41 protein-coding genes, 7 pseudogenes and 1 CRISPR repeat array (2 of these 49 cut by a window edge) are annotated in these 57,671 nt (G+C 38.3%); of the genes and pseudogenes, 8 read left to right on the forward strand and 40 right to left on the reverse strand.

The genetic code is table 11. The annotated features are described in order from the left end of the window. The 3 genes from NSQ41_RS09940 to NSQ41_RS09950 form a co-directional block, all read right to left on the reverse strand. Positions 1-523, reverse strand: partial view of an alpha/beta fold hydrolase gene (locus NSQ41_RS09940; RefSeq protein WP_327873789.1) — the 5' portion only. The gene continues 434 nt to the left of window position 1, outside the view; only the first 523 of its 957 coding nucleotides appear in the window; its start codon is at positions 521-523; its stop codon lies beyond the left edge, outside the window. 295 nt (positions 524-818) lie between these two features. Continuing rightward, complete coding sequence (locus NSQ41_RS09945) at positions 819-1,097, reverse strand: YciI family protein (RefSeq protein ID WP_066251612.1); 279 nt, start codon at positions 1,095-1,097, stop codon at positions 819-821. A 92-nt stretch (positions 1,098-1,189) separates the two neighbouring features. Next, the gene (locus NSQ41_RS09950) at positions 1,190-2,335 is read right to left on the reverse strand and encodes an AbrB family transcriptional regulator (protein ID WP_339209827.1); all 1,146 of its coding nucleotides are present in this window, start codon (positions 2,333-2,335) and stop codon (positions 1,190-1,192) included. 144 nt (positions 2,336-2,479) lie between these two features. Between NSQ41_RS09950 and NSQ41_RS09955 the strand changes: the two genes are divergently transcribed. Next, on the forward strand, positions 2,480-3,352 hold the full coding sequence (locus NSQ41_RS09955) for a LysR family transcriptional regulator (protein ID WP_066251606.1): 873 nt from the start codon (positions 2,480-2,482) through the stop codon (positions 3,350-3,352). Positions 3,353-3,431: 79 nt separating this feature from the next. Here NSQ41_RS09955 and NSQ41_RS09960 read toward each other — a convergent pair whose 3' ends face one another. The 5 genes from NSQ41_RS09960 to NSQ41_RS09980 form a co-directional block, all read right to left on the reverse strand. Beyond that, positions 3,432-3,959 carry a nitroreductase family protein gene (locus tag NSQ41_RS09960; protein ID WP_066251605.1) on the reverse strand — a complete coding sequence of 176 codons (528 nt, stop codon included), beginning with the start codon at positions 3,957-3,959 and terminating at the stop codon, positions 3,432-3,434. A 314-nt stretch (positions 3,960-4,273) separates the two neighbouring features. Further along, positions 4,274-4,486 (reverse strand): hypothetical protein, encoded by a 213-nt coding sequence (locus NSQ41_RS09965; protein WP_066251603.1) that lies wholly within the window; start codon positions 4,484-4,486, stop codon positions 4,274-4,276. Positions 4,487-5,011: 525 nt separating this feature from the next. Next, positions 5,012-6,472 carry an aldehyde dehydrogenase family protein gene (locus NSQ41_RS09970; RefSeq protein WP_339209829.1) on the reverse strand — a complete coding sequence of 487 codons (1,461 nt, stop codon included), beginning with the start codon at positions 6,470-6,472 and terminating at the stop codon, positions 5,012-5,014. A gap of 228 nt (positions 6,473-6,700) precedes the next feature. Continuing rightward, positions 6,701-7,372 carry a response regulator transcription factor gene (locus NSQ41_RS09975; protein WP_339209830.1) on the reverse strand — a complete coding sequence of 224 codons (672 nt, stop codon included), beginning with the start codon at positions 7,370-7,372 and terminating at the stop codon, positions 6,701-6,703. 2 nt (positions 7,373-7,374) lie between these two features. Beyond that, on the reverse strand, positions 7,375-8,745 hold the full coding sequence (locus NSQ41_RS09980; protein ID WP_339192865.1) for an ATP-binding protein: 1,371 nt from the start codon (positions 8,743-8,745) through the stop codon (positions 7,375-7,377). Positions 8,746-9,045: 300 nt separating this feature from the next. Here NSQ41_RS09980 and NSQ41_RS09985 point away from each other — a divergent pair. Then, positions 9,046-10,353, forward strand: a pseudogene (locus NSQ41_RS09985) (cell wall-binding repeat-containing protein). 538 nt (positions 10,354-10,891) lie between these two features. Beyond that, positions 10,892-11,062: pseudogene (locus NSQ41_RS09990) on the forward strand (energy-coupling factor ABC transporter permease); the annotation flags it as partial. Positions 11,063-11,247: 185 nt separating this feature from the next. Here the strand turns inward: NSQ41_RS09990 and NSQ41_RS09995 are convergent. The 4 genes from NSQ41_RS09995 to NSQ41_RS10010 all read right to left on the reverse strand — a co-directional run bounded on the left by NSQ41_RS09995 (position 11,248) and on the right by NSQ41_RS10010 (position 15,383). Further along, entirely contained in the window at positions 11,248-12,069 is an 822-nt protein-coding gene (locus tag NSQ41_RS09995; protein WP_327873784.1) for a hypothetical protein, read from the reverse strand. Positions 12,070-12,377: 308 nt separating this feature from the next. Continuing rightward, positions 12,378-13,577 (reverse strand): CoA transferase, encoded by a 1,200-nt coding sequence (locus NSQ41_RS10000; RefSeq protein WP_066251581.1) that lies wholly within the window; start codon positions 13,575-13,577, stop codon positions 12,378-12,380. A 1-nt stretch (position 13,578) separates the two neighbouring features. Further along, on the reverse strand, positions 13,579-14,376 hold the full coding sequence (locus tag NSQ41_RS10005) for an enoyl-CoA hydratase-related protein (protein ID WP_066251578.1): 798 nt from the start codon (positions 14,374-14,376) through the stop codon (positions 13,579-13,581). A 341-nt stretch (positions 14,377-14,717) separates the two neighbouring features. After that, complete coding sequence (locus tag NSQ41_RS10010) at positions 14,718-15,383, reverse strand: GntR family transcriptional regulator (RefSeq protein WP_063387781.1); 666 nt, start codon at positions 15,381-15,383, stop codon at positions 14,718-14,720. 748 nt (positions 15,384-16,131) lie between these two features. Between NSQ41_RS10010 and NSQ41_RS10015 the strand changes: the two genes are divergently transcribed. Then, positions 16,132-17,415 carry an SLC13 family permease gene (locus NSQ41_RS10015; RefSeq protein WP_339209831.1) on the forward strand — a complete coding sequence of 428 codons (1,284 nt, stop codon included), beginning with the start codon at positions 16,132-16,134 and terminating at the stop codon, positions 17,413-17,415. Between the two features lie 163 nt (positions 17,416-17,578). Here NSQ41_RS10015 and NSQ41_RS10020 read toward each other — a convergent pair whose 3' ends face one another. The 4 genes from NSQ41_RS10020 to NSQ41_RS10035 form a co-directional block, all read right to left on the reverse strand. Beyond that, positions 17,579-19,189 carry an IS1634 family transposase gene (locus NSQ41_RS10020; RefSeq protein WP_339192846.1) on the reverse strand — a complete coding sequence of 537 codons (1,611 nt, stop codon included), beginning with the start codon at positions 19,187-19,189 and terminating at the stop codon, positions 17,579-17,581. Positions 19,190-20,272: 1,083 nt separating this feature from the next. Then, positions 20,273-20,476 (reverse strand): Fur-regulated basic protein FbpA, encoded by a 204-nt coding sequence (locus NSQ41_RS10025; protein ID WP_063387775.1) that lies wholly within the window; start codon positions 20,474-20,476, stop codon positions 20,273-20,275. A 2,254-nt stretch (positions 20,477-22,730) separates the two neighbouring features. Further along, positions 22,731-23,006 (reverse strand): 2TM domain-containing protein, encoded by a 276-nt coding sequence (locus NSQ41_RS10030; RefSeq protein ID WP_094245893.1) that lies wholly within the window; start codon positions 23,004-23,006, stop codon positions 22,731-22,733. A gap of 369 nt (positions 23,007-23,375) precedes the next feature. Beyond that, positions 23,376-23,537, reverse strand: a complete 162-nt coding sequence (locus tag NSQ41_RS10035) for a hypothetical protein (RefSeq protein WP_339209833.1) — start codon at positions 23,535-23,537, stop codon at positions 23,376-23,378. Positions 23,538-23,850: 313 nt separating this feature from the next. Then, a CRISPR array of direct repeats spans positions 23,851-24,543; the repeat unit is 28 nt; unit sequence TTCAATTCCTTATAGTTAAGATAAAAAC. A gap of 208 nt (positions 24,544-24,751) precedes the next feature. Between NSQ41_RS10035 and NSQ41_RS10040 the strand changes: the two genes are divergently transcribed. Then, positions 24,752-25,159: a nucleotidyltransferase domain-containing protein gene (locus NSQ41_RS10040; RefSeq protein WP_111646590.1), complete on the forward strand. Its 408-nt coding sequence runs from the start codon at positions 24,752-24,754 to the stop codon at positions 25,157-25,159. Further along, positions 25,149-25,559 (forward strand): DUF86 domain-containing protein, encoded by a 411-nt coding sequence (locus tag NSQ41_RS10045; RefSeq protein WP_339209834.1) that lies wholly within the window; start codon positions 25,149-25,151, stop codon positions 25,557-25,559. The genes NSQ41_RS10040 and NSQ41_RS10045 overlap by 11 nt, the downstream gene beginning before the upstream one ends. 106 nt (positions 25,560-25,665) lie before the next feature. On the opposite strand, the pseudogene NSQ41_RS10050 reads toward NSQ41_RS10045, so the two are convergent. The 10 genes and pseudogenes from NSQ41_RS10050 to NSQ41_RS10095 form a co-directional block, all read right to left on the reverse strand. Next, positions 25,666-25,764, reverse strand: a pseudogene (locus NSQ41_RS10050) (nucleotidyltransferase domain-containing protein); the annotation flags it as partial. 30 nt (positions 25,765-25,794) lie between these two features. Continuing rightward, positions 25,795-25,932, reverse strand: a pseudogene (locus tag NSQ41_RS10055) (PD-(D/E)XK nuclease family transposase); the annotation flags it as partial. A 248-nt stretch (positions 25,933-26,180) separates the two neighbouring features. Continuing rightward, the gene (locus NSQ41_RS10060) at positions 26,181-27,287 is read right to left on the reverse strand and encodes a hypothetical protein (protein ID WP_339209835.1); all 1,107 of its coding nucleotides are present in this window, start codon (positions 27,285-27,287) and stop codon (positions 26,181-26,183) included. Then, positions 27,281-27,634, reverse strand: coding sequence for a hypothetical protein (locus NSQ41_RS10065; RefSeq protein ID WP_339209836.1), 354 nt, complete (start codon positions 27,632-27,634; stop codon positions 27,281-27,283). The genes NSQ41_RS10060 and NSQ41_RS10065 overlap by 7 nt, the downstream gene beginning before the upstream one ends. 110 nt (positions 27,635-27,744) lie before the next feature. Then, positions 27,745-27,897, reverse strand: coding sequence for a hypothetical protein (locus tag NSQ41_RS10070; RefSeq protein WP_339209838.1), 153 nt, complete (start codon positions 27,895-27,897; stop codon positions 27,745-27,747). A 133-nt stretch (positions 27,898-28,030) separates the two neighbouring features. Further along, complete coding sequence (locus NSQ41_RS10075; protein WP_339211612.1) at positions 28,031-28,135, reverse strand: hypothetical protein; 105 nt, start codon at positions 28,133-28,135, stop codon at positions 28,031-28,033. Positions 28,136-28,403: 268 nt separating this feature from the next. Next, a pseudogene (locus NSQ41_RS10080) lies at positions 28,404-30,207 on the reverse strand (hypothetical protein). After that, positions 30,189-31,205, reverse strand: coding sequence for a Wadjet anti-phage system protein JetD domain-containing protein (locus NSQ41_RS10085; RefSeq protein ID WP_339209839.1), 1,017 nt, complete (start codon positions 31,203-31,205; stop codon positions 30,189-30,191). Before NSQ41_RS10085 ends, NSQ41_RS10080 begins: the two are co-directional and overlap by 19 nt. 555 nt (positions 31,206-31,760) lie before the next feature. Continuing rightward, on the reverse strand, positions 31,761-32,057 hold the full coding sequence (locus tag NSQ41_RS10090; RefSeq protein WP_003397908.1) for a nucleotidyltransferase domain-containing protein: 297 nt from the start codon (positions 32,055-32,057) through the stop codon (positions 31,761-31,763). Next, a complete protein-coding gene (locus NSQ41_RS10095) occupies positions 32,044-32,499 on the reverse strand; it encodes an HI0074 family nucleotidyltransferase substrate-binding subunit (RefSeq protein ID WP_094245930.1) in 456 nt (151 codons plus the stop codon). Before NSQ41_RS10095 ends, NSQ41_RS10090 begins: the two co-directional genes overlap by 14 nt. 886 nt (positions 32,500-33,385) lie before the next feature. On the opposite strand from NSQ41_RS10095, the pseudogene NSQ41_RS10100 reads away from it, so the two are divergent. Continuing rightward, positions 33,386-34,744, forward strand: a pseudogene (locus NSQ41_RS10100) (transposase). A 127-nt stretch (positions 34,745-34,871) separates the two neighbouring features. Here NSQ41_RS10100 and NSQ41_RS10105 read toward each other — a convergent pair. From NSQ41_RS10105 to NSQ41_RS10125, 5 genes are all read right to left on the reverse strand, one after another. Then, entirely contained in the window at positions 34,872-35,618 is a 747-nt protein-coding gene (locus NSQ41_RS10105; RefSeq protein ID WP_339209841.1) for an HNH endonuclease, read from the reverse strand. 129 nt (positions 35,619-35,747) lie between these two features. Next, the gene (locus NSQ41_RS10110) at positions 35,748-36,611 is read right to left on the reverse strand and encodes a hypothetical protein (protein ID WP_339209843.1); all 864 of its coding nucleotides are present in this window, start codon (positions 36,609-36,611) and stop codon (positions 35,748-35,750) included. Then, positions 36,604-37,395 (reverse strand): hypothetical protein, encoded by a 792-nt coding sequence (locus NSQ41_RS10115; protein WP_339209844.1) that lies wholly within the window; start codon positions 37,393-37,395, stop codon positions 36,604-36,606. The genes NSQ41_RS10110 and NSQ41_RS10115 overlap by 8 nt, the downstream gene beginning before the upstream one ends. Positions 37,396-37,412: 17 nt before the next feature. Further along, entirely contained in the window at positions 37,413-37,775 is a 363-nt protein-coding gene (locus NSQ41_RS10120) for a helix-turn-helix transcriptional regulator (protein ID WP_066247507.1), read from the reverse strand. Between the two features lie 260 nt (positions 37,776-38,035). Beyond that, the gene (locus NSQ41_RS10125) at positions 38,036-38,368 is read right to left on the reverse strand and encodes a nucleotide pyrophosphohydrolase (RefSeq protein ID WP_044894221.1); all 333 of its coding nucleotides are present in this window, start codon (positions 38,366-38,368) and stop codon (positions 38,036-38,038) included. 603 nt (positions 38,369-38,971) lie between these two features. Here NSQ41_RS10125 and NSQ41_RS10130 point away from each other — a divergent pair. Then, a complete protein-coding gene (locus NSQ41_RS10130) occupies positions 38,972-41,476 on the forward strand; it encodes a DEAD/DEAH box helicase family protein (RefSeq protein ID WP_339209845.1) in 2,505 nt (834 codons plus the stop codon). A gap of 637 nt (positions 41,477-42,113) precedes the next feature. Here NSQ41_RS10130 and NSQ41_RS10135 read toward each other — a convergent pair. From NSQ41_RS10135 to NSQ41_RS10175, 9 genes and pseudogenes are all read right to left on the reverse strand, one after another. Beyond that, on the reverse strand, positions 42,114-45,080 hold the full coding sequence (locus NSQ41_RS10135; RefSeq protein WP_339209846.1) for a DEAD/DEAH box helicase family protein: 2,967 nt from the start codon (positions 45,078-45,080) through the stop codon (positions 42,114-42,116). 3 nt (positions 45,081-45,083) lie between these two features. Further along, entirely contained in the window at positions 45,084-46,892 is a 1,809-nt protein-coding gene (locus tag NSQ41_RS10140) for a site-specific DNA-methyltransferase (RefSeq protein WP_339209847.1), read from the reverse strand. A gap of 13 nt (positions 46,893-46,905) precedes the next feature. Continuing rightward, the gene (locus NSQ41_RS10145) at positions 46,906-47,679 is read right to left on the reverse strand and encodes a DUF4391 domain-containing protein (protein ID WP_339209848.1); all 774 of its coding nucleotides are present in this window, start codon (positions 47,677-47,679) and stop codon (positions 46,906-46,908) included. 5 nt (positions 47,680-47,684) lie between these two features. Beyond that, positions 47,685-50,924, reverse strand: a complete 3,240-nt coding sequence (locus NSQ41_RS10150) for a helicase-related protein (protein ID WP_339209849.1) — start codon at positions 50,922-50,924, stop codon at positions 47,685-47,687. Positions 50,925-51,389: 465 nt separating this feature from the next. Beyond that, a complete protein-coding gene (locus NSQ41_RS10155; protein WP_130157819.1) occupies positions 51,390-52,139 on the reverse strand; it encodes an HIRAN domain-containing protein in 750 nt (249 codons plus the stop codon). After that, on the reverse strand, positions 52,140-52,982 hold the full coding sequence (locus NSQ41_RS10160; protein ID WP_339209851.1) for a HipA domain-containing protein: 843 nt from the start codon (positions 52,980-52,982) through the stop codon (positions 52,140-52,142). It lies immediately after the preceding gene. Positions 52,983-53,240: 258 nt separating this feature from the next. After that, a complete protein-coding gene (locus tag NSQ41_RS10165; protein ID WP_339209852.1) occupies positions 53,241-54,356 on the reverse strand; it encodes an IS4 family transposase in 1,116 nt (371 codons plus the stop codon). Positions 54,357-54,693: 337 nt separating this feature from the next. Then, a complete protein-coding gene (locus NSQ41_RS10170; RefSeq protein ID WP_339209853.1) occupies positions 54,694-57,189 on the reverse strand; it encodes a restriction endonuclease-like protein in 2,496 nt (831 codons plus the stop codon). Beyond that, positions 57,158-57,671: pseudogene (locus tag NSQ41_RS10175) on the reverse strand (AAA family ATPase); its annotated part runs 560 nt beyond the window's last position; the annotation flags it as partial. The gene NSQ41_RS10170 and the pseudogene NSQ41_RS10175, both read right to left, overlap by 32 nt.

Raw genomic sequence — 57,671 nt, forward strand, 5'->3', positions numbered from 1 at the left:
TCATTTTTCCTTTTAAACCTGTTACATTGCTTAAAGCTTCATACACAAGCTTTCTCTGTCTTGTTAAAGCTTCTTCCAGCCTCTCCCCTGCCCCTGAGAGAAGAATGAGCCCATCCATTTTCTCCAAGGTGTTTAAAGCAACTGCCAATGTTGTTCCTTCACTGTGCCCCAAGGCAATGATCCGATTTTCATCAACAAGCGGATGTTGTTTTAAAAATTGTACAGCGCTAGCTGCATCCCGGACGAAATCCCACATTCCTGCAGATAAATAATCACCGCCGCTTTCACCAACTCCCCTTTTATCATATCGCAACACGATAAATCCTAAAGAAGTAAGAAATGATGCCAATTGCTTATATATATTCAACTGGAATTTTCCTTTTGCATCATTGCCGTCGCGATTCAACGGACCAGAACCGGAAAGAATGAGAATAGCCGGCTTTTTTTGGCTGTTCTGTAACACGGATAACGTTCCTTTTAACTCATATCCGCAGCTTTGAAAGCTGATAAATTGTTCAATCATGTTAATTTCTCCTTTATTTATGTTATTATTATCATTATCGATAATAATAACAAATAAGTCAAGAAAATTCTGATGATTGTTTTTTGCATATAAATGTTATCAGAATTGTGCCTTCAGCCCACAGCATATTGAAAGCAGCCGGCATCTGCGAACTGTTTTTTTGAGAAAAATCGTAAACATACAAAAGCCCTTAGAGAAAAACAGCTCTTTTTCTCTAAGGGATTTATTTTAGAGACTAACGGACAGCACCGATGCAAATGTTCTATCATTCTACAACGGCTTTCCTATCAAAATCTTAATTTGGGAGCACTGCGTCGCTGACCATTTCCCATTCGTGAATCTCATACCCTCTAGCGCCAGTCACAACATATGGATCTTCTTTCGCAAGCTTTTCGGCCTCTTCAAAAGAGCCGGCGCGATAAATCACCATACCGCCTGTGCCGTCGGTAAATCTGCCTTTTGCAAATATTTTTCCTTCTTTTCCTTTCTGCTCTAAATAATTCAAGTGATCATTCCGAAACGCTTTGCTTTTTTCTTCATCTTTCATCGGCAATAATACGACAAAATATTTCATCTCAACCACTCTTTCTATTAGATTCATCGCTTACCATTTTACTTGAAGCTGTCAGTCTTGAAAAGCTTCATGTCTTAAGTTCCTAATGTCAATCAAATATTTCTTGCTGCATGCGAATGTGCTCTATTGCGCAATCTTCTTTGATGGAGCAGTTTGATCAATGGAGGTACTGCGATGCATACTAACACAATGCGCAGTACTTGAACGACCACAACAAATGTTGAATCTTCATGAAGTACAGCGGCTGTTGTAGCCATCTCCGTAATACCGCCCGGCGCAAATGCAAGAACTGCTGTGACAAAGGTTATTCCAGTCAGCTTTGAAACAATAAAAGCGCAAATAAACAAGGAAAGAATTAAACCAATCGTGCTGAATAAAGCAACCGCCATTGTTTTCCCTAGCCCTGTAAACATCTTTTTATGAAATTTCGAGCCGATGCTTGCAGCGATGAAAACTTGCGCCGCTATGATCAAAATGTTCGGCCACCATGGAGTCAAGTTGTGGCCTGCAAATGATGAGCCGGCTGCTTGAATACTAGCAGCACCAAGCATTCCGCCAACGAGCCAAGGTGCAGGGAACTTCAGCCGCTTTCCAATGTAATACCCTGCCAATGCCCCTAGTGCCAATACTGCCGTCCAAATCATTTCGTCCATTTCCAAGCTAGGAAAAATGAACGCTGATTGGTTGTTCGAAACTTCAAGCTTCTCAGAATGGACCGCAAATGAAGAAACAAGAAACGGGATCACAAGCACTACTAAAAATACCCGCATCGTTTGTATAATGCTGACGACACCAATGTTGCCCCCGACTTCTTCTGCTATGCCTGGTATAACAGACAAGCCCCCGGGCACCGTTCCGAACAAACTAGTCAATAAATCTGTATGACTGAACTTCCACAAAACGAGTCCAGACAGCAGCGAGAAAACAATGGACAAGAGAAGCATTGTCATGATGGACATCCAATGATCTCTAAAAATATCTATAACCGTTAAATTGATTTTTTGCCCTAATTCAATCGCCAAAATAAATTGCCCAGCATTCATCCAAAATCGGGGCAAAACATACTTGTCATCGGACGATGTTGAATTGGTATGGCTCCAAAATGAAAAAGCCCCTGCCATCACCAATGTTCCGAGCATCCAGCCGATGGAAAGGCTTGTTAGAGATAAAAGCAATCCTCCAATACTGCTGAATAAAATAAACGAAACATTGCGCAAGAAACCTTTCGTTCGTATCATTTCAATCCTTCTTTCTAAACAAAATATCTTGCGGCATTCGAACTTGCTACAAACATATTGTATACTTTTTTTAGATATAAATAAAATATCAATAATCTATGCATGATTATAAAAATTATTGATGGAAAAAGAGAGGTGATGACGATGGATGATCGAGACTGGCTTATTTTGAAAGTTCTCTACAACGAAAAAAACATTACAAAAGCTGCAAAAAATTTATATATTTCTCAACCAGCTTTAACAAACCGGCTTCAGCAAATTGAAAAGGAATTCGGTGTACAGATTGTTCATCGAGGAAGGCGGGGAGTTGAATTTACCCCGCAAGGAGAATATTTAGCGAAATGTGCGAATCAAATGCTGCTGAAAATACAAAAAATAAAAGAAAATGTTGTGAACATGGAGAACCGAGTAACCGGCACATTAAGATTAGGGGTTTCCAATTACTTTACAGATTATAAACTCCCCGGTCTTTTAAAGCTTTTTAAAAACGAGTATCCCGACATTGAATTTAAGGTCCTGACAGGCTCGAGCAGCGAGATAGCCCATTTGATCCACAGCCACGAAGTCCATGTCGCTTTCGTAAAAGGAGCTTACAGCTGGAACGATCAAAAACGATTACTATTTGAGGAATCCATTTGTATTGCTTCTAAAGACAAAATAGATCTCCGGGAGCTTCCAAATTTGCCGAGAATTGATTACCGGATGGATCCCTTGCTAAAAACGGCAGTGGACAATTGGTGGTTTGAGAATTACTCCCAACCACCATTGATCAGCATCGAAGTCGATAAAGCAGATACGTGCAAAAAAATGGTGTTGAACGGATTAGGTTACGCTATTTTGCCAAGCTTGATTTTAGATGATGCCGACGATATTTATAAAATCGATCTGAAATCGAAAAATGGGAAGCCCATTTTAAGAAAAACTTGGATGTTTTATCACAAGGAATCGATCCAACTGAAATTTGTGAAAGCGTTTGTCGAGTTTATGGAAAAGCTCGATTTTCAAAAAATTCCATAAAATGCTATGACACTCGTATAACCTTTTTCCTTACATATGTTGCTTGGAAAAAGGTTTTTCAAAATTTCCGCAAACGTAATTACGTTTGAAACCGTTCATAATGAATAATAGATTCCTTCCGAACCATTTCTTTTGCGGGCGGTTCCTTTTCAGGATAACCTAAACCTAATATTGCAACTACGCGGCGGTCTGATGGAATGTTTAAGGCTGTCCGGACAAAGTCTTCCCGTTTTTTTGATTCTGCTTGATCCTGTGAGTGATATATCGCACCAAAAGCAGCCCCTAAACCTAATTCAGTTGCAGTCAGCCATATAAAACCGCATGCGATCGAGGCGTCCTGCAGCCAATATTTGCTCACTTCCGGGCAGCCTGTAACGGCTATGGCCGCTTTCGCCTCTTTCAACCAAGAAACAAAAGGCGTGGCGTTTGCCAATTCATCAAGCTTTTCACGATTTGTTATAAGTATAAACTCCCTGGAAGGCAGATTGTTCCCAGAAGGGGCTAAATAAGCTGCTTCTAAAATTTGCTCCAACCGTTCATTTGGTATAGGCTGATCTAGAAACTTTGTCATTTCACGTCTTTTCTGTATAGCTTCAAAAACGTTCATGCACCTTCATCCTTCTTTCTATTTTTTCGCCTATTTTGCTTTCGTATGAATGTACCTTTTCATAAACGAACATCAATGTTTTGAAAATGTTTCTGCCATCTGCTGTTCAATACATGATATGGAATCATTATATCATTTCATATGGATCCACAAAAGAATCATTTTAGCCAAAACTTAGGAAGTTTCATTCCGAAAAATTAAAATATAGGAATGGACGAACAGCGTTATTATTTAGATGCTGCTGTCTATAATGGCAGCTTTATGATACCGACAGAGCCATTCACTTTACTTTTTAATTATTTCACAGTTTGAAGTTAATTTTTTTTATTTATAAATAAAAATCCTAGTTTTGACACTAAATACAAGATAAAAAGAATTACTAAAGTTCTAGCAATTACATAACCATCAACAGCCAGCTTATATGCTTCAGGCACTAGTGAATTGGGTTCAATTAACAAATAAATTGAAATTATCAAAACAATAGAAATAAGTATATACCCTAAAGCTGAAACAGATTCTTTTGACATACATGTTTCTCCTTTTTACCCAATAATAACATTTTTTTGTTGGTACTGGAACATTAGAGATTTCTAAACAATGATAATTAAAATAATTGGAACAATACGCTAAAGCTGGATTGAAAGTGAAATCGGATAATTAGCAGCTAGTATTCACCCGTTATTATCCAATAGAGTATAAATGAAAATATTTAACGACAAGCTGGAAAGCTTCTTGAGTCGTAATCCATCGCTGCCTAAGATAACGATACACACGCTTCATCGTTTTTTGAAGCCGGATTGAATATTAAAAAGATGCAGAAATAGTGACAGTAAAACTATCTATGCTCATATCACGAGATTAGAAAAGATCATCCTGCTCATTTCTAGATTTTTAAAAATGCACAACATAAAAAAACTTTCCCAAAAATCGCGGGAAAGAGTTTGGAAACGTCATGATTATTTGCCAAGCAAAAATGATACACAAATTCATTTTCAGTTAACCATTAACTGTTCGTTCAAAAATCCCTTATTGTTTGGCAGGTCGGGATGTTGTTAAAAAGGATATTTTCGATATTCTTTTTGAATCGAAATCCATTTTGTCATCGTAAATTCTTCTACTACCCAAGGATTTCCGAATCTACCCATTCCGCTCGACTTTGTTCCGCCAAACGGAATTGTCGGGCTGTCGTTGACTGTTTGATCATTAATATGAGTCATTCCGCTTTCAATTTGAAGTCCTAATTGTTCCCCTTCACTTAAATCCTCTGTAAAAATAGCAGAGCTTAAACCATATTCTGTATTATTCGCCATTTCAATGGCATGATCGTCTGATTCCGCTTTAATGATCGTAGCAATTGGTGAAAATAACTCAGTTTGAGCAAGCTTACTGTTGTTATCAACATCCACAAATACTGTCGGAGTTAAAATATTTCCGATACGCTTCCCTTCCAACGCAATTTTTGCTCCTTCTTTTTTTGCTTCATTTATAATATTTAAAGCTTTTTCAATTTGTGTTTCGTTTATAAGCGGTCCAATAATTGTTTTCGGGTCAGACGGGTCTCCGTAAGGCAACGATTTGGCTTTTTCAACAAATTTTTGTACAAATTCATCATATTTATTTTTATGGACAATAATTCTGTTTACAATCATACAAATTTGACCTTGATGTATAAACTTTCCAAAAATAGCTGCATCAACAGCACGGTCTACATTTGCATCTGCCAGAACAATGAACGGGTTATTTCCGCCTAGTTCAAGGGCAACCCTTTTCAGCATGCTGCCGGCAATTTTTCCAATATGCTTGCCAACCGGCGTTGAACCAGTAAAGCTGATAAGCTGTGAATGCGGCGAAGTGAGCATGTCATCGCCAATTTCATCAATATCCGTTAAAATACATTGAAAAACACCTTTTGGCAGTCCTGCATATTCAAATGCCCTCGCAATGATTGATCCTCCTGTCAAGGCTGTTTGAATATCCGGTTTATGAACGACACTGTTTCCAAGTGCAATAGCAGGAGCAATTGTCCGAATGGATAAATTCATCGGAAAATTAAAAGGCGAGATGGATGTTATAACTCCTAAAGGAAGACGATAAACACGATTCACTTTCCCCTTTACATCAGCTTCAATTTCCCTTACTTCGTCTAGTTTTTTGGCCATTTTCACAGCTTCTTCCACAAGCCCTACCGTCAAGTCAAGTTCAACGTTAGCCTTTATGAAGCTTCCGCCTGTTTCACGGGAGATCACTTTTACAATTTCGTCACGATTTTTTTTAAAAAATTCCGCGGTTTTCCGCAGTACTTCTTCTCGTTCTTCTGACGATGTTTTTCCCCATTCTTTTTGAGCTTCCTTTGCGTTTAAAAATGCCTGTTCAAGTTGTTGTGAAGTCGCCAGTTGAATCGTTTGAATGACAGTTCCATCATATGGATTCAAATTTTCATATTTTCTTTCACTTAATCCTTCGACCCATTCACCATTTATATAATTTTTGTTCAATTCCTCAAAGCGCTCCATATAACTTACCCCTTTTTTAATTCATTTATTTGTGGGTAGTTTTTTACAGTTCGAACAAAATTATTCTTGCTAAAGGTCGGAAAGCAAATGACAGATGATCTGTAAATTGGTTCCAAAACATAAAAAAGAGCCAGACATAAGCTGGCTCTCATCTGCCTATTAACAAATATAAAAGATGTATGCACTCTTGCCGTATCAGCATTAAAAAAAGCTAATCCGGCAATACAGCTATTTTCCCCATCTATACCCTACTCCCCAAACAGTGCGAAGGAATTGATCGATCGGAAAACCGGCTTGTCTCAGTTTTTCGCGGATATTTTTTACATGAGAGTCGATGGTTCGCTCTTCGGTCTCGGCATCGTATCCCCATAAGGATAAAATGATTTCTTCCCTGCTGAACGCTCTGTTCGGGTGCTTTAAAAGCAGCCCTAAAATATCGAATTCTTTCGGCGTTAATAATATGTCTTCGTTTTGAAAATGGACTTTATGTTCTTCTTGATCCCACACCAATCCTTGAACATCAATAATTGAACGCTTTCCTGCGGAACGACGCAGCACCGCTTCAATGCGAGCAAGCAGTTCAGCTTCTTCAAACGGTTTTGTTATATAGTCGTCCGCACCGAGTTTGAGGCCTTTAACAATGTCGAATGTTTGGTCTCTTGCTGTTACCATTATAATAGGAACGTTTGAAAATTCTCTTATTTTCCGGCAGGTTTCCCAGCCATCCATTTCCGCCATCATAATATCGAGAAGGACAAGTTCAGCTTTGTTGTTTTCTAAATATCGGATGGCTGATAATCCTGATTCGCACTTGACGCAATGATATCCTTGAGGGGAAAGATAAAGCTCCAGCAAGTCCAACATTTTTCTTTCATCATCAACGAGCAAAATCGTGTACATCCTTATACCTCCGGCAGCGTGATAACAACGTTTGTTCCTTTTCCGTATTCACTGGCGGCGTAAACCGTTCCTCCGTGCGCTTCGACGATCTCCTTAACAATGGCCAATCCGAGACCAGTACCGCCGCTTGTTCTTGATCTTGATTTATCCACTCGGTAAAATCGTTCAAAAATATGATGCAAATCTTCCTCTGGAATTCCGATTCCATCGTCTGAAACAATGATCACTATGCTGTTTTTCTCCGCTCTTGCTTCAATCGATACAACTGAGCCTTCATCGGAATATTTTAAAGCATTGTCCAACAAATTGATCATCACCTGCTCAAATCGCTTTTGGTCAATTTGGACGGTAATGTTTTTTTCACATTTATAGATAAGTGACATGTTTTTCTCATGAAACGCAGGTAGCATTTTGTCATGTAATTTCTTTAAGAAATCACACAAGTTGGCCGGTTCCTTATGGATTTGAAATGAATGTTGATCCATCTTTGCTAATTCAAACAGTTCCTTTACAAGCTTTTGCATATTCTCCGCTTCTTCATAAATAATGGCCAAATAGCGGTTCCTCTCCTCTTCTTTTAGATTCGGCCTTCTTGCGATATCTGCATACCCTTTTACATATGTAAGAGGGGTTCGGAGCTCATGAGAAATGCTGGCAAGAAATTCTTTTCTTTCTTTTTTTAAATATTCCAAATCTCTCGCCAATGTTTGAATCGCTTCCCCCAGCTCCGCCAATTCGTCCTCCCCTTTCACTTGCAAGCGAACAGAAAAATCGCCTTTGCTCAATTTTTCGGTTGCCTGTTTCATACGAATAAGGGGATTTGTTATCACTTTTGATAAAAAAGCGATCGTCAAAATGGTTAAAAATACCGAAAGAAATCCAACCAAAACGAAATGATGCTTTAACTTATAGATCATTTTTTGAATAGCATCGGTATTTTGAAACATATAGACATACCCTTTGATCTTGCCGTCAATACGTATCGGGCTTACTGTCGCTATATGCGACTCTTTTTGCCAATTTCTTTGCACGATTATTCCGTCATGCGGAATCGTTCTGTCCATTGTATTTACAATTTTTTTGGCAAAAGGCAATATGTCATCGGAATAATACAATATATTGCCTTTCTCATTTGTAATCACTACATCCGTCACCGCTTCCGATTCCATCATCGTCACATGCTCCAGCGTGGAATGGTCAAAGTTTTTTTCCAGCACATCGCGATGGTTATTCCCTCTCGCCAATAGATGCTCAAACTCCTCCTCAATTCTTGAATTGACCAAAGTTATGTACAATGAGACAAATAAAATGATTTCGACTCCCAAAACAAATACGAAAAATAGCAGCCCTAATTTAAACGAAATTTTTTTCACTTTTTGTCCCTTCCTTATCAGCCAACTAGCTTTCTCTTCAAAAAGGAAAGCTCTTCGCCGCCTTTAACCGAACGTTCTGTTCTCATTTTTTCATTATATCATTTTCATCCAACGCTTATCTGTCCTCCCCCGTCCGAACTTTAAAACAGCGAGCGGATGCCAAATGCGGGCACACCTTTTGGCGAGTAAATAATTTTCGTATAAAAAAATTTACAGGATCAAAAAGGGACCGTCTCCATCATTTTTGCACATTTTTTTGTTAAAACAGATGCAAAGAAAATGTTAGGAGGAGGAATTAGAATGAAAAAAAATAGTAAGCTGCTGATTTTTCTTACCGTTTTAACAGCTTTCATGCTCTTTTCTGCATCATGTTCCAACGGAAGCAGCAACGGCCATACAGGAGAACATACGGAAGACATGAATCATGAAAAAATGGACCACGAAAATATGAATGATCATGCCAAACATAACGGAAAAGACAGTCAGAGCACAAAAAATCAAGCCTTTTCCAAAGCGCCTGCACAATTCAATCCAAATGCTGAGGAAAGCTTAATTGTTCAAAACACGAAAAATATAACGAGAATTCCTGTTGCCGATCCAATTCGTGCATCCATTTACGTATCCCAAACCATTTGGCCTGCCACACATAAAGAAAATCAACCCGGAGCCGTTATTCTGTCGCCTGTTGGTCAATGGCAAACAACATTAGCCGGAGCTGACTTAATCCATCATCCAAATAACGGCCCGATCTTACTGATTCATCAAGATAACATTCCCGATAAAGTGTTGAGTGAAATCAAACGGTTAAATCCGACTGGGAACCGGAACGGCACTCAAATTGTTGTGTTAGGAGATGTTTCAAACAATGTCATCAACCAGTTGTCAGGTTATAAAATAGAACAGATCAAAGGAAAAAATCCCGCAGAATTCGCAAGAAATGTCGATCAAGCTTATGCAGAAGTATCCGAAGGCTATCCAGAAAGCGTGATCATCGTTTCTTCAGAGGATCAACATAAACTATATTCCATACCAGCCGTTAATTGGATTTCCCATATGCCTGAGCCTATACTGTTTGCTGCTGAACACGAGCTTCCTAAAGAAACGAAAAATGCGCTTAAGAAACGGAACAAGAAAGCAAACATTTATATTTTAGGACCAGAGAAGGTTATTTCTAAAGATGTAGAAAATCAATTGAAAGAATACGGGACTGTTCATCGAATAGCTGGAAATGACCCTGTAACCACTTCGATTGAATTTGCCAAATTTAAAGATAAAGACACTCAATTCGGATGGGGTATAACGGAACCGGGCCATGGTGTTTCTTTTATTTCAACAGATTCACCAGAGCTTGCTTTAGCTGCCGCGCCGTTTTCACATCTCGGCAAACATGCACCGATGATTTGGTTAAACTAAGGACAGCTTCAACAAGAAACATATGATTTCTTGGCAAGCATCAAGCCAACCTTTCAAGATGACCCAACAACAGGTCCTTACAATCATGGTTTTATCATCGGAGATCAAAAACAAATTTCCTTTCAAACACAAGGAATTCTAGATGACAAGCTTGAAATTGCTCAGGAAGACGGACACGGGCATGGAGGGCATTAAGGAAAACCGGGCGTGAAAATTGAACGCCCGGTTTTCCTTAACTTTTTAAAGTAAATAAACAGCTTCATATGGTAAGTGTGAAAGGTCGCTTCCATTTAGCTTCCTGCTGTTTGAGGAATTTTATATTCTTTCTGCCCCGAAGATACTCAAAGATTTATTTGTGCCCACGAATTAGTTTGAGGCGTTTTATATTCTTTCTGCCCCCGAGGACAAAGTCAATTTTTTTCATTTTCCAAAATAACAAAAAGTGCAAAACTAAGAATCGTACAAGCCACATCATCTGTTTTAAATTGTATATTTCCCTATTTATTGAAAACATTGAGTATTCTTCATGATGAATAAACTGGCGTTTTCAATTAACTAAAAATGTTTGAAAATGGCGGATTAACAAGAGATAAATTTGTGTAAATAATGATTGGAAAAAGAGAACAATAAATCCAACAACACTCATCGCTGTTGGGCCGAAAAGGAAGCTCCCAATCATTTCTATTCGTTTTTATCCCGGAACAGGCCATCGCCATGCATATTCATTCATATTATGGAAGGTTTTCTGCCGATTGAATGGGCTTTATTTTGGTGGGGGGTTACTTTACCTTCTTTAATTATAGGCTTACTTTCTATTAAAAAGAAGCTTCAGGAGCATCCTGAATTCAAAATGATGCTAGGTTTATCTGGAGCATTTGCATTTGTGCTGTCAGCATTAAAAATATAATACTTGCTCTATATGAATTTATTTTTTCAATATGCCTTTTACTGTATAATCCGTTCTTTTACATTTGCCATTTTTATAATAATGACTGACTTTTTGATCATATGGCACCCCTTTGCTCAGCTACGATTACCTAATTTTGCATAACTTATCAGCCCAAATCATATGCGCGCAGTCCGGATCATTTATGCAGGATAAGAGTGTTCCATCGACAATTTACTGATATGAATAGTAATGCTATTTAACTCTATATTTAAAAACTTTAAAAAATCTTCAGCAACTTTTTGTTGAATCTTTTCTGCGATGACGGGTAATGCTTCATCCAATGGATAAAATATGGTGAGGGTGATTTTTATATTCGGCAGCTCGTTTAATGCAATATCTATCCGATGGCATTTTTTTACTGCTTCTACCGAAGTGCAGGCATGGGAAATGATTTGTTTTAAAACGTGTTCAGAAATGTGGATGGTTCCTTGATGAAACCGTGGTCTGATAATCGTTGTTTCGCCAATCTCTTCTTTTTGGGTAGAAAAAATTTTCTTTCCCTTCATAATGATCTTCTTTAAAATATTTTGTTCGACTTGTACATATGGAATCGGAATAATATGTTTCCCCTCTGTTTTTCTCACATATAATGCCATGTTGATTTCCTTTGACGATCTAATTTCTTCAATTTTGTAATATTTGGTGATTTTTCCTAATTGCAATGTTTCCGCAATTTGATCAACCATTTTTGTAGACGTACCAATAATAAGAATCGAATGAATATCAAGTGCTTTAATAGCATTTTGGACTTCTTTTCGGTGATCCTCATAAAAAAAGACAGCCCGTTTAATAGCGGTTATATAGTTCTTTTCATATTTCGCTGAACTCCCTGCAGCTTTTCGCCCTTTATAAATTAACAATCCATCATCAATCATAGCCGGTATGTTTTTACTATGTGCGAAAGAAAGTGCGCTGGTGCTTTTTCCCGTGCCGCTGCGGCCAACAAGAGCGAATACGCGCATTGGGTGAATACCCCTTTCTTAAAAATCTTTCAACCTGAAGGAAAATGCCCGTAAAACTTAAAGGCGGGCCGGATCCGGCAAACCGGAAACTCTATTCTGTCTATTTACAGGAAAATTCAGTTCGTATGATAGCAAATGTTTGTTTCGGGACTCCGATTGTTATGAGGGATATTAATATTCATGAATTTCAAAAAAATAGGCTTTGGATCGAGCATCATACACAATAAAACAGAGGAAGCTTTTTTACTTGAAAAAACTAGCAAATTATTAAAATATTTTTAGTCGATTGTCGACTGAATTTTATCGAATTATACACATTTTTGTTGAGGAATAATAATCCCCTCTTTTATAAATGTTTCTATCTCTTCTTTACTGTAGCCCATTTGCTTTAGAACGGTTTCACTATGCTCCCCCTGAGCTGGAGGGACCGTTTTGATCCTGCCCGGTGTGCGCGATAATTTTACAGGAACACCAAGCATTTTTAAGATTCCGAGGGAAGGATGCTCCATTTCAACGACCATTTCCCTTTCCTTGATATGGGCATCATTTAAAATGTCCGAAAGCTTATTAACCGGTCCGCATGGAATTTTCGCAGATTCCAACATGTCAACCCATTCATCTCTCGTTTTTCTTTTAAATATTTCTTCAAGTATGGAAATCAGTTCATCTCTATTTTGAACCCGGTCCGGATTCGTTTTAAATTTCCGGTCTCTAAGAGCTTCCACATCCAATACGTCAACCAGCGAATTCCAAAGGCTGTCATTTCCTACTGCAAGAATAAAGTGGCCGTCCGAAGCTTCAAAAACCTGGTAAGGCACAATATTCGGATGGGCTCCTCCCAGCGGCTTTGGATCATTGTTTGTCGCAAAATAGTTGCCGGCAAGGTACGTTTGCCAAGAAACCATCGTGTCGAGCAAGGAGACATCGATCCATTGTCCTTGACCTGAACGCTCTCTTTCCCAAAGTGCTGACAGAATGCCGATTGTTGCCCACATTCCTGCTCCGATGTCTGCCAAAGAATATCCAGCTTTAACTGGTGTACCGTCTGGTTCGCCTGTAACGGACATTAACCCGCCCATTCCTTGAGCCAGGACATCATAACCAGGCTTTTTTGAATACGGTCCTGTTTGACCGAAGCCGGAAATCGAAGCAAGAATAACTCCGCGGTTATGCTGCTTTAAGATGTCATAATCAATTCCGAGCTTTTTTAATGTGCCGGGTCGAAAGTTTTCAACAACAACATCCGCTTCTTCTACCATTTTCAGTAAAATTTCTTTTCCTTTTGGATCTTTTAAATTTAAAACAACACTTTTCTTATTGCGGTTGACACTTAGAAAGTACGCGCTTTCATTTTTAATGAACGGAGGACCCCATTGTCTTGTATCATCCCCTTGCGGACTTTCAATTTTTATCACCTCGGCGCCTAAATCAGCTAATGTCATTGTGCAAAAAGGGCCGCTCAATATTCTCGTTAAGTCAATAATTTTAATTCCTGCAAGTGGCAGCATGTCAACCTCTCCCTTTAAAATTCGGTTTTCTTTTTTCTACAAAGGAACGAACACCTTCAGGAAAATCATTTGCGTCAATACTGGACGCCGTACCTGTATCCCACGGAAATGAAAGTGCCGGCTTATTGTAGGCGACAGATCTTTTAACAGCAAGAAGAGACGCCGGTGACTGCTCCATAACTTTTTTCGCCAAACGTAATGTAAAATGATCCACATCCTCATCATCCGGAACCATGTAATTAACTAATCCCAATTGACAGCATTCTGAAGCGTCTAGCAGTCGACCTGTATAAACTAAATCCATCGTCCGGCTCCCTCCGATCAGATCTGCAATCCGTTTTACAAACATTTGGTTTAACGTAATTCCCAGCCGTCCGACTGGGATTCCCATTTTAGCTTTAGAGGTCCCAACCCGAAGATCACATGCTAAAGATAGAACAAATCCTGCACCTAATGCCGGACCATTTATAGCGGCAATGGTTGGCAACGGAAGTTTTTCAAACGTCGAAATGGCTTGTTCCATTAAGCGGAAAGCTTCGTGCGCTTCGTTAATCGACATTTGGTTAAATTCTTTCAAATCAGAACCTGAACAAAATTGATCCTTGCTTCCGCGCAGGATCACCACTCGTGTTTTCGGGTTTTCAGGAATCAGCCTTCCGATTTCTGCCAGCTCCCTCCACATCCCCGATGTTATAGCATTTTTTAGGTGTGGACGTTGGATCGTTACAATGGCAAGCCCGGCACTTTCCTGAAGTATAATTTTCCCATCCGCCTCGACCTGACTAATCGTTACCCTCATTAAAAATCACCTATCTCTTGTCTTCATATTTTTTAACAAAATCAAAAAATGCTCTTCCTAGAAGATGGACGACTGTCGACAATCATCTTGTTACAACCATGATATCCCCTCATGTTATAAAAGTCAATAAAAATTCTAAAAATTTTAAATTTTCATTTTGTATTTGCTGAGGAAAACCTACTTATGTCATGTTTTGATTATGACCCAGTCAATAAGCTAAAAAATAAAAAAAGGAGCTTATATGAAAAGGGCTTCACTCCTTCATATGAACTCCCTAAAATCATGTATATGTTGTTCGTTTCAAGACATTTACAGCGCTCGTTGTTTTCCCTTTTTTGCTGCTAGTACGATTGTTTATTTTTCGTTTTGTTTTCGACCCTTTTAATTACGCTATGATTATGATTTTCAAGCAAAACAAGCGCTTCATCGATCAGGTTTTCCTTTAACAAATCTAAAATAATGCGGTGTTCCTTCAAAGACTTTTTTATATGCTCCTCTTCAAGAAACGATATTCTTTGAAGTACAAGCAAAGGACGTCCTAATCTCCAATACATTTCTTTAATAATTTCGCTTTTGCTCATTTCAATGATGAGCATATGAAACTCTTGGTTCAGATTGGCATACTGTTTTTCGTCATCAACCTCTGACATCTTTTGTACCAATTGCTCCATTTTCTTAAGAATTTCTTCATTTATCCCGCGGACTTTAATTCTTTTCATCGCAAGGCTTTCCAATACGATTCTCATTTCAAGAAGATCATAAACTTCATCTTCCGTATAGCCTTTCACAACAGCGCCTTTTCTAGGAATTCGCTCTATTAGCCCTTCATTTTCCAGCAAATAGAGCGACTCTCGAATAGGCGCCCTGCTCGTTCCAAACTCTTCTGCGTAAGTGGATTCAATAATTTTTTCTCCGGGCTTCAGCTCCCCCGCCATAATTTGGTTTGTTATTTTTTCCGCTATTTTGTGGGACAACGAATGATTGTAAAATAATTGATTATTTTTCATTCCCGCTCTTCCTCTCTATAATGTCGACTGTCTATTTTTTATAATCCTATTATAACTTGTTTATAAATACAAATCGAAAAATTCTGTAAAGTCGGCATTGTATTGGAAGATTTTCCGCAAATCTTTCGTTTGCTGCACTGTTCTAATTTATTCGAAATTTATAGAAGTTCTCCTTCCTCCATATATAAAAATTAATGTGATCCCCCATTATAAATGACTTCATAAATAAGAATATTCAAATTTTTATTACGAATATTTCATCGCTTCGTACATTCTGTCGACAATTGACAAAGATGCATATTTTTCATTTTGCTTTCGTAAACATTTTTGTAAATGAAAAAATAGCTGTAAACAATCTGTGATGAATGAAAAACGGAGAAAAGGAGGGAATGTGCGAAAAACACTTTATCTTAATCTTATAAATGCTGTTTCTCTCTTTATTTTGCCCTTGGACCGCCTTCTAACAAATAGGATAAGCAGCCGATTTCCTTGTGAAGTCGCCGAAATGTTCAGGTATGTCATTCAAAATAAAAGCATACATTTCAATTATTTTTTCGAGAGGTGACGATTTATGATTTGAAATTATATTTTTCAGAATATTCAAATAAAAAGTCACCTTTTTTCTAGTCATTCATATTCTTATAATGCATTGTCGATCGTCGATTTTGTAAGCTGGGTTTTTTAGAAAGCGGTTTCAAATTTTTGGGATTTTCTATTTTCATTCCAAAGCTTAGGAGGAAAAATCAATATGAGTATTGAGCTCATTGGAATTATTGTGCTTCTGTTGATGTTTATTGTAGGTTCAGTTTTGCCAATTAACCTCGGTGTTTTAGGGTTCGTAGCTGCTTTTATCGTCGGAGTTGTATTCAGCGGATTAAATATTGACGACATTTACAGCGGTTTTCCGGCTGAATTGTTCGTCACTCTTGCTGGAGTGACTTATCTGTTTTCAATTGTTGAGAAAAACGGGACAGTTGATTTGATTACCGGATGGGGTCTTCGCCTAGTCAGAGGTAATCTAGGTCTCGTGCCATGGATAATGTTTTTGCTTTGCGCTATTTTAACTAGCGTCGGCACTTTGGGACCTGCTGCTATTGCGATCCTAGCGCCGATTGCGCTGCGTTTTGCAGCACGATACAACATTAATCCTCTCTTGATGGGGTTATTGTTAGTGATTGGTTCCACAGCGGGATCCTTCTCACTGCTTAATCCTTATGGAGTGATTGTTAACGGCGTTATGCAGGCAAGAGATCTTCCTCATTCGCCGGGGTTGCTTTTCATAAACGCTTTTATCTTCAGTGTATTTGCTTCTGTGATTGTGTTCATCGTTTTGGGAGGACTTCGGCTGCTAAAAAAACGAACTGCTGCCGAAGAAGATGCAGCGTCTAGAGCTGAAGGGTCCTCCGCAAATGAGAACAATAAATCACAAGAAAATGGATTAACTTTTTACAGAGGCATCACACTTTTAGGGATCATCACACTCGTCGTCCTCGCTCTTATGTTCGATATCGATATCGGCTTTGCAGCGCTTGGAGTAGGATTAGTGCTAGCATTAATTGCTCCAAAGCAGCAAAAGGGCGTTCTATCACGGATGCCTTGGTCTGTGATTCTCTTAATAACTGGTATTGTCACATACGTAGGCGTTTTAGAAACAATTGGAACGATTGATTACATGACTGACTTAATCGCAAAAGTAGGAAATCCGGTAATCGCAGCCCTTGCATCGTCATACGTAGGAGGGATCGTTTCAGCTTTTGCCTCGACAACAGGGTTTCTGGCAGCTATCATCCCGCTGGCAGCACCCATTTTACAGGACCCGACCATTTCTTCCATCGGTGTCGTTTCAGCCATTGCCATTTCTTCAAGCATCGTCGATATAAGCCCCTTCTCCACTAACGGTGCATTGCTGCTCGCAAACGTACAAGGGGTAAAAGAGAATGTATTTTTTAAACAGCTTTTACTTTCTGCTGTTGTAGTCGTAGCGCTTGGACCTGGGCTCGCCTGGCTTGCTTTTGTATTAATTGCGGGATAGCATGGCAAACGATCATCCTTTCACCGGCAGAAAACAGTTTTTTATAACGAACAAGCACAGCTTCAAGCTGCAATAATGACTCAAGTTTGACAGAGTACACTAAAGAAAAGCCCGAAAATACTGGTGTTTTGGACTTTACCCACAACACGCACCACTACACTTGTTAGTGGCACGTGTTTTTTTCTAATACTCTAGGAGGCGCTTGTGTGACAAGTGCTTCAAATGCTAGATTTGCTTGACCTTGTAATTCTGTACGAACGATTTGCTCTTCACCATTCACGCGTATTTTCGAGGCCTTCATCTGGCTTACATCATGCAAAATATCCTTTACACTTGTTTGGCATCCTATTTCTTTTAGCTTATAGGCCAAAAAGGATTCCATGACAAGCGCAAGGAAACAAACCATGATATGGCCTCGAATACGAGATTCCACTCGATGGTACATCGGGCGAAGTTCTAGATTCGACTTCAGGTTACGAAAGGCTTGTTCCACTCTCCACAACTCTTTATAGGCAAGTGCTGCCTCTTCATCCGTTAATGACGAGTTGGTCCGAATGGCGTACTTTCCGTCAAACTTTTCGTCATTGGATACCTTCTCTTCATCAATTTTGGCCGATGCTTTTTCTATCGTTAAAAACTTGGAATACGCACGGTTTTTGACGAGTCCAGATGGACCGAGTTCATCAAGCTTCGATTGAAGGTTTTCTAACACGACTTGACGACTCGCTCGATCACGTTCTTCAGCGTCCGGATTGTAACAGAGTACATACGTTTCGCCATCGATTTTCTTTGACTTCACTTTTAGATTCGGGAGAACCTTCTTATATGGCCCACGGATGGATAATAGCTCTTGGGCTTTCTTCGACTTTCGTAATTTGACACCCACAATATATTCCATGCCCAGTTCACGAATTTGATCTAAGTTGGCTTCACTAACCATTCCGCGGTCTCCCACTAGAATGACTTTCTGAATAGGATAGCGCTTCTTCAGATCTCCAACCACCATGCCAAATGTCTTCGTATCATGCATGTTTCCAGGGAAGACTTGATGCCCAATCGGAATCCCTGTTTTGGTCATTAATAAGCCAATCACGACTTGTTTTCGATCTCCACGATGATCTTTGGAGTAACCATAGTGAGCCAGCAGTTCGTCTGCTTCCTCTCCTTCGAAATAGGTGCTTGTCGTGTCGTAAAACACGATATCTACTTCTAATGAAGTTAAATCGGTTAAATGTCCATAAAGTTGTTCCTCAATTTTTTCTTTTTGTTCACTTAAGAAGTCTAATGCACGATAGTAGTGATGGAGTTGAATGTCTGAAAGACCTTCTGCATAAATCGTGTCGATCCATTGTTTGAAGATATAATGCTTACTATTGGGATCCATGAGACGGTTTAACACCATAGCAAAAATGGCTTCGTCATACTGAGAAGCAGCCTCGGAATCATCCATGATTTTACGTAATAGCCGACCAAGCCCTAACTTTTCCCATACCTTTCGGAACAGATAAACCGGCCCAAACTCTTTTGTCCAAAGCACGGAGACAGAAGAGGAAGAGCCTTGCCCGTGAATTCGGTCAAAGTAACGCTCTGAAAATTTGGCTAATCCCTCGATTATGTTATCGACAGAGCCATTCTCTAATAAATGTTCTAACCTCCCTAGATTACAAAGCGTTTGTTGCCGAACTTTATTGTCTACACGAAATGTACGACATATTTGTAGATATTGACGAACTGAACCATTTTTATTTTTTTGCTTATTAATTCGAATATACATAGCACTAATAGTATAACATATATTACATATTATTGGATATACAAAAGTTATCCACATAACACTACATAATGATTATATTTTCGATAAAAAAAGTGGATAACTATTGGTATAATCACCTTTAGTTATCCACATGTAGTGAAAATGAACTTTGTTTTTTGTTTTGCTATTTTCGGTCAAAACCGGAGTAGATAGATCACATCTCAGTGTGCTGATCTGAAAACGAAGCAAAAACCGAACTTGATTGATCACAAGTTTATCCTTTTCTCAATGTCTGGCCAATGAAGCCAAAACTGTAAGGTTGAAATTCATGGTTTTTGCCGGAAAATTCCTCTATTTTTTATGTAATGGTTGACACTTCATTACATTAGTCGTGGAAAGTTCTTGTTTGCTATTTTCTATGTAATAACGCGCGTTTGCGATTTTTTATTGTTCATTTTCAAACTCAAGCTGATCTGCATTTGATTCAGGCTGCCGATGATGAAAACGGCTTCCCCTCTCAGTTGTACAAAATCTTTAAACCGTTTGAGGACGCCATTTTGTGCTTTGCAATAGCCTTTGAAGCCTTATTCCCCCTTCTGCATAACCGAGCTCCATATGTACATATTTTCTAATTTTCCTATGGCACAATCGGCATCTATATATGTTAAAAATTTAAAGGCGGATTTAGGAAAATGAAGAACGCTGTTTCAATCAGCATCTATAATCCTTACACTAAAATGAAAAGCTAAGAGGCTCTTAATTCAAGATTTCCTCCTATCTCGAATCAAGAGCCTCAAATAATTCAGCTGGTAGTTTATTAAATCATACTAATACTATCTATATAGTAGTCTTTAAGGGTGCGAAAGCAGATAGAAATTTTTACTAAAAGCCATTGCGTAAAATTTCGTTTTCGATAAATCTTCATTCAAATTTTTTGGAATTTGCCATAGCGTTTTGATCTGCAAATCACTAGCAGAATAATTGAGAAGGGTTGAAGACCTTTTGGAAAATTCAGTTCACTTACCCATGCTTTGAGGAGAATTCAATGTCCTTCCCTTTCCAATGTACGGGTTTAAAAGAATCATGCGTATTTTTTGATGAAAATTATAATTTTTTGCTCGTCCAACGAATCAACCCTGTTTCACTATGCGGATGGGAATCCCTTTGGGTTTTTTTATATTCATATTCTAATTCTGATAACGTTAATTTGCAAAGCTGCTCCTCATTCTTAAATGCATTTAAGACAATCAGTTTGTTGATCAATTTTTTTCTTCTGATTTCTACAGCCTGACGAAGAAGGTTACTCATGTGATCCTCTCCTTACATAAAATTTTTACGTTTTTTTAAATGGTTATCCGATTTCGGTGCACCAGCTTTCTTAGTGCAAGTCTGATCTTGTTAAGACTATTTCATCCTCTGTGCCTTACACGGATCATTTATATTCCTGCTGCGAATTTAAAAACTAAGAGGCTCCCAAATCAAGAAAATCCATCTTGAATGGAGCCTCTAGTGAACCAGTCGGCGTTTTTAATTTTCCAGTAAATTTAACATTATATTAAAACATATTAATCCTACCTGTCAAGTAGAAATTTATGTTTTTATGAATTTAGGCAAAAAAATTCTTCCTCATCGGTCGTTGATTTGTTAATGCCAAAGTACAGATTGATTTCAATTATACAGTCTCGATCCACCCCGGGAAACAGTCCCTTTTGAATGTGCAGTAACATGTTAAAATGTGAAGGGTTCAGGGTTGCCATCCTGACGAATGTACGGTAACATGTTAAAACCCTATTTCACAACTTGTATAGGTTGTTTCGGCAGGCTAAAAATAAAGCAGCTTACCGTTTTTCTTAACAGAAGAAATGCCGTTTTAGACGATAGCTTTTTTCTCTAAGCAATTATTTGAAAGAAGTGGAATTCCAATGCTGCTGTTAAAAAGTTGGGAAGTCTCCATAGCAATTTTTTGCATAATATGGCATAAAAGCGTTGGATCTGTGCTTTTGTAGAACAAAGAAATGAGCCGTTCACATTTGTTTAAATCATAATACCCCGCTCTGATGGAGCTGATAAATCGGTTACACGAAAACTTATAGCCCCTCACTTAATGAGTTTCTCCTGTCCCTAGTAAACATAATAACAGTTCATTTTCTCTTCTGTTGCTGAACTCTTTTTTGTTCCAGCAGCTGGCAAATGGATTTGATCCCGATCATTCCAAATTTAGCTTTCTACATAAAGCGGGATATCTGGACGTCTTTTAACGTCAACACATCGAACAAAAATTTCTCTTCAAATGCGTACTATGAATGCTCTTCCGATACCAAATATTACAATATTTTACAATTAGATGAATTTTTTATATAACTTGTGATATTTGTCCGTTTCAAAAAGCCCTGCTAATACATTTAATGTATATAGATATTCTAGGAGGTGAGTTTCCAATGTTTGGTCATACTAGACCCATTATCTGTCCGCCTAAACATGTGGTTTGCGACCGTTTCATTCCACGTGTAGTTCCTTATATTCATCCAATTGTAAGGATTAATCGTTTCAATATTGTCAATGTTCCTAGACATATTTATAGACCAATTACAAGAAACGTAATTGTTGATCCAGGATACCCTTCTAAGTGCTGCTAAATGACATTACACAATGCGCCCTCTTTTATTAAGGGGGGCGTTGTTTTGTTTAAATTCCCTTAACGCCATAACCTCAAGAGGTTCCATCATTATTTCGCATTTCAAAAGTACACTAATGTTCAGATTTTCATTGGAGACACCATAAATTAAGCCGATACAGACCAAGCAACTATTCCTTTGCAAAATGCCGATGCGTTTATTGTGAACAAAGGATTTTTGTGCCCTCTGGATGTTTCAATGTATACAAAAGGAATTTTTCGTCTTCTGATTCGCCATCCTCTGGGATGTTGTCTGCGGCCATCCTCCAAGATCAGAAAGCTTTCTTTTTATCAACCCATTCCAACCTGTTTCCTCAACAATATCCATACTTTGAGTTAATCCCCATCAGTTGCAATACATCCATTTATATCCATATGATGAATGAGTCGCAACTTTTTTTATATTAGTTCACATAATTATTTTATGGGTTACTAAACTTAATTTTGGCTAATTTATCAGCTGCTGTTCGCTTCAACATTGATTCTGCAGCGGTTTCCAATCGATTTTAGCAGCGCTTTTGGCTCTTGCTCTTACCCGTTGCTTGTGCAGTATTTAACAAAAAGCTCCCTCCTTTGAAGTTGAGTTTTGAAGGAAAAGAAAAAGCACCTTTCAAAAGGTGCCTACACTTTTTTTCTAAATGCCCTTCTTTCCGCATATACTGCACATTCCGGACAAACTTTCATACTATTTCCGTTATGGTCTACATAATGATAGTAAGTTTTTGTTTTTCGCTTACACAAAAAGCACCGCTTATGAAATAGACGAAACATAATTCAACTCTCCATACTGTAATGTTTGAAATGCACCTCACAGGGTGCATCTTTTAGATGTTCCATTTTAATACTCTCCACAAAAAAACGTTCGATTCCGAACGCTTTTAAAATGTTCTACCTGTCTTTTTCCATATATTTTTTTATCTTTTTTTCTTCCCATTCTTCCCCGAATATGCCAAATGCAAACGTTGAGGCGCCGTGTACTAAAAGCCCAATCCCCCAGCCAAAAAGCGGATATTGAAACCACCAATTACCGGGATCCGAAATTAAATTAAAAACAAAAAGCATAGAATTCACTAAAACATAAGAAATGAAATGCAAATAAAAGGCTTTCAAATTTTCCACTCTTTTTTTCGCCCTTAAATATTTTTCATCTTTTTCGACTTTCAACACCCCCCTATATAGCTTAGTTTTTGAACAGCCTTGTTGCCACTCATAATGCTGAAAATATTTTCCTTCACCGTTTACATTTGGGAATGAGGCACAACAATTTCTAACCTGCTGTTGATTCGGTTTTTCATAAGTCTTGAACCGTAAACGCAACAAATTTGCTTAAGTTTCGGCATTTACCTCTCTTCTTTTACTCCATTCGACAAAGGGGTAATTTTTCCTTCTTTAAACAATAGCGATTAACAAATTTTTTGCAGGAAAAAGGCGAATAAAAGCTTCAAAAAATATGGGTCACCATTCAATGAAATCGTTTCACAAATGAAATGCACACCACAAAGCTCTCAGCAGGATGGATGCGAGCTTTTTAATCTAGAGAGGCCAGAACAAGAAGGTTGGAGCTGAATCGCCATTGGCTAACAAGTACATCCAGTAGCATTCTTTTGAACAATCTTTTTCTGTCAAAGCGGCAACCGTACCGTCATCCTCTTTCACTGGAACAGGGTGTGGCGTCTTAAACAGCTCTTTCATCATTGAAATGGGGGTATCCGTCTAATCATGAAGGAAATGACCAATTTTCAAACTTCCCAGCAGGATTTACATCTACATTTATGGGGGTCTTGATGCCATGCCTGTATCTAGAAGACAAGGAAACACCTTGTTCATATTTCATAAGCAAATACCTGCATCAATTTTACTGTTTTGAATATCATATCGGCACAATATTTTTATATCTCAAATGTATCATATGACCGCCGCAAAGTTTTTTATTCCTTATTTTTTAACAGCAGGGTCTATAAATGGAGCAATTGGTAGGCATCAAACGTAAAGGCCTTTAGTTTGGTTTTGCAATTCCTTGTAGGTAAGATAAAAACGATATTACGAATCTCGGTGAGGAAACACCAACACCACTTTCAATTCCTTATAGTTAAGATAAAAACAGACTTGAATGTACAGTTATGTTTTTCAAATATCTCGTTTCAATTCCTTATAGTTAAGATAAAAGCCAAAATTCGCAGGAAGATCCGAAAAGCCGATTTTGAGTTTCAATTCCTTATAGTTAAGATAAAAACTGATTTTCACCCCGAAAAAGAACGTTTGTTCTTATTAGTTTCAATTCCTTATAGTTAAGATAAAAACGAAGCGGTTAAGTGCGCAAGTAGGCGAAGCGAGAGGAGTTTCAATTCCTTATAGTTAAGATAAAAACGAACCACATATTAAAGGATTGGCTGAAGATATTTAGTTTCAATTCCTTATAGTTAAGATAAAAACCATCAAATCCTGCATAGTCTACATGGGGTACAGGGCTTCAATTCCTTATAGTTAAGATAAAAACGCAAAAGCTGTACTAATACTTCAAAAATATGAAAATGCTTCAATTCCTTATAGTTAAGATAAAAACGCACATTATGAGAAAAGGGGAATACCTAGGGTATTGTCCAGTGCTTCAATTCCTTATAGTTAAGATAAAAACAAATTGAAAAAACACAAGAAATATACAATGAGCAATGCTTCAATTCCTTATAGTTAAGATAAAAACCCCAGAAAATGTCGTTAAATAAGCATTTCGTTTTAAATGGTTGATTGGTTATTTTCATTTTAACGAAGGAGTCAAATTTTATCAATCCTTTGATTTGCGTGGGCTCAAGAACCACCTTAGCTTTTACGCAAAGTTTGAGGCAGGAAATAAAAAGTAATATAATGAAAGAAAATGGCCCGGATTGGGGCGAAGAAAAGGAGGGGCAGTGTTGACTGAACAGATCGAGCCAATCATTATTGAAGTGTTGACCGAAACGGTGTCCCCATATTTGATTTATTTGTTTGGATCAACGGTTGCAGGACATGTTCATCAAGACAGCGACATTGATATCGCTTTTCTCAGCGACCAAAAACAATTGGATCATTATGAGCGATTTATGGTTGCGCAAGAATTGGCATCCAGGCTGCACCGGGACGTCGATCTTGTGGACCTCAAACAAGCAAGCACCGTGTTTCAGGCGCAAGTGGTCAGTAACGGCAAAGTCATCTATTGTACAAATGAACAGAAAAAAGCCGAATATGAATGGAGAGCCTTGAAGATGTACGCAAAATTGAATGAAGAACGCACGGAAATCTTGCGAAACATTAATGAAAGCGGGTCGGTTTATGAAAAATGATGTCATTTTAAATAAAATTAGCGTGATCGAGCGGTGCATAAAGCGCATTCACGAAGAATATGAGAACAACCCGAAAAATTTAGAAAACTACACGAAGCAAGACTCCATTATCTTAAATCTCCAACGAGCATGTGAAGCAAGCATCGACCTGGCGATGCACATGGTCGCACAGAAAAAGCTAGGCCTCCCCCAAAACAGTCGAGACGCTTTTTCTCTTTTAGAACAGCACGACATCATCACTCCTTTTCTTTCACAAAAAATGAAAGCGATGGTCGGATTTAGAAACATCGCCGTTCACGACTACCAGGAAATTAATTTGACAATTTTGCAAAAAATACTTGATCACCATCTAATCGACTTTACCGAGTTCACGAAAGCGATTCTTTTTTATGAACAGTGAAGCGGGCGGTGCAGATGCGCGCCGTCCGAGCATATTATTTAAGCAAAGACATAATTCAAGATAGAGACTTCTCATAAATCATTATTCCATCGCGCTCAATTTGCCGTTAGATTTCCTCATTCAGCGAATCGAAAGACAGCACATCACACGAATAAATGCCGACAATGTTGTCAATCTTATTCATGATTTTTCCTTTTTGTTTCCCGTACAATTAATGTACAAATCAATACCGTCCTTTTGGAAGCTCGGTGTTTTCATATTGCACATCGACAATCCGATCGCGGCCCGTGTGGTTTAAAATCCCGTTCAAAAACGCGATCGTAATTCACTTTCGGCTTGGGTGGCCGAACAATTGCTTAAACATAAAATCCATTTTCAAATCGAGGTATCTTTTGTCATTGAGGAAATTTTTTAGAGGATATAGATACGATTTTATTAAAGCGGAATGAGAAGGGAAATCAAGAGTTTGAACAATAAAAAATGAAAGAGAGCCGGGTGATTTTTTGGAATATTACAGACAGACTCTCTTTTTCTGATATTTTAACAATCTTCGATATACTTCGGGTTGTGTCAGGCACCGATTCAATCAAGATAGGAGATGAAGCGGTGTTAATCGTAATTTCATAACACATCTAACACTCGTCTCGCCGCATCCCTTATTCCATCATAACTAACTCTTCCGTTACCAAAAAAAGGAGTGGAAAGCACCCAAACATCCCTTTCATTCTCTAACCAAACTTTATAAAGCTTGTACGACTCATTCCGAAAATGCCAGCTATTAATCATTTCAATCGTCGCAAAGTATTCCAGCAATTTTTTGGTAAGTTCTTGATCATACAATACAATAAGCTTTATATTTTGATGTTGAATGATTGTTTGTTGGATTAAAGAAAGCCTCCGGTTCGCTACTTCATTATAATAATCATTTACAGATTTCCAAATGGATTGATAAGGTTCAATGCTTTTCTTTGATTGTTTAGGTAACGGCATCATTTCCCCAAGAAAATGGTTGGAATCCTCACGGCCTAATCGTTTGGAATAAAAGATATAATCATTAATATGTTGAACATCCACATTTCCCCTTTCTAATTGCAAAAGAAATGCGGCCATATAATGCCAAACGTTAGGACCTGTAAATGACGATAGAGAGATGTTGTACAAATCTTCCCACACATGACGAAAATCCATTTGCAGACGAAACGTGGAGCGAATGCGTAAACTTTCTTCCAGCGTTTTCTTTTTATTCCTCCATATTTCCGCACCTCCTTCTTCAATGCCAAGAAACCAAACTGGGGCATTTATATTTCCATAACCGAGCCAATTATACAAGCAGGAGCGCACTAATTGTTCAAAATACGTTTGATCGCTTATCTCTTGCCACTCCGTTTCGTTGCCGCTATCATCCGAATGCGCTCTTTCCGTTTCTTCTTTCCCCGACATGGACATCATAGCGATCTCAACGACTTCCCTTAACTGTTCTTCTGAAAAATCTTTAATGCAGATCCACCCTCTCGGATCAACTTGATAGCCCTTTTCCTTTATTATTTTACCATCCATATATTTGCCATTGACGTACCCGTTTCCGCTCGAACTCAACTGTGTGATCAATATTTTTCCTCTTTGCCGGCTTTCCGGATAAACGTAATTGATTCGGCCTTTGCTGATCGGTTTCTCTTGCAGCTGTGAAAACGAACGGAAAATCGATTTTTTATGTTCAAAGCTTAACATTTCGCCTCTCCCCTTTCGCTACATATCGTTTGCTGATTTCCTACATGAACCGCCAAATACCGAAACTCCCCGTGCTTTTCATTGTTTACAGTACAGTAATGATGCCATTGCATTTTATACATCCCTTTTAAGAAGATCGGATCTTCACGGTTTTCTTTCGTTCCCCTCGAAGCATGTTCCAACCATTTCAATTCCTCAGTTAATAGGCGATTTTCGTGAATGCGAAACTCACTGTCTACTGTATTCGATCGTACTGGCTCTAACCAATACAAATGGTCATTCATTAACAAAACTTCTATTCCTTGGACATTCTCCTTCGCAGCAACGAGTTTTTCCAATTTCTCCACTTGTTTAAGAAAATCTTAGCGTCCTTGGTCTTCAGCACCGTGATGTTTTAGTCGGACAATTTGGTCTTAATGGACAGCTTGGCAAGCCGATTCATTAAATATATGGCATATTATGGCCCACCTTCTCGTTTTTTCACCCAAAGATCTGCTGTATACCCATGCAAATGCTTATTCTCTGTCACAAGAAACCTTTCTTGAAGATGAATTTTAAATGACTGTTTAAATGCCGCTTGCGCAGAAAAAATGGATATTTTTGTGATCATCTTTTCATTTCCTCGTGAATAGAAAACCCCATTTTCTACTCCCATTTTAGTTCATAAAAAGACTCCTTTATAGTTAATGAACCGCTTGCGTAAACTTACATTTCGGATAGTTGCTACAGCCTTTGAAGCTTTGTCAGAAACGATGATCAATCTGTGAAGTGGTGCCATCGTGCTTAGGAATATATAAGTTGTGAAAACTTTTGTATTTTCTCGACGAAATCGTTTCTATCTTTTCAATACCTTTACAAACTTTATATTCCCCATACGATCCCCCACACGGTTTCTTTTGATTTAATCCATCTCACTAGCAAGACAAACAGACATAATAGAAGCAATGTATAAAAATAATCTCCACCTTTCCTACCGATCACATAAACGATCGTTTATCACTTCTTCTAGCTTTAATTCTAATTTTGATTATATCTACATTCAGAAAGAAGGCTGTCGAACCTTGTCACAAAAACAAAAAAGACAGAAGCCCTGACAGCTTCTGTCGTAAGTCATAATTAACGGCTAAGTGCCCGCAGCATAAGCTGATTCACATCTTTCTCCGGTCCGATGAATTCGATGTTGGTGCCGACGGCTTCAGAGTGTTTGCGGGCGAAGTCGATTTTCGCTCTTTCTTCGGGACGTAAAAATTCTTCAATTTCCGCGCCTTTTGTTTCAAGAACGAAATATAGTTTTTCTTCACCATCGTTGTCAATGACAAGCGCCCCGTCAGGGTTATAGGAACCGATTGGAGTGTCAATTTTGAACCATCTTGGCAGTTTGACGTATACTTTGACGTTTTCGTCGTTTTCAAAGCGCCGGACGGAGCTTGCTTCAATATCCGAATCGTAAACGACATGATCAGGTGACTTTTCACTTCGGATAGCGTTATCGTTCAAGTAGGCAAGCAGCTCTTCGTTTTGGAACAGCTCAACTGCGTAATAAGTATCATCACCGATTTGTAATATTTCACGCCGTCTTTTAAAAGTATTCTCATTTCCCTCTGAATAATTTTCGTCACTTCTTCAATAAACTTTTACGGGTTGTTTTTAAAATCGTCAAGGCGTTTGCAGCCAGTCAAAATTTCCCCAATCGTTTTCCACGTTAAGTTTGTGCGATATTGCAATTCCGTAATCACATCCTTCAATGTATGATGAGCGGTTACGTAAACTTCCAGCCGTTCTCTCATCGTTTGCGTATGAATCCCTTCCGCTCTATCCATCTCTTCCGTAATGTTTTGCTCCGCAAAAATCGCAAGCGGCGACCAAAATTGATTTTCTTCGACTTTTAAAAACGGGTGGAGCAACCCTTTCATCGCTTCGAGGGGGGAACGGGGTGGAAACGATGTATGACACGATGTCTTGGTCGAAATTGAACGAATGCAGACCCGTATAATAAAGCGACTCCTGCGCCGTGACGAGCGTTGTATTTTTTAATGAAAGAGCCTTGTCAAGCAAAGCAGAATGCGCATAATGCACCGACTCTAATTCCCGGGCGATTTTTAAGACAAGTTCATACGTCTTCGCTTCTTTTTGATGAACATCGCGCGCGTACAGGCGTTCCCTTGTTTCATTGACGAATTCGCGCAGTTCCTTGAACTCCTCATCCTCTCGCGAAAGCCGACTGTAGATGTCGTCGAGTAGCTGTTTATACCGTTCAAACGTCTCTTCGGAAATAATGCTGCGCTGAATTTCATGCTTCAGCCGAGTCATGCGTTCTTCCAATGTTTCGACGTCAATTCGCATTTCGTTGATTTGCTTGAGTGCCGCGGCAAATTCGCCTTTTTCCAACCGTTTCCGCAACATCAACTGGTTAATCGCTAACTGGAATTCGCTATAAAACTCCTTCGTCGCAAAGACGAGCTCAAGCCCATCTTCATCGAGCGTGTAATATTGCGTATTCGTTTTCACATTGAAATCGTTCGCTTTTAAAAGGGAATATTCAATCGCGCTCTCTTCCCGTTTTTCCCAATCGTAAAACGAATAACTCCGTTTTTTCCCCGTCGTCGGGCGAACACGTTTGAATAATCGTCCGCGCCAAGTCTTCGTACATCTCGTCATCTAACACGTACACATTTTCCGTTAGCTTTTTTAAAAAAGACGCGAGCTGTTTTACCCCAGTTTTATACTGCCGCATCAGCTTTTGCTCAAAGAAAAATAAAAGCGCCAATAGCCCGAGCCCTTTCATATCAATCGGCTGCCCATTGAGGTCAGTTGAACGCTTCCGCTCAAGATCAAAAAGCGGATCAAACAGCGCAAGCCTTCTGATACGTTCGCGATAGCCGTCCGTCACCCCTGCCAATTCTAGCTTGTCCACTGCCATTCCCTCCAAATTTGTTGCAGTTCCCTCGTTTTCAACATTTCTTGCGGATAGTACTGGCCGGAAGCCAACAGCTCTTGAAGCTGCTTTTTTTCATCCGCTGAAAAATAAGCGAGAAACGCGTCAAGCGCGTCCGCCCGCTCCATCTGATAGTCCTTGCCGCTGGCCGGATCTTTCTGCAAACACGCCCGATAAAACGGAAGCGCCGGTGAAACGGGCTGCTTTTTCGCAAGCGAATGCCAAATCGCAATACCTTCGCGGTCAATGTCGCCAAAGTAATAAAAACGATGGTCCGCTTTCACCGGATATTGCAGCGAAAATTGTTCGATGCTGCTAATTATGGCTTTGCCTTCCCCGTAAATCAGCGTCGAAAATGCGGTGTCTGGAAGCGCGGGAAGCAGCGCTTGATACGTCGTTTTATTTTCAACAATGAGGTGGAGCTGGACCACTTCCGCTATTTTTGCCGGATGGACGGCTAACATTAACGGTTCGGACACGGGGATGATGAGAAGGTGGTCAAAAAGACCGATTCGCTCAAGCAGCTTTTTCCCGTCGCCTTCGGTGATCCATTTCTCATCGCCGACCAACTCCATGCTGTGCTCCGGTGCGGGAACGGGTTCGCTCGGTAACGAATGCGTCTTTAAATATTCGTCAATTTTTAAAATGAACGGCACATCATTGTTCCAAACGGACGGATCTATGCCGTAATAGGCATCGAGCTGAATCGCCGGATGAAGCCGATTTTGATAGCGCTGCAGCTCATGATGATAGTCTTCTATAAATCTGCTTTTATAAATGCGATATTGAAAAGCGAGAGACGGTGTTCTCGTTGTCCGCCCTTTCGACTTCACCATGTCAAGCACCCGCTCCGCCTCCAGACGCAAAATTATTTCGGAAAACTCATCATACGTACGTACAAAAGGCTGAATGAGCTGTTCCAGCTCCCCTAACGAAATCGTCCGCTTCGGAAAAACGGCTAGCAATCTTTCAATTGGTTCCAATCTCGCTCCACTCCTACAAACTGGATTTTCTCTTATTATATAAGAAAACAAGAGAAGAGGGTATGAATGATTGTTCCCAAACTTGAGGAGGATTGCAAAACAAGGGAAGATGATGAAACACCGGGCTAAGCATCTTTCACTTTTAAGCTAAAAAACTTGAGGAGAATTTTTCATTAAACTATAGTTTTACGCAAAGTTTGAGGCAGGAAATAAAGATGAATAAATGAACTGATTTAACAACATAGCAACCTCATGCGGACGCTCCTCAGCATACTTCACTAATCATACAAAACTTCCAGAGGAAGGATTCTCTTTCTGCAGCTTTTTTACAATATTGACAAACAATGCCTGTCACTGTTCGCCAAGAACGTCTTTCAAAACTGTTTGCGTTCATCATCCATTATGGGAAGGAATAGTTGATTTTCATGTATGGGTGGGGAGTAAAATTTACTCATGGATGTTTTTTGCGGAAAAAGGGAGGACACCCGAAAAGAGAACGCCTAGCGAACACTTTTGGGTCCCATCATGTTCGACACATACTCTCGAACACTGAGTTCACGACAGAGGCTTTGCATAAATGACCTTTCCATCACGCATAATTTGCCGTTTTATTTCCTCATTCAGCGAGTCAAAAAACAGCACATCACACGAATAAATGCCGACAATCTCGTCAATGTCGTCCATTATTTTCCCCTTTTTATTTCCGGTATAATCAAGACACAAATCAATATCAGAATTATAGCGTGCCGTGTTTTTTGCGCGTGATCCAAACAAAATAACTTTTTGAATCTCTTTGTCACCTTCAAAATACGTAAGCAACCGCTCAAATACATTTTTATTAATTCCATACATCGCTATCAATCACTTCTTCTTTTATTTTTTGAAGCAACGCTTCGATTTGGTGAACATATTCATTTACGATTTTATTTTTTATTCGCTCATAATCTTCTTCGTTATACACATGGGCAGTTGCGTTTCGCGAACTCAGTATATCGTTCCATACATCAATATTTTCAATCCATCCTTCCTTAAAAGCTTGACGATAACATGCCCGCGGACTGTTTAGTTCAAGCCCGGATGACTTAAAAATTTTTGATAAAAGCTTCCAAAGTTGATCTTCTAAAATCTCATATTTTTTCACAATCGAATCTCTATACACTTCTTTCATCAATTCGTCTTCATTTGTTATTTGTTGCGATGCTGAAATCACATTTTTTAAGTGCAACAATAAACGAAATGCATATTGATACGACAACATGATCGATTCTTTGTATTTGTCAAACAAATCGTCCATTCCCAATCTACCGCCTTTCTCTTACATAATAACACAAAAAGGCTAAAACTATGTATGGCTTCTTCTGATGACTTTCAAACAAACAAGACATAAGTTCAACAACTTGATATGGTTGCTAATATAATGAATACATCTTCCATGGACATACTCAAATTCCAAATTGTATAAATTTAAAACATTCGACAAAATAGATTTTCACTCTTGTAATAATGATGCATTTTTTGCGTCATGAGTATCAATCTCGAAAACATAATTAAGAAAAAAAGCCTCCTCCTAGCCTTTAAAGCATTTTTTCAAAAAGTTGAAATTGACACATATTTCATCCTCGAAAAATTCACTGAGCATGTTGAGATACGTAGCTTGGTAAAAAATGACGCGAATATGAATGTTCATTCTTTGCGACTTCTTTGTTTTTTCCTACTTATACTTACTCATTCGGCATCGTTCAAAAAAAATCTACTTTTTCGGAATCAAAGATTACGAAATGTGAGTGAACGGTTTTTTAGAGTACATTGAACATCGTCTGGAAGAAGTTCTACAACGCTTAAGACGTTTCTTGAGAAGTCGAAATATTGAATTACAGTTACATTTATATATAACAGAAATGCTCTTTTTTCATTGTTTATTTGACAGGGTTAATTGTAGGGAGTTTTTATCTGGATTCAAAAGCTCTTCAATATATTTTAGAACACTTTTACACAAAATAAATAACTCAACTTTCGCAGTGAAAAATTTATGAATAATCCTTGATTCGATAGGTTTCTTTGGGTATCTCATATTCACTTGACACTGAAAAAATTCGTCTAAAAAACAAGAAGACACCTCTTTCTTTTGGTAAACGATTGGTGACCAAACCAAAAACCAAAGAAAGAAAAGTGTCACCATTATGATAACGAAAAAAGAGTATTTTGCGCAATTACTAAAAGAAATAAAAGACGGATTTTCTGAATGACAAATTGGTAATCATTTAAGAAAAGCAGGAATTATCAAGGCTTGTGGTTATTCTTGTTTATCGATTTTTCAACTATTATTTCTTCTTGTTTTTCAATACAGAAACTGGTACCACTCCTTACAAAGCAAAAAGGCTGCCGATTTACCAGGAAAAGATACCATTTATCGTTTTTTGAACTCGTCTACGTATAACTGGTGAACCTTTTTACTATCTCTGAGCTCCGAAGTGATTCGTCGTGTGAAACAAACGATTTCGAAGCGCCGTGTTACCGTGTTTATTGTAGACGATTCGATTTATTCTCGTAACCGTAGTAAATCGGTTGAGCTTCTAGCTAAAGTATTCGATCATTCCACTCGTCAGTTTGTCAATGGTTTTCAACTATTAACGCTCGGATGGTCCGATGGCTTTACATTTGTACCTATCGATTTCGCTCTTTTGAGTTCAGCGAACCAAAAGAATCGCTTGAACGAAATCCATTCGTCCATTGATAAACGAACCACAGGCTACAAACGACGGCTCGAGGCATTGGAAGCAAAACCAAACATGGTGTTGACATTAGTAGAACATGCATTGGATAAAGGGATTTTCGCTGATTATGTGCTCATGGATACATGGTTTACTCATGCCCCGTTGGTGGAGATTCACTCCAAAGGCCTTTTTGTCATTGGCATGGTCAAACAGCTGAAACAACGGTATCTTTTTAACGGAGAACGTTTAACCTTGGAACAACTGTATCGAAAAGCGAAACGAGACATTGGCAAAAAAGAAACACTCGGCTCGATTCACGCAACCCTTCATACGGGTTTACCAGTGAAAATCGTGTTTGTGCGGAATCGAAACAACCAAAGTGAATGGCTGGCCATTTTGAGTACAGATACTACTCTGTCTAATGAAGAAATCGTTCGAATCTATGGGATGCGTTGGGACATCGAAACCTTTTTTAAATTCAGTAAATCGTTTTTACATTTAGCCAAAGAGTTTCAAGGTCGTTCCTATGACATGATGATTAGCCATACTGCCATTGTCTTCACTCGGTATATCTTGATTGCTTGGCAACTTCGAAAAGAAGAGGATCCGACGACCATGGGCAACTTATTCTTGTTTCTATGTGACGAAGTAAAGGAGATGGACTTTAAAACGGCTTTACTACAATTGATTTCTCTTTTCCAAACTTTGGCTGAAGCTAAGGTTTATTTGAGTATGGACATTTTTCAGTGTCAACTGTCCAATTGGATTACTTCTTTACCTCGTTATATCAAGGACTGTCTGCATATTTCTGTGTGCGAAAGTTGAGTTTAATATATAAGTTGCAATAAAGAATTTCCGTTTTTTCGTTTCGGTTTTCATCTAAATACAAGCTGATATGATATAACGTGGCGAGTGATCAGCTGGATGTAAAACAAAATTTCAACTTATATAGCTACCGTTGTTGATGATTTTTTTGAATAATCCGTCTCAGTTCCTCGATAGAAACATTGGCTTTATGTAACATGGCGTGGCAATTAGGACATACGGGCCTTAAATCATCGAAAGGATTTACTCGATATTCTTCATTTATTTCACTTAATGGTTTTATGTGATGGATTTCGATGAATTTTTTACCGATTTCGCCATAAAATTGTTCAAAATCAAATTCACAAACAGAGCATTGGTACCCATATTTTAATAAGCATAACTGTCTTGCTTTAGGATTCCGCTCATATCGATTTACAGCCACCAGCTTTTTGCTGCCTTCGTATAATTCGATATTTTCTAATTCTTGCGGTAAAAGAGTTTCTTGACTTTTATCGTTCAAGTCTACCTTTTCATAGATGCGTATAGCCTCTTTTAATTCAGGTCTCAATTGCCAAATAAACGTGTTTCGATCTTTTTCTCCTAAAAAGGGAATATGCCAATATCTAATGGTGTCATCTTTTGCTCTTGGAAATTGCACATCTTGAAGCTTACTTACAATTCTTTTTCCAAGTCTTCCGATTTGAAGGTTTAGGACAGAATGACTCTTTTTATTTAGAAGATTTGCAAGTTGTTTTCCCGTCGCTTTGCAATTCGTTTGATAATAAAGCATCATCATGAGCTCGACATCTTCTTCTTGAAAAATCTCTTTATTTCTTAATAATTCAAGCCATTGGCGAACTGAAATATTAAGAGATTCTTTGTAAATCTTCATCCAATCATCTCTCCTAGTAACTTTTAGCGAGTTCGTATGCTTTTAGTCCTTCATCGCCAGTAAGAACTTCGACTTCTCGTCCGTTCACGTTTGCGTAAAATTTGGTGGCTGTTTTAATCATTGCTCAGCTTAAAAAATAATATCGTAAGATTCATTGCCTTTTAACAGCTGTAAAAAATCTTCCGTCTCCATCACGGTATCGACCGGAACAACGGTACTATCATTATTTCTAACAATGCAGATGACTCTTTTTCGATGCGTACTTTTTCGCAGATAAATAAGTTCTGTTTCTCCAATCATTCCCATCCGAAAAGCTCTCGCCAAAAGGACATCTGTACTTAAAAAGCTGATTGGATTGATAGTGGGCACGTTTAACAAGTTATGTTTAGATGAATAATCCATAATTTTTTTCTTTATTTCCACAACCGCAAAATCACTTGTGCTAATGGAAATTTGTTTAATTTTATTTCCATAATGGTGAACAAGCAAGAAAGCCAATGCAAGAATAGAAGTTTCTCCAGCGTTTTTCTTTATTATCCCTTCTTCCTTGCTGTCAAAGCCGTTTTTATAATAATTCCCAATCCACTCATCATCAATATCTACTCTGCCTGATTCCGCTTCTTGAATCTGTTTTTTTAAATATCGATGCGGCTTTGATCCGGGAGAAGAAGCATTGGCAAACACTTTCATGAGTTTCAAGTCATGATAATCTACCAAAGGGAGGTAATCCGTTTCTTCATCCAAATAAAGCAACTGTTGAGGGATAGAAGAAATATATTGAAGCAGATGTTCACTTTGTGCAATTTCAGCATACACCCAGCCTGGAACTAAAATAAGGTCGTAATATCCATAGATTTTGTCAACTGGAAAATATTTTTCGTGTTGGGTGCAAAATTGTACATTATTATTGTCAAGTATACAAATCCGCAAATCATGTTCTTTTGTAATAAAACTGTTTAACTCTTTAAAACTATCGCTAACCATCTCATACATGATTCAATCCCTCTAATGTCCGGACAAATTGGTTGAGAAACTCTTCATGTTCCTTATACATTTCGACTTCTTCATGTTCTGCGCGCTTTTCTTTGATTTTTGTTTCTAATGCTCCTAAGTCGATAATATTGCTCGGCTGAACCAATGATACATCTAGGGCCAACTTGCGGAACATCTTCTCGAATTCTTGCTGGCTGATTCTAATATCAAAGTTCTTTTTTATTTGCTGGCGCAGTTCTTCGTTTTTATATTCTCCTGCTGATTCATATAGTTGGATGAGGATGGCTTTGTAGGGTGCTTTGAAGGTATCGATGCAGTGCATAATTCGCTCAACAAATGGCAAGTGATGGCCCACCTGATAAAAATACCCATACACATCATGACCTAAAAGCATTTGGCTGGCAAAATAATCTGCTTTTCTCTCAGAAAGATCAAATTCTGTTGAAATTATGTGGGACGAACTTTCTTCAATCCCTTTGATTAAGTGGTAGATTTCATGCCAACAGATAAAATACTGATACACCCTCGGTTGTGCCGTGTTAATGACAAACACTTTCTTACCATTAGGCAATTCCCTGATGGCGCCACCCCAATTTTCGTCAGGTATAGGAACTTGAATAAGATAGTGTTCTTTTAGTATTTGCAGGGCCTGCTTTTCAGGTGAAAGGATGCGGATTTTTTTATATCTTGTCTCCACAACCGTAATAAGTCGTTCAATTTCCTCTTTGATTTCTTTGTTCAGCTTGACCGTCTGATCCAGATTTTCACTAGTAATTCGCATCATTTTCCCATGCCTTTCGTTTATAGATAGATGGCGGCAATATCTAATAAGTCATCAAGATCGTTTAAAATCTTTTGAATATGTTCCGGCCTGTTTTCTTCCTGTAAACGATCAGAATATTGCATAGCCGGTCTCTGCCATGATTCAGGAATGATCACAGGAGGATGCAGAAAGTAATCCTCAGGCAAATTGAAAGCTGCCGTAATTTTTTTTAGATGGGTTTCAAATGTAACTGGGCTTGAAATTTCCCCGGCAAGAATTAAATTTAATGTTGGACGAGAAATGTTTGTTAACTTAGAAAAAGATGATTTTGAAAATCCTTTTAACCTAATAAAAGTGGCAATATTCTCGCCAATTTTCTTACGATGTTGAAAGAAGTTCATTTTTCCTCCCTCCTTGTGCCGCAGTATCAACTTGTTTCAAAATATACTTGCTGTTAATAATTATACCCTAAATATCTTTTTTGCAAAAATAAATTTTACAATTTGTAAAAAAATCAATGCTACTTTAAAATAAAGGACGTTTATGTTCACCTTAACTAATTTTGGTAAAAACCACTTCAAAACATGTCATAAAAACAAAAACAGAAGCCAATACAGCTTCTGTCATTAAACTTCGAGGAGACAGGCATTTGACCAGTGTACTACTTCAGCTCATCATATTTTTTCTTTGAACCAAACGCTTTTTCAATCGGATACTTTTTTTCATTTTTCTCCATTTTATTGATGATTGCTTCTTCTAAATCAATGCCTAATTCATGTGACAATAAAAGTGCGTAAATAACAACATCAGCTAGTTCATCCTTAATATTTTCAAAATTAGCTTGAACTGCTTCTTCGCTTGTTTTCCATTGGAAATTTTCCAGCAATTCCCCCGCCTCTAACGTTAGGGAAATCGCTAAATCTTTTGGAGTATGAAACTGTCTCCAATTACGAGCATCTCGAAATGCGATTATTTTTTGCTGCAAGTCTTTCAAAAAGCTCACCACCAAACTAGATCGCTTACAAATTTTACATAAATTATAGCAAAAAAATGCTATTGGAAGCTATTTTATTCCAATTTTTAAATTAAAAAACTCATCCCTGCTTCATAGGTTAGGAATGAGATTCGGTAATCACTTCTCTCGTTTTAAAAAAAAGATTCATCACTACTTTTTGTGATTTTGGCAAAAAAGAAGAAAACACTTACGAAAACCTGGCAATAATGTTAGCTACCACACAAACATAAGGAGGTTTCGTAAATGCTTTCTATATCACTAAAATTGCCAGTTTAAAGAAGGAGCAGTAAAATTAGTTTTAGAAGGTGGAAAACAAATTACAGCAACGGCTAGACAACTAGATATTTCACCAAAAACCTTACATAGATGGGTGAGTGATTATAAAAAGGATCCAGTAAATAGTTTTGTTGGGAGTGGCAACTTAAAACCTGAGGATGCAGCTATGCGTGAATTAAATAAGCGTATAAAGGATTTGGAGGAAGAGAACGCAATCTTAAAAAAGGCTATGGGCATCTTCGCCAAAAACCAGAAGTAATATATGACTTCATTGAAAAACACCAACACGAGTTTCGTGTAGCGAAGATGTGCCAAGTATTAGGTGTTGCAAAAAGTGGATATTATGCTTGGAAAAAGCGTGAAAAGAGTCAACAAAAGAAACGAAAAGAAAAGCTAACAGCTAAGATTAAACGTGCACATTTAGAATCAAGAGGCCTATATGGTAGTCCTAAAATTACAAAGGTACTTAACGAACGAGGTAAAGTCATGGATATCCGGATTCAGTTGCAAGAAGCTCTTGCGGAATGCGAACGTTTAAGGAAAGAAAATGAATATTTAAAACACATTCTTTCAACGATGATGCAAAAGAAAGAAAAAAGTAATTCTGTAACTACGGCTAGTTCTATAGTCAACAACCAATCGTCCCCTGAAGAAAAGATACGATTATTCAAGCGGCTTTTTCGAGGACGGACTGATGTATATGCGGTTCGCTGGGAGTCAAAAAACGGCCGTGCGGGATATACACCTGCCTGTGCCTATGAGTGGCAACCACCTCTTTGTCGAAAACCGGAGATCAAATGCAGTGAGTGTCCGCATCGAACATTGCTACCGCTAAATGATCAAGTACTGTACGATCATTTAAGCGGAAAGCATACTGTTGGAATTTATCCGATGCAAAAAGATGAAACGTGTTTCTTTTTGGCGATTGATTTTGACAAAAAGAATTGGCAAGAAGATGTGTTGGCGTTTGTTTGTGTATGTAAAGAGTTTTCCGTACCGTATAGCATTGAACGATCAAGATCTGGGAATGGTGCACACGTATGGATTTTCTTCTCCGAAGAGATTCCTGCTTCATTAGCTCGCAAAATGGGAATGACATTGCTCACTAAAACAATGGAAAAACGATATGAAATAGGTTTAGACTCCTATGATCGATTATTCCCGAATCAAGATACGCTTCCAAAAGGCGGATTCGGAAATTTAATCGCATTGCCGCTTCAGCGAAAGCCAAGGATAAACGGCAATAGTGTATTTGTCGATGAATCCTTTACTCCTTATCCAGACCAATGGCTGTATCTATCTTCTGTTCAAACGATGACAAAAAAAGAAGTACAAGATGTGGTACAGCTTTACGAAAATAAATCTATTACTGTAAACGAAGTTTATCCAGAGAAAATTACTATTGAATTAAAGAATGGTCTATACATTCCAAATGATAGAGTCCCCTCTTCTCTTTTAACTAAGTTGACGAAACTAGCAACATTAGCGAATCCTGAATTTTATAAAGCTCAGAAAAATCGCATGTCTACATACGGAATACCACGAGTGATTAATTGCTCTTGGGATGAGGAAGGATATTTAGTCTTACCGCGCGGCTGTTTGGAGGAGGTTATTAACCTTTTATCGTCATTATCCATTCAAACTGAAATCATTGATGATCAATTCGATGGCCAGACGATTGAGGTGGAATTTCAAGGTGAGTTAACTTCTCAGCAACACGATGCCATATCGCAATTATTGAAACACAATACAGGTGTTTTTTCAGCAGCCACTGGTTTTGGTAAAACAGTTATAGCGTCCGCTCTTATTGCGGAACGAAAAGTTAATACGCTAGTCATCGTTCATCGGACACAGTTGATGCAACAGTGGTTGGAGCAATTATCAACGTTTCTTAATATTTCATCAAAAGAAATCGGACAAATTGGCGGCGGAAAAAACAAAATAACAGGAAAAATTGATATAGCAACCATTCAAAGCTTAAATTACAAAGGTCAGTTGAAGTCATTTATTACCCGATATGGCCAAATCATTGTCGATGAATGCCATCATATTTCTGCCTTTAGCTTTGAGAAAGTGTTAAAACAAGTTCGCGCCAAGTATGTGTATGGGCTAACGGCTACACCGATTCGTAAAGATGGTTTACACCCTATTATTCACATGCAATGTGGTCCTATTCGTTATAAAATTGACGGGAAAACCCAAGCAAAAGTAAGGCCATTTATTCATCGTTTAATTCCGAGGTATACGAACTTTACGTCCTCACACAACGACATTCAGCAACTTTATAAAGAAACAGCACTCAATGAACAGAGAAATCAGCAATTATTTGATGATGTGTTATCTGCGCTTGAAGAAGGTCGTTGTCCGCTAATCTTAACAGAACGAATTGAACATGTTGAAATTTTAAAGCAATTATTTAAAGGATTTGCTAAAAATATTATTGTACTCTCCGGGAATATGACGAAAAAAGAACGGATGGAACAATTGCATCGACTTTCTTCCATTCCTGATGACATGGAAAGATTAGTGATTGCAACAGGAAAATATATCGGTGAAGGATTTGACGATGCGAGGTTAGATACTCTATTTTTAGCCATGCCGATTTCATGGAAAGGCACCCTGCAACAATATGTCGGACGCTTGCATCGAATTCATGCAAATAAACAAGAAGTACGTGTATATGACTACGTGGATAAAAACATCCCGATGATGCAAAAGATGTTTGAAAAAAGATTGGCGGGATACCGCGCCATGGGCTATGTGTTAGATGAAAAAAACACTTTGTACAACGAACAGATGAAGTTGTTTTAATCTTAGTTATAGAAATGAAGGTTTCAATTGTTTCGTTTTTGGAGTACCTCTCCACGTGAACGAATTCTTCTATTTGTGCCATCTTCTGCTCCACCCTCTTGAAGTCCCCCGTGGGATTCACCACTTCCTCCTTCAAGTAAGTCCTATCGGATTGTCTGCTTCCACACAGAAGGTGAACGCCTAGCGATTCGTTCTCCTTAATTGTTCAGTCCTTCCTCTTCCATCTCGAGCTTGAAAGAGTACTATGACTTCTGCTGACTTCTGACTGTTCAGCTATCTATCACTAGATAGGTTACCAAGGTTACTTGGCGTGCCAGCCAGACCTCCCCGGGTAAGAGTGTAATCTTTCCTTCCATCCATCTGCTTCATTTACTCTGTATCACCTTCGGCAGAAAGGGCTTTGTTTTGTTGTGCAAACTCACCCAGTGATACCTAGCCTCATATGAAGTTCGTGTTCCGAGAGACCTTAAAGTTTGCCGCTCGCTTCCTTCAGATTCCGCGTCGCCACGGACACCCTTGCGTTAAGCTAACTGCTACTTCTGCCTTCGCAGCTCGGGACTTTCACCCTATAGATTACACCCATGCCGGGCGCACACAAAAAACAGAAGCCAATACGGCTTCTGTCGTAATGAAAGAATTAACGGCTAACAGCCCTCATCATAAACGCATCAACTTCATTCTCCGGCCCAACAAATTCAATATCCGTGCCGATTGCTTCAAAGTGCTTGCGGGCAAACTCGATTTTTGCGGATTCGCCCGGGCGCAAATCTCCTTCCCATTCTTGTCCTTTTGTCTCTAGAACGAAGTACAGCTTTTCTTCCCCGTCTTTCTCAATGACAAGCGCCCAGTCAGGATTGTAGGAGCCAATCGGCGTGTCAATTTTAAACCAGCTTGGCAGCTTCACATATACTTTTACTTTTTCGTCGTTTTCAAAGCGTTTGGCAAACCGTTCTTCCACAACCGAATCATAGACGATATGGTCAAACAGCGACTTTTCACTCGGAATCGCATTGTCGTTTAAATAGGCAAGCAATTCCTCGTTTTGGAACAATTCGACCGCATAATACGCATCGTCACCGATTTTATAATATTTCACACCGTCTTTTAACAGTTGCTTCATTTCGCGCTGGATGATCTTTGTCGCTTCTTCGATAAACTTTTGCGGATTGTTTTTGAAATCGTCAAGCCGCTTGCAGCCGGTTAAGATGCGGACGATCGTCTTACGCGTTAAATTCGTACGGTTTTGCAGCTCGGTAATGACATCTGGAAGCGTATGGTGCAAGCTGACGTAATCTTCGACGCTTTCGCTTACCGTTTGCGCCTGTACTCCTGTCACGCGGTCGATTTCCACTTTTCCCTTGCGGCTTAAAATTCGAATTTTCTCTATGCGCGGCATCGTTTGAATGCTTTCGATGCACTTTTGAATCAATTGTTCGCTGTCGAAATCGACGGAATAAACCGTTTTATACTTGATTTTGTCCCATAACTGTCTGAATTCTTCCTGATTGAATACGGACATATTTAATTTCACTTTTTTCTTTTTGGTTGCGTCTTTGATCGGCAATGCTTGCAAGTGGCGTTTTATTTCTTTTACGATCACCGAAATCCATGGCTGAAACTCCGCCCTTAAGCGCAAGTCATAGTTTTCTATCGCTTCCTTCAATTGTGAGGTGACCATGCTATGCTTGTCGATATAACCGTTTCGCTTTAATTCTTCATATAATTTTACCGATAAGTCGTAACCCATTTGCACCGGCTCTTCAGTCTTCTCGTCGACATAGACGAGCTTGGCAAATATATGTTTTTCGATTTTGCCAAATTTGACGCCCGTATCTTCTTCGATTTCTTTTTGCAGCGTCGCGACAAATTCTTTGTACGATTCGTTCGCCATAACCGTTAACGTGTTGACGTTATAGTCTTGGACACGTTCCCCGTTTTGGTTTACCGCTAAACGTAAGCCGCGGCCGATCTCCTGTCGTCTTGATACATATGTCCCTGCTGAATCTTTTAATGTACAGATTTGAAACACGTTCGGGTTGTCCCAGCCTTCGCGAAGTGCAGAGTGTGAGAAAATAAAGCGAAGCGGCTCGTCCAAGCTTAATAAGCGCTCTTTATCTTTCATAATTAAATTATATACATCCGTATCCGCTTCTGTGCTCTTACCTTCTCGTGAATCTTTCAGCTTTCCTTTTTTATCTTGCGCAAAATATCCATCATGAATTTTCTCTATGTCGATATCGACATCGATATCATTAAATAACGTCCGGTATTTTGGCTTTTGAATTAATTTCTTATACTCTTCTTCAAACATGACCGCATATTTTCCTTTGACCGGGTTGCCGTCTTTGTCATAATCACGATAGTTGGCCACCTTATCAATAAAGAAAAGACTTAACACTTTAATGCCGCGCGGTCTTAGACGCAGTTCTTTATCTAGGTGCTCCTCAATCGTTTTGCGGATTTGATATCGTTTAATCGTATCGTCATCTATGTCGCCAATGGCATCGCCCACCCGTAAATAATGACCGTTTACTTCAATGGACTCATTTCCTTCTGTCCAATCAATTTGTTCCACCATATAGCCGCGGTACAATTCCCGTTCCCCAGAAATATCGTATAAATCGTCCCCATACTTCACTGTTTTCGTTGTTCGTTTCACTTTGCCGCGCGTTTCAACATCAAGTTCAATTTTTGCTTTTCCTTCTTTTACTTCTACTAATTTTATATAAGGGACGTTAAATGATTCTTCAGAACGGACGGACATTACTTCAATTTTCTTTACGAGTTTTTGATTATAGGCATCCATTGCATCAAGGCGATACACCATGTTGTATTTATCGACATGGGTAGCCGAATAACGCAACGTACATAACGGATTTAGCGATGCGATCGCCTCTTTGGACTTCGGTGTCGTATCGACACTTTGCGGCTCATCGATGATGACAATCGGATTCGTTTGTTGAATGAACTCTATCGGACGATAACCGTTTAGTCGGTCGTTCGTCCGGTGAATGACGTTCGCTTTATCTTCTTTTTCCGGGTCTTCAAAACTTTTACGGAAGGCATCGATATTAATAATCATCACTTGAATTGTTGTTGCCGTCGCAAAGTTACGCACTTTATCGAGCTTTTGCGAATCATAAATGAAGTACTCTAACGGCGTACGGTTGTACAACTCGTCAAAATGCTCTTTCGTAATTTGCAATGACTTATACACACCTTCGCGAATCGCCACAGATGGCACGACAATGACAAACTTTGTAAAACCGTAATGTTTATTTAATTCAAAAATCGTCCGTAAATAAACATACGTTTTCCCGGTCCCCGTCTCCATTTCGACAGAAAAATTCATGCCATCGAGCGTTTCGCTGCGCGGCAAACCGTTCTTCATTTGGATGGCTTGGACATTTTTTAAAATTTCTTGAGGCGTAAGGTCTACACGGTTTCCTACGCCTAAAGCTGTTTGAATCATCCCTGCTTCTTCTTGCGTACCATAATATACAGTAAAGTTGGACTGTTTCATTTGTTGGCCTTTAAAAATTTGCACAACGGAATCAATCGCCTGCTTTTGGTAGTCTAAGTCAGAAATAAACTTTAACTTCATGGCTTATACACTCCTAACGTCCGTGATTCCGTTCTTTTTCAATGTTTGAATCGCATTTGTTTTCACGGAATCATTGATGAAACTAGACTCTTTGAAAATCACTTTTGGTGTCATGTGCTCTGACTGATGTTTCATCATCTCATTAACAATGTCTAAATCAATCTCATCTTCTAGACATAATAAAACGGAACCAAATCCGACTTTGTAAATCGTTTTCCCGTTATAGTCAATCTCTTCGATTGGCGTTGTGAGCGGCAAACCGATTTTAAGTAAAATTTCATACAACAAGTCTTCTTTTGTACGGTCTTGTTTTATGTTATCCTGCAAATCGAAAAGGGTTTGCTCCAAGTTGTCGAAATCAGGATCCCATGTTTTCACGTTCGAAGAATCGAGCTTAAACACTTTAAAGCCGATATCTAAATCCGTTTTTCCTGTTTCCTCGACAATCTTATCGCCTGCACGACGGATGCGTTCTTTTCCGATTTCGCAAATATTTTTATAACCGGCTTTATATGCTTCGTCATTTTCTTTGAGTATTTCCGGCAACTGAACCAATATAAATTTATTTTTTCTACTTGTTGATTTTGCATTCGACAATATTACTGAATGGGCAGTAGTGGCTGAACCACTAAAAAAATCTAAAATAATATCATTATCATCAGTTAAAAATTCAATAAAATATTTAATTAATTCAACAGGTTTTGGATTTGAGAACACATGGCGGTTAAAAAGATTGAAAACTTCCTCTGCTCCAGTACTAGTGTTTCCTTTATCATCCAAAATGCTTCTAGGCTTTTTTCCTTTTGGTAATCTTTGTTTAAATTGAACTGACCAGCCATTTTCAGTTTTAACAAATCGTATTTCTCCCTCTTCTAAATCTTTATAAAATCTATCTTGCGATCTTAACCAACTAATCTTATTTCCATATTCATCATATTCCAATACTGTTCCATCTGGACAAGTAATTGGATAATATTGCTTTCCTGATTTTCTTTTAAATGTATCCCAATAAAACTTTCCTTTTTCATCTTCTTCTTTGTATCGTTTTAAATATTCTTCAGAATATGCTTCAAAGAAAGGAGGGAGCACATTTAGATTTTTTGCAAACATGACAATATACTCATGCTCAACTGCGATAAACTTTGAATCGTTTCCTCCCCCCTTTTTATTTTGCCAAACAAAATCGCAAATATGATTTTCTTCTCCAAAAATTTCTTCACACAATTTTTTCAGATTAGTAATCTCTGAATCGTTAATACTTATTAGTATAACTCCATCCTCTCTCAACAGATTCCTTGCCAACTTTAACCGCGGATACATCATATTCAACCAATCAGTATGAAATCTTCCATTCGTTTCTGTATTAGCCTTTGTTGTTTGCTCTGTCATTTCCTTGTAATTTTTAATATTATCACGGAAGTCATCTTTATACACAAAGTCCTTCCCCGTATTATACGGTGGATCGATATAGATCATTTTAATCTTTCCGAAATACGATTTTTGCAACAGCTTTAGTACTTCGAGGTTGTCTCCTTCAATATAAAGGTTTTCCGTTGTATCCCAGTTTTTGCTTGACTCTTTGTCGAGTCTCAATGTTCCTGTCGACGGCGTTTGTGCCAGTTTCATCGCTTGCGTTTTGCCGTGCCAGGTGAATTCATATCGTTCGTTGCGTTTTTCAATTTCTTCTCCAAGCACAAGTTTTAATTTTTCAAAGTCGATTTTTCCTTCGGTAACGACTTCCGGGAATAACTGCTTTAACGCTTCAATATTTGTTTTCACTAAATCCATCGATTTTCCGTCTAGTTTTTCCATGATGGTTCTCCTTTCATTGCAATTGTTGTTTCAACTGTTCCATTTGTTTTGTTAGCTGTTGAATTTTAATATTCATCTCTACTTTTCGATTAAACTGCGTTTCTTTTTTCATTTTATTTTTCCATTTCGTTATTTCCGCTTCGTATGCTTGGATTTGCGCAATGAGCTGCTGTTGTTTGGCATATTGCTTTTCATCTTTAATAAGATAAAACGTCCCCGTAATACCGGCTTGCTGTAATGCTTGCACCGCTAAGTCAAATTCTTTGTAGTACTCAAAAAAGTTATAGAACGAGATGCTCGTAATATGAACGGCACGCAAAAACTTCTCAACCGTTTCATCATGAGCATGTAAATCAATCCAAGGGGTGTAATGAAAATGTTCTAGTACGACTTGAGATGAATCGACTTTATTTAATCGTTTTAGGCATGTGCTGACTTGGATTCGCTCTTGTTTCTCAAAAACAATCACCACAGGATTCGGAAGCGCCCCTTGGATGATTTCACCGATGACCGGCAGATGATTGTCTTTCGCTTCCTCCCTCAGTTGAATCGTGATAAACATAACCCCTTCATAATGGTAGTTTTCATTAATAAATGGCTGGATATTGATAGTGTTCGGGGTTAATAAATAACTTAATTCAATCCGTTCAATATATTTCGTAATGTAGTCTTTTTCTTTTTTGTTTAAGTCGGCGAATTCGTAGAACATCTTTTTATCTAATTTTTTATTGAGCGGACGGACTTTATTGTCCAGCCCAATCATACGGTAAAACGTTAATCCAGCCATCGTTCTCACCCTTTTATAATGAGATAAGAAATGATTTCAAAATCCTGCAGGCTTGTATTCGCATTTGTGACGAGACTGTCTAAATTCCCTAGACTAAAAATGTTAAGCGTCAATTGTTGGTCGATCTTCCCGACAATATCTTCCACTGCTTTTTCCAACAGCATTTTGTACTGTCCCATCTCTTTGCCGTTCTTTGTTTCTTCATAAAACGCCGCATATAATTGTGCTTCGACTTCCTTTTGCCCATTGCATAGCGAGCGATAAATATCAAGAATTTTTTTGATGTGAACATGGTTATAAAGTACATGCCCATCCTCTTTTATATACACCAAATAATATGGATGGAGCGCATTTTGTTCATTAGAAGCTGTAAAGTTGTTAATTTGTTTTAGGCAAAAAATAACTCCAGGTTGAATTTCCGCACTCAGTTTTTCATTTTTATTCGTTGTGATACTGAATAAACCTAATGGAGCCTTCTCGATTACATCTTTATTGTTCTTCATGAAATTTAATAAATCCATTCGGAAATCATCCATCGTGAAATCCGTTAACGAAATATTTCCCGAAATATCCTCTAAATCAATCACTTCATTTTGCAATTTTTCTAATTGTTTTCTGCGATATCCTAAATCTTTCATTTCGTTGCTGTTGTCAGCGATGACGTTTTCTTCCCCAGTAGAAGAAATATCAAGGATGGTCATTCGGTCTTTCACCCTGCCGACTAGATTAATATATTCGTCTAACTCCATCGACGGCCAAAAGTTCACTAACTGAATGCGTTCATTTTTGCTTCCAAGCCGGTCAATGCGGCCAAATCGTTGAATAATGCGCACCGGATTCCAGTGAATATCATAATTGACGAGATAATCGCAATCTTGCAAGTTTTGTCCTTCGGAAATACAGTCGGTTGCGATGAGAATATCAATTTCTTCCGTCATAACCGGCATGACTTTTGCTCTTTCTTTGGAAATAGGTGAAAAGTGCGTTAAAATGCTGTTGAAGTCAGCTTTCGGTACGATAAATGTTGTTCTTGGCCGATCTTTACCTGTAACAACCGCACAATGAAGCCCAAATTGTTTAGAAACCCATCGATGTAAATTTTCGTATAAATATTTTGCTGTATCGGCAAATGCAGTAAAAATGAGTAGTTTTTTGTTTTGTCCATTGATTGGATGTTCGATTTTCGTTTGAATAACTTTTTTAAGGGCTAATAGTTTTTGATCGCGATTTGGATTGATTCGTTTTGCATGTTGCAATAACTTCAGCAAAATTTCCCGATCATATAACAAATCTTGTTTCCAACGAATGAGATCTATATCACGAAGCAAAATTTTTACTTTTGCACCAATGAAGGCATCTTCCAATTCTGAATCTTCTGTATCCATGTCAGCGAACTCGCCGATGCTGTCACTTGTTGAATAATGGTTAATTTTGGAAATACAAGAGTCAATTTGAGCAATAATGCTTTCTAACGTTAACGAAAAAGAATAAACGCTGCTTTCAAGCCGTTTTAATAAATTTGTTTTCATTAAATAGACGAGGTTGTTTTCTCGGTCCGTTTGTTTAAATACGCGCCCATTAGCCACTTTCGTATCGTACTTTTCGTGATAAAACGCCTGCATATGAGGCAAAATATACTTCATTGGTGAATAAAGAGCAAAGCGCAAGCGCAAAATATCATTATTAATTACGGAAAGTGGGGGAAATTCATTTTCCACATCAATCTTTTCTTTCATATTAATTGGCTTTAGGCGTTGTGGAAATTTTCCAATATCCTTAACATTGTAATATTTTTCAATATGACGACGGGAACGGGCAATCGTCAACGAATCAAGCAACGTAAAATAATCCCAGCTTAACATGTCCAATAACCGCTCCGTTGTCCGCTCTTCTTCCGGCAAGTTGCTCCATTTGTTAAACTGTGACTGCGCCCGCCGAATCGTTTGGCTGATGTTTTTAATGTTTGCTGTTTCCGCTAACACTTTGTCATTTCCTTCTGTAATAAAAGCAATTTGGTTTTTTAAATCATCCAGCTTGTTGTTCACTGGAGTAGCGGAAAGCATCAGCACTTTTGTTTTAACTCCAGCTTTTATAATGTCATTCATTAACCGGGCATAACGGGTGATATGGCTTTTCCTTGGATCGTTGTTGCGAAAATTATGTGACTCATCAATGACGACTAAATCATAATTTCCCCAATTCACATACTGCAAATTAATATCGCCACTATACCCGCTCTCCCTTGATAAATCGGTATGATTCAGCAAATCATAAGAAAAACGGTCTTCAGCTAATATATTCCGCTTATCATTGGAACGATAAATCATCCAGTTTTCCCGTAATTTTTTCGGTGCAAGAACTAACACGCGGTGATTACGGAGTTCATAATATTTGATAACCGCTAACGCTTCAAACGTTTTTCCGAGGCCGACACTATCGGCAATAATGCAGCCGCCGTACGTTTCGATTTTGTTGATGGCCCCAATTACACCATCGCGCTGAAAATCGTACAGTTTATTCCAAATCACTGTATTTTCAAATCCGGTTCTCGTTTGTAACGCCTCGTAATCTTTCGTATCTTGTAAAAAATCTTTGAAAAGATTGTAGAGTGTAACAAAGTAAATAAACTCTGGCGAATTTTCTTTATACAATACTTCTAAACGACGCAATATTTGTTCTTTTACATCCTGCAAGGCGTACTCGTTTTGCCAAATCGCATCGAATTTCCTGATAAGCTGGGCATTTGTCGCCGCATCATCAACGATATTATTAATGTACATACTTGAAGAGTTGCTGTAACCTAATCCCGGACTTGAGAATGGCGCCCCGCCGACAAGGCCGATTTGCGTTCCGTCTTTGTTTGCGACATGATATAACCCACCTTGAATCCGTTGATTGGTGACTGACTTAATTTGTGCTTTTTGTTTCAGCCATTTGGCAAATTCTTTGGCTATATATGCTTGGTTTAATTCTGTTTTATACTTTTGCTCTTCTTCGACTCCGTACAATAACGCCTCGTTTTTTTCTATTTGCTCTTTTAATAAATTGTCACCTTGCACGAAAGCCGGTTCTGTAAAAATAAAGCGAAATTCTTCTAACTGAGAAAGCTCTTTCTTTAATTCGACAAACGCATATAACGTAAAATGAGCAGCCGCAACAGACAGCTTACTGCCCTTTGTTATGTATTCTTTCAAGACATCTCCTACTAAACCCGTTTGTTTATTATCAATAATCCCTTTTGACATGTTTCAGTCTGAACTCCTTTATTAGAATGCCTATTCAACGTACTGAGACAGAAGACCATATCGTTATTTCAGCATAATTACATTATACTAAAACAACAACGAAAAAATTTGATGAATTTTGCCGAAAACTTGTGTGAACGTGAATATACACATTGCACCAATAAATAAAAAAGCTGACTACAATGGTTCTCCTTTCTCCACCTTGTAGTCAGCTTTCTGTAAACGAGTAATTCAAAAACTTAACTTTACCCCCGAGCACACCCAGCACTAGCAACAAGAGAGTTGGTAAAAAAACTCAAGGTTCCGTTCGCCAATGCTCCAGCATAACATCTCGTCTATTACCCGCCGCATCCCGCTCCTTATTTGTTTTTCAAAAAACTCTTTTCCAGCAAACCGGGGGACAAATGAAAAGCAATGCACTTATTTTCAACGACATCGCAACCTAAAACTGAATTTACAAAATGGTTATATCATTTCTAACTGCAAATCATGCACCATATTTAAATTCCGTTCCTTTAAAGACGGAACCAGTTTCCCACAAACGCTTATATTTACTTTCAATTGTGGGAGAGCTTTAAAATGAATGGAGTGAATTTTTGCTTCATAATCCCCATCGTTCTCCATAAGCTGAAACATAAATTCACTATAAAAGGCTGGAATATATCCTAACTTACGCCCTTGGCTTGTTAATACAATCACTGCTTTCGGATCTTGTTCATTCTCTGGCTCTAGTTGAAACTGTACCTTTTCTCCGATTTTTAGCTGTTTAAGGATTTGTTCCCCTTCATAATATCTCCAGCCAGCAATATAAAAATCAAAGTCAAAGTGATTTCCGTACACATAAATAGGTGCTACAAACTCATATGAATCAGTCGCAAGCCTGCCGCCGGTAGCTCGCAATAAATCCATTTCCGTATAATCACTTGACAAGCCGTGCGTCCGCAAAATTTTTGGGAAATCAGGGCGGCGACGATCAGGCAAACGTCGTTCGAAAGGTCCGAATAGCCTGTCAGAAACGTATATTTTATCGATATCGCGAAACGCTAAATGTGGCTGATATCCGTTTTCTAATGCGTCTAATAATCCCCTTCTTTTTCTGCTTTTTTCATAATAAAATACATATTTGCCTTCGTGATGTACTAAATTCCCAATATGATATCGCTGGCGCGTACGTTCGTTTTGCCAAATAAGCCAAAGTACAAAAGGACGGGTCATTTATTTCACCTCCGTATACCAATTTATTAGCCACTCTCTTCGATATTGTAATAATTTTAATACCCATTCTTTATAAACTTTACTCATTGCTTCTTCTGAAATTTCACTTAAAATGACAAGTATTTGCTTTTCATTTATTTGACTTATTCTTTCAACCATTTCTTTTGTTTCTTGTGGATATAATTGATAAATAAAATTTAATAACTCTCTATATTTTGGTTTCTTTTTGTCAGGCAATCCTATTAAAGAGTAGCTTCGGTTAGTAAAAGCTGTAAACATTCTTTGATCTTGAAACATTTTTAGGATACGTTCTTCCTGTAATTGATACCCTAGTGATGCTCCGTTATCATATATAGGGGCAAGCTGATAACCTGCTTGATAAACAATGATTCCCCAATTGTCGCAGTGTCGATCTTGATTTGCAATTAGCGCATCGAATATGGGTATTTGAATAAAGTTTCTTTCAAGACTAAATTCGGATAATACTTTTATTATATTTGGAAAATCGTAATACTTTAAGCTGTATCTATCAAAATCTTCGGCAATGGTAAAAAATAAATCTCCGCCTTCATAAAATTCCTTATCATCATGGACAAAGTTTTCTGATAAAATACCTAATATACCATTATAGACTGCTAAATCAGCTTTCATTGTTTTTAATCCCATTAGTTGTCCGATTTTCGAGGCAATAACTTCTGCCCAAGCTTCACCCGTATTCTCCTTAGGAATCTTAAATAAATACCGTTGTTTATCCAATGGGTTAATCAACCAAAACTTTTGTCTAGTTCCAGAAGCTTGCCTTTTCTCATCTTTTTCCCAATGACTAACATCGAACAAACTCATGAACATAATCCTCTTTCTTCAATTTAGCATTGATTAGAGAATCACTACATCAATCAAGACCACTGAAAGATTTGTCATATTGATTATCTATATTATAGCATATATGTTCTTTCATTAGCATTGCATAAATATAGTTAGAATTTTCTGTTAATTAATTTTTGTGAATTTGTGCCAAAAAGACAAAACCTAAAGAAAGGTGGCACTGCCCATTTGGTAAATATATACAGTTAAACCAGAGCGACAACGACAAAAGGGAGATTATGGACTGGCTCGCCCATCAAATTTTCGCAACCAAACATAAGCTGGTTTCCACAGAGCTCTCTTTAACCAACGAGTAATTCGAAGTAGGGATTTCTTACTTTTCATCTCCAATTGAATGAGAACATGTAAGCAATACGTGATAAGGGCTAAGAAAATTTGATTTTGAATAGCTGTTTCACTCATTCCATAAAAGTGCTTAATTTCCACGTGTTGCTTGAGCCATTTGAAAAAGAGCTCAATAGCCCAGCGAGATCGGTAAATATCACTTATCTCTTCTGGTTTTAAATCAAATCGGTTGGTGATGAAACGAAGTAAGTTCCCTTTTGTGTCCGTAACTTCTAGTAGACGAAAGACATTTTCAGTGCGATTTTGTGTGGTACCAATGTAGACCATTTTATCGGATAGAACGTGACAATCATCAGGAAGTGAAAATGTATAGACTTCACGAATGACTGCGTTTTTCTTCAGTCTTGAAACGAAGAAATAGCCATCATCTGTCATCCGATCAAAACGTTCATAGTCCACATAACCGCGGTCAAACACATACATGGCTTCTTGATCATCCACTAGGACTTCGAGTTGATTTCGGTCATGTTCTTTTGCTGTCGTAATCACTGCTTTTTCAGGATAGACGGTGTCTTTATCCATGAAAACGAGCCGTAAGTGTAGCTTTACACCAGCTTTTGTTTTACGGAATTTTGCCCATTTATAATGGGTCAAATTCAACGGGAGTGTACTTGAATCAATGATTTTCAGTGGCATATTCTTTCCGTTTTGATAATGGTACCGTTGAATTTTCCAAACAAGATCCAAGAACAAATTTGCAAGAATTAGTGGGTTGATCTGATTGTTTTTTCGGGATAGCTGAGAGGCACTTATCGATTCAAATCCGAGTGCTTTTTGAAGATCTTCGTCTACAAGTGCATCACTCATTTCCTCTAAGCTCTTAAATTCGAGCAGCTGGGCTACCAATAAAAGTTTAATATAGGCTTCTGTTGTCAGCTTTTTTGTGTAATAGTCCTGTTTCAATTCTTTGACTTGTTCGCTAAGTTTTTGAATATTTATGGGTGAAACCCATTTACCAAATGATGAAATTAGTGTATTCTTGTCCATAACAGTTATCCTTTACGATTGGATTTGGACAGGAACCACCTGTACTTCCATTGTAAAGGATTTTTTTGTTTCGAAATCAATAAAAAATTGAACATTCTTAGTATTTTGAATCATCAGATTTAATTACTGCAATGCTAGTGATGTTCTTTATTTTACTGTGCAAATATAATCATATCCTTTGTTATCCCTAAACAGCGAAAAATTCTGATTTTTTTAACTTTTTTTCGCTTTTCGCTTCAATATCCTGTTCATCTGTAATCGAAAGTGACATATCCGAGTAGTCCTAACCATTTTGGCTCAAAAATCCATCTAAAAACACATTTTTCCCTCTATCATCTCATCCCATCACCTTCAATATCTCCTTAAACACAAACGCCGGCTGTTTTCTTAACTCATCGATTGGCAACGTTTTTCTTAAGTTCCCTTTCGTAATCACAAGCTGTCGGCCATCGAGTTGAATGGTGATATCTTTGATGCGATACGCTTCGATTTTCAATGCTTTGTCGAGATAACGGGCGTCAAGGTCGAAGCGGATGCGATTGGATAGTCTGCGCAACATGCGCCATAATGTGACTTCTTCGTTCGATTTCATGAAAAGCTCTGGCAATTCTTTCGCATCTTTTAAGGTATTTAAGGTTGTCATCGTGTAGACAGAAATTCCATAGCCAACAGGTTTAATAATTTCTTTGAGAAAATGCCAGCTTTCGATTTCGAATTTGACATATTCTTCTGCACTGTTTTTCGGTAATTCGGTGATTTCATATCTTTTCACAAATTGGACGTCGGTTATTTTTCCGTAGCACGTCACACCGTTTGTCGGTGCAGCTCCTTTTTTCGGATAAAGGGCAACATATTTAGCTTCTTGCCAGCCTTTATTAAGACGTTTGACAGGGATGTGGTAAAATCGATGCTGAAGATTCGCCCGATAGTTTTCTTCTCTTGGGACCATACCGACAAGGACCTTTTCCTCAAGAGAAGATTGCCATTCCTCGATCGTTCCTCTTGGGAGGATTCCTTCCTTTTGTAATTCTTCAGGATTTTTTTCAATTAGTCGTTCGATCAGTTGTTCTACTAAGCGTGTGGCATTTGGTAAAAACGGCAAGCCGCCGATATTGACTTCATTGATGCTTTTATAAAGCTTGTGCTCTTGATAGCTGTCTTCATCCCACCAAGGAAATAAAACGTAAGCGCCAAAAGCGGTTCGTTCGTATGGTCCTTGGTGGCGGACAACTAGTGAATCTCGATAACGGTGCATCGTATTTATATCTTCTTCTGTTGGTCCTGGAAGCTGATAGTTTCGATGATAGCTGCTCCCTTCCATCGCAAAATCGATACGGTATTTTGCATCAAATATATAATTGTATGTGTAATCCTTTCCCTTCTTTTCGATCAATAGCATTGTATCCGGGATTTGCGGGATGGTTGGTAATTTCCCTTCGTATTTTTGATACGTTAAAATAATTTTTTCACCTGTGTACGGATGCTTATATATTCGTGTAGCTGAAGCATTTTTCTCCAGGTTGACAAATAAACCGTTTCGATTGACACGAATAATATCCTGACTTACTAACTTGTATTTTTTATCTAAGATTTGCCCTAATTTCAAAAACGTCCAATATTCGTAAAGGGTCGCGACATCTTTGACGGACATTTGATACAGTTTTCCATGCAGCGCAAGACCTCTTGTCACTAATAAATAAATTTGAAAGGCATCGCGATAGCCAGAAGCCATTTGCAATACAAGGCTCATGACAGAGCGATCGAGTATTTCGATCGTTTTCCAAAAGAAACTATTTACTTTCTTTTCTAATTCTCTTTTCATGTTTGAAAGCTTTTCGATTAGATCCTGATCAGGCTCAACCTCATAGCGCTTGTTTTTTGAATGTATTTTTTCTAGTAAATCCGCTAATTTATCGATTAATCGGTTCATCATCCATTTGACAAAACGATTTTCCAACGTATCAAATGTGAGATCTTTTTTGATTTTTAATCCGGAAACAGGCATGACGAGACGGTCATGGATCGCAATACCATTGGGCACATCTCGAAAAAGCTGCGGACGTTTACGCAAATAATGTCTTCCTTTTTGATCGAGACGTCCTAATTGATCCCCTCTCGCCTTGACATGAGTTTTTACAAGCTGGTGGTGAGGCTGCTGTTCGATTCGTTTGATCGCTTGAATAAAAGAGTGAAAATGAACGTCCATTAAGCGAAAAAATTCACTTCTAGATGGGGTTCCCTCTAGCTTTACTTTGGCCCGCTGATACGTTTTTTTGATAAAGTGGAAGGCAAGATTATAAATTTCATCGTTTACTTCTTGTAATAGTTTGTGATAATCTTCTTTGTAATTTAATTTCGTTGGAAAAATTTCAATTGTGACCTCTAACACAGTTTTGTTTTCATTTCTAATTTCAAAGGTTGAAAGCCCCACTTCATTTTGAAACTGGAGATTCCCCATTAACACATAAGATTGTCCGATCTTTACTTTGTCTACCGCTCTTCTTAATGAAGGGTGTTCATGATAAAAAGATAATTCTGTATCGACTTTCGGAGAGACGATGACTTGGTAAATTCCGTTTTCAAAAAAGATTGGACGATGATACGACCAGTCGACTAATGTTTGTTGATCTACATCAAATACTTTTATCTCTTGAATGCCTTCCCCATCGACCGAAAATTCCATTTGTTCGTGAACATCCATGTTTCGATATTGCTTCAAACCTTGATATCGCTCATGATAAGGCTTCCCTTTCATGACGAGTGTTAATAGTTCAGTTTCAATATGGACTAGCTCTACATCCTCATGAGCTAATCCAGAAGGACGTAAAGCCATCGTCCGTTAACCTCCTTAACATTTCTAAAATTTTGTCTGCACTTTTCGGATATTTGGCACAGGAAAAATTGGCTAGATCTTCGTAATTCTCATGTAATTCAGCACCTGTACAAAACATATACAGCTGTTCCAATGCCCGTTGTACCCTCGTATCACTTCCAGAAATTCTCGGTAAGACTTTTTGAAGAAGACAGTGATCAAACGCATTTTTATATGTCATCAAATTTCCTTCTTCAGCATAGGCAAGGTAAAAACAAATTTCGTCCCGCACACGGTAACCAACATGAGCCCCAAGTGGTTGCAAGTACTGATTCACTTGTACAAGCTCATTCGTTGCTTGCTCAACGATATGTGGATACTCCTGATAAACATCTTTTAAATGCAAATATTTCGCAGAAAAAGCTTGATCCTTTAATGTAATTGGATGAACTTCCTCGAGCTCTTTTAAAAATTCAAGATGTGACAAGTCCACACGATTAAAC

It is taken from the genome of Aeribacillus sp. FSL K6-8210 (assembly GCF_037963925.1).
Taxonomy (GTDB): domain Bacteria; phylum Bacillota; class Bacilli; order Bacillales; family Aeribacillaceae; genus Aeribacillus; species Aeribacillus composti.

Coding starts and splice junctions, on each gene's coding strand:
- NSQ41_RS09945 (WP_066251612.1), bottom strand. CDS start 1,097: ATGAAATATTTTGTCGTATTATTGCCGATGAAAGATGAAGAAAAAAGC.
- NSQ41_RS09950 (WP_339209827.1), bottom strand. CDS start 2,335: ATGATACGAACGAAAGGTTTCTTGCGCAATGTTTCGTTTATTTTATTC.
- NSQ41_RS09955 (WP_066251606.1), top strand. CDS start 2,480: ATGGATGATCGAGACTGGCTTATTTTGAAAGTTCTCTACAACGAAAAA.
- NSQ41_RS09960 (WP_066251605.1), bottom strand. CDS start 3,959: ATGAACGTTTTTGAAGCTATACAGAAAAGACGTGAAATGACAAAGTTT.
- NSQ41_RS09965 (WP_066251603.1), bottom strand. CDS start 4,486: ATGTCAAAAGAATCTGTTTCAGCTTTAGGGTATATACTTATTTCTATT.
- NSQ41_RS09970 (WP_339209829.1), bottom strand. CDS start 6,472: ATGGAGCGCTTTGAGGAATTGAACAAAAATTATATAAATGGTGAATGG.
- NSQ41_RS09975 (WP_339209830.1), bottom strand. CDS start 7,372: ATGTACACGATTTTGCTCGTTGATGATGAAAGAAAAATGTTGGACTTG.
- NSQ41_RS09995 (WP_327873784.1), bottom strand. CDS start 12,069: ATGCGCGTATTCGCTCTTGTTGGCCGCAGCGGCACGGGAAAAAGCACC.
- NSQ41_RS10000 (WP_066251581.1), bottom strand. CDS start 13,577: ATGCTGCCACTTGCAGGAATTAAAATTATTGACTTAACGAGAATATTG.
- NSQ41_RS10005 (WP_066251578.1), bottom strand. CDS start 14,376: ATGAGGGTAACGATTAGTCAGGTCGAGGCGGATGGGAAAATTATACTT.
- NSQ41_RS10010 (WP_063387781.1), bottom strand. CDS start 15,383: ATGAAAAATAATCAATTATTTTACAATCATTCGTTGTCCCACAAAATA.
- NSQ41_RS10015 (WP_339209831.1), top strand. CDS start 16,132: ATGAGTATTGAGCTCATTGGAATTATTGTGCTTCTGTTGATGTTTATT.
- NSQ41_RS10020 (WP_339192846.1), bottom strand. CDS start 19,189: ATGTATATTCGAATTAATAAGCAAAAAAATAAAAATGGTTCAGTTCGT.
- NSQ41_RS10025 (WP_063387775.1), bottom strand. CDS start 20,476: ATGAGTAACCTTCTTCGTCAGGCTGTAGAAATCAGAAGAAAAAAATTG.
- NSQ41_RS10035 (WP_339209833.1), bottom strand. CDS start 23,537: ATGATGAAAGAGCTGTTTAAGACGCCACACCCTGTTCCAGTGAAAGAG.
- NSQ41_RS10045 (WP_339209834.1), top strand. CDS start 25,149: ATGAAAAATGATGTCATTTTAAATAAAATTAGCGTGATCGAGCGGTGC.
- NSQ41_RS10060 (WP_339209835.1), bottom strand. CDS start 27,287: ATGTTAAGCTTTGAACATAAAAAATCGATTTTCCGTTCGTTTTCACAG.
- NSQ41_RS10070 (WP_339209838.1), bottom strand. CDS start 27,897: ATGATCACAAAAATATCCATTTTTTCTGCGCAAGCGGCATTTAAACAG.
- NSQ41_RS10090 (WP_003397908.1), bottom strand. CDS start 32,057: ATGTATGGAATTAATAAAAATGTATTTGAGCGGTTGCTTACGTATTTT.
- NSQ41_RS10095 (WP_094245930.1), bottom strand. CDS start 32,499: ATGGACGATTTGTTTGACAAATACAAAGAATCGATCATGTTGTCGTAT.
- NSQ41_RS10105 (WP_339209841.1), bottom strand. CDS start 35,618: ATGAAGATTTACAAAGAATCTCTTAATATTTCAGTTCGCCAATGGCTT.
- NSQ41_RS10110 (WP_339209843.1), bottom strand. CDS start 36,611: ATGTATGAGATGGTTAGCGATAGTTTTAAAGAGTTAAACAGTTTTATT.
- NSQ41_RS10115 (WP_339209844.1), bottom strand. CDS start 37,395: ATGATGCGAATTACTAGTGAAAATCTGGATCAGACGGTCAAGCTGAAC.
- NSQ41_RS10120 (WP_066247507.1), bottom strand. CDS start 37,775: ATGAACTTCTTTCAACATCGTAAGAAAATTGGCGAGAATATTGCCACT.
- NSQ41_RS10130 (WP_339209845.1), top strand. CDS start 38,972: ATGTGCCAAGTATTAGGTGTTGCAAAAAGTGGATATTATGCTTGGAAA.
- NSQ41_RS10135 (WP_339209846.1), bottom strand. CDS start 45,080: ATGAAGTTAAAGTTTATTTCTGACTTAGACTACCAAAAGCAGGCGATT.
- NSQ41_RS10140 (WP_339209847.1), bottom strand. CDS start 46,892: ATGGAAAAACTAGACGGAAAATCGATGGATTTAGTGAAAACAAATATT.
- NSQ41_RS10145 (WP_339209848.1), bottom strand. CDS start 47,679: ATGGCTGGATTAACGTTTTACCGTATGATTGGGCTGGACAATAAAGTC.
- NSQ41_RS10150 (WP_339209849.1), bottom strand. CDS start 50,924: ATGTCAAAAGGGATTATTGATAATAAACAAACGGGTTTAGTAGGAGAT.
- NSQ41_RS10155 (WP_130157819.1), bottom strand. CDS start 52,139: ATGACCCGTCCTTTTGTACTTTGGCTTATTTGGCAAAACGAACGTACG.
- NSQ41_RS10160 (WP_339209851.1), bottom strand. CDS start 52,982: ATGAGTTTGTTCGATGTTAGTCATTGGGAAAAAGATGAGAAAAGGCAA.
- NSQ41_RS10165 (WP_339209852.1), bottom strand. CDS start 54,356: ATGGACAAGAATACACTAATTTCATCATTTGGTAAATGGGTTTCACCC.
- NSQ41_RS10170 (WP_339209853.1), bottom strand. CDS start 57,189: ATGGCTTTACGTCCTTCTGGATTAGCTCATGAGGATGTAGAGCTAGTC.